This window comes from Rhodococcus oryzae, from assembly GCF_005049235.1.
Taxonomy (GTDB): Bacteria; Actinomycetota; Actinomycetes; order Mycobacteriales; family Mycobacteriaceae; genus Rhodococcus_G; species Rhodococcus_G oryzae.
The window spans coordinates 57,672-114,849 of sequence record NZ_SUMD01000001.1; the positions used below are offsets into that span (position 1 = coordinate 57,672).

Genomic DNA, 57,178 nt, shown 5'->3' on the forward strand with positions numbered 1-57,178 from the left:
GGCGACTCGGCGGCGAGCGCTTCCTCGTATCGGACCGCGCCCCGAACGAGCACCGGGGCGTCGACGGCGGCCGGTTCCAGCTCGTCCGGCACCTCGATGAGATGCCGGATCCGGGGCATCGCGGGCGCGACCTCCGCGACCCGCTCGCCGAACCCGCGATGATAGACCACCGCATCCAGGTCGGCATCGTCGTAGAGGTAGGCCAGTTCGTCGGCCGTGTAGCGATAGTTGACGGTCAGCGGCACCGCCCGGATCTTGAAGGCCGCCAGCACCGCCTCCATGGTCTCGATCGAGTTGTGCATCTGGATACCGACATGCGCTCCCACGCCCAGCCCGACGGACTCCAGGTGATGGGCTAGCCGGTTCGCGCGCTCGTCCAACTCCCGGTAGGTCACCTGCCCGTCGCCCGCGATCACGGCGACGCGATCGCCCATGGCGTCGACGGCGTGCTCGAACAGGTCCGCGAACGTATATGCCATGCGAGTCCTTCCAGCGTTGGGCGCTCAGATCACCGTGAGCGGCAGGGGGATTCCACGATCTGCGAACACGAACCCGGCTCCGGTACTGACCCGGGTGATGGCGACCTCGACACACTCGGGCGCGGGTTCGTCCTCGGTCACCACCTCGACGAGGAGCGCGTCGACGTCCTCCGAGAGCAGTCGGACGGTGAACCGGGGATCGACCCCGCGTACCAGTGCCTGCAGCGGCTCGAGGTGGTCGCCGTCGACCAGGGCGGGCCAGGCTCCGTCGGCGTCCGCCGCTCCGCCGCGACCGAGCAGCAGCTCCAGCCGACCACCACCGAGCCGGATGTCGCTGTCCACGTACTGCTTCGGGTTCAGCAGCGGATGCACCGACAGCACCTCGGCAAGGCCGGCCAGGTCACGCGGCAGCCCGAGCGCATCGCGGATCCGCTGCGCGGCCACGCCCGCGATCCCGGTCAGTTGCTTGCGCGTGATCTCGAGCGCCTTGTCCTCCTGCGCCCGCTTGCGGACCGCGAGGAGGAAGCCGAGCGCGAGCAGGTGGTGTTGCAGGCAGACCTCCTCGGCGATCCGCACCAGGGCCGAGTGCGAGAAGTCCGCGAAACGGACGTCGGAGAGCAAAGGGCCCGAGTAGTCGTGCGCGCCCTCCCCCGTACGGTCGATGGGGCTCAGCTCCACCGTGTTGGCCGCGGTGCGGCCGATCTGCTCGGTGTGCGTAGTCATCTGGGGCGGCACGTGCGACGGGTCGATGACCACCGTCCACGCGCAGTGCGGCTTCCGGTCGGCCGGTCGGCGCGGCGGGCGGTGGATGGGCCGCACCTGTGCGTGTGGATTGGTGGCAAGCGCGGTCGCATCGAAAGTCGGGTCCTCGATGTCATGGCACATCGTCGTCACGTACTCGTCACCGAGCGGCTCGACATCCATCAGTGCGCCGCAGTGATCAAGCCAGAACTCGCCGTGTGCGGGATCGTCGACCCGATACCGAAAGTCCATGAACTGGGGCGGTGCCCCGATATCGAGCTGCAGGCCCTTGAAGATCGTGACCACGTCGTCGCCCTCGTATCCCAGCGCCTTCTGCATCCTGCGCGTGTACCAGGGGCTCGACGCCTGCCACTCCTCGATCGCGACGGCCGCCATGCCCTCGCGCCCGAACTCCACGATGAGGTGAGCCATTCCCGAGCGATCGATCAGCTGCCCGCACAGCAGCAACTCGGGCACCAGTGTCGCGAGATCCGCCCGCGACAGCGCCGCGAACGAATCGCTGACCGCCACCCCGCTCACCACAGTGGAACCGGGGCGCCGCCGGCCGGGTACCAGCCGGGGAGCTTCTCCCCGGAGACCGACCGCTGGATGCGCGCGTTCATTCCGTCCGAGAGCGCGCCGTCGGTGATCATCTCCAGGAACAGCGCCGAGACGTTGCCGAAGTCGAAGAAATCACGCTGCCAGGACCACTGGAAGTCTCCGCCGTAGCGGAACCAGCTGCCACCGATGCCGTGGACGGAGTAGTTGCTGCCGTCGGCGCGGGTGGCGTCGGCAATCTGCTTCCAGAGGCCGATGACGTTGCCGCTGCGCTCGTCGACGACGAACTCCTGGTAGGGGTACTGCCAGCCCTCGAGCCCGAACATCTCCTGGCCGAGGGCGATGTCGCGGATCTCGTCGCGGCCGACGGCCATGAAGTCCTGCTGCGGGCCGTAGTTCCAGCCGTAGGTCGCGTCCTCGGTGTACATCTGCGCCAACGGCTTCCAGTCGCCTGCTGCCTCGCAACGCTTGTTCTCCTCGACCCAACGCGACACCATCTCGTCGAGTTCCGCACGATCGAACTGGGTCATCACTGGTCTCCTTCGGATTCGGTCATTCTCAGCGCGCGGGTCGGACAGAACTTCACCGCGTTCTCCACACTCGCGCGCAGGGACTCGGGAGGGTCGGGGTCGAGGATCTGCACGGTTCCGTGCTTGGGCACCGAGAAGACCTCGGGCGCCTCCATCTCGCAGGCGGCATGCCCCTGGCACAGGTCCGCGTCGACCTCGATCCTCATTCGACTCGCCGCCTGCGATACCGGACCCGGCACGGTTGCTCGAGCTGGACCACCATCTTGCTGTGGTCGTTGCGGTACGACTCCGACGGCTGTGCCATCTCGAACTCGAAGTCCCGCAACAGGATCGAAAAGATCGCCTTGAGCTGCATCTGGGCGAACGCGGCCCCGACGCAGCGGTGCCTACCGGCGCCGAACGGGATCCAGGTCCACCGGTTGACGATGTCCTCCTGGTTCGGATCGATGTAGCGACCCGGGTCGAAGTCGTCCGGGCGCGGGAAGTCCTCGGGGATCCGATTGGAGATCGCCGGAGTCGCCGCGACCAGGTTGCCCTTCTCGATCCGGAAACCACCGACCTCGAAGTCGTCACGCGCCAGCCGCAGCAGGATGATCAGCGGCGGGTGCAACCGCAGGGTCTCCTTGACCACCGCCTCCAGCACCGGGATCTGCCGCAGCGCATGAAAGCTGATGTCCGCGCCATCCGAGTACAGCTCATCGAGCTCGCCGACCACCTGTTTCATGGCGTCCGGGTGCCGGAGCAGTTCGATCAGGCTCCATGCCGCGGTGCCGGAGGTGGTGTGGTGGCCCGCGAACATCATCGAGATGAAGATGCCGGTGATCTCGTCGGCGCTGAACCGCTCCGCACCGGACTCGTCCTTGATCGAGACCAGCACGTCGAGCATGTCCCGGTCGTCCTTGCCCTGCGGCGGGTTCGCGATCCGTCCGGTCATGATCTCCTGCACCAGAGCCACGAGCGCCAGCCGCGCCTCGTCGCGGCGCCGGAAGCTCTCGATCGGTGCGTACGGATCGACGAATGCGAGTGCGTCCGTGCCCTGTTCGAGCTCGTGGTAGAGCTTGGCGAACCGATCGTCGAGCTGGTCGCGGAACTTCTTGCCGATCAGGCAGGCCGAGGAGGTGTAGATGGTCAGCTCGGCGAAGAAGTCGAGCAGATCGATCTCCCCCTCGTCGCCCCAGCCCGCGACCATCGCCTCCACCTCGGCACCGATCGTCGCGGCGTGGCCCTTCATCTGCTCACCGCGCAGTGCCTGGTTGTGCAGCATCTCCTTGCGCCGCTCCGGGCTGGCGTCGAACACCACACCCGCCCCGAAGATCGGCTTCATGAACGGGTACGCGGCCTGCTGGTCGAGGTCCTCGTCCGACGAGCGGAAGAAGAACTCGTTGGCCTCGGCCCCGGAGAGCAGCACCACCTCACGGTCGGCGAGCCGGAAGGACCCGACATCGCCGCACTCTTCGCGCACGCGGCGCATCAACGCGATCGGATCGGTGCGCAATTCCTCGAGGTGGCCGTGCTCGTGCTCGCCGCCGGATACGCGTTGGGGGTCTTGCAGACTCATCTCTTCGCCTCCTTCGAGTCGGGGTGGTTCTCGGTGTCGCGGGCGCTCAGCGGCGCCTCCGGCTGGACCTCGACCAGCACCAGGTGTGCGCCGCGCGGCGCCGACACCACCGCGACGACTGCGTTCGCGATGTCGGAGGCACGCAGGAAGTAGCCGTGCCGGGCGAACCCCCAGGTCTTCCAGGATTCGGCGAGCGGGCCGATGACCTCCGGGGTGGAATCCATGCCCATCCCGGTGAGCGTCGGCCCCGGCCTGACGATGGAGGCGCGGATCCCGGTGCCCTCGAGCTCCATTCGCATCTGCCGCCCCATCGCCTCGAGCCCCGCCTTGGCCGCGTCGTAGGCGCCCATCAGCGGTCGTGGACGGTCCGCGCAGTCGGATCCGATCAGAACGAAGTCGCCGCGGCGCCGCTCACGCATCCCGGGCAGGATCCGGTACGCCAGCCGTTGCGCACCGACCAGGTGCACCTCGACCTGCTTCAGGAATCGCTCCGGCTCCATCTGGTCGGCCGCACCGAACTCGAGGTCGCCCGCGCCGGAGAGCACGATCTCCGTCGGCCCCAAGGCGTCCTCGGCGGCGGTGACGAACTCGTCGACCGAGGCGGCGTCGGTCACGTCCAGGAAATGCGCGAACGCCTCGCCGCCGCCCTGCCGGATCTTCTCCGCAATCGCCTCGCACTCCGCGACGCGCCTGGCGCCCAGCGCCACCGGATGGCCGAGCTCGGCGAGCGCGTAGGCGGTGGCGGCGCCGATCCCCGAGGACGCGCCGGAGATCACCGCGGGCCTGCGCTCCGGGTTCGGTTCGAATCGTGGCATCAGCGCACCTGCACCTTCACCGGCAGGGCCGCGAAGCCCCTGACGTTCGTCGAATGGACGCGCTCGAGCCCGGACTCGTCGACCTCGAAGTCGGACACCTTCCTGGCGAACTCGGCGAGCGCGATGTTGGCCTCGAGCCTGGCCAGGTGGGCACCGAGGCAGAAGTGCACGCCGCCACCGAAACTCGCCAGCTTGTTGGTCGAGTTCCGGCCGATCTGGAACTCGTCGGCGTCCTCGAACACGCCGGAGTCCCGATTGGCGGAGCCGATCAGGAGCAGCATCTTCTCCCCCGCCGGCACGGTCTGGCCGTAGTACTCGAGGTCAACCGCCGTGGTGCGGGCGACGATCTGGCTCGAGGTGTCGTAGCGCAGCGTCTCCTCCACCCAGTCCGGTGCCCGGTCCGGGTCGGCGAGCACCGGCGCGACCTGGCCGGGATGCCGTGAACCCCAGTACAGTGCGTTCCCCAGCAGCTTCGTGGTGGTCTCGTTGCCCGCCACCACCATCAGGAACATGAACCCGAGGATCTCCTCGTCGCTGAGCCGGTCCCCGTCGATCTCGGCCTCGAGGAGCGCGGAGGTCAGGTCCTCCGTCGCCGACCGCCTGCGCTCGGCGATCATGTCCCGGTAGTAGCCCATCAGGCTGATCGAGGACTCCACCGCGGCCTGCGGGACGTCCTGGACCCCGTCCTCCCGGTGCACAACCAGGTCTGCCATCCGTCGCAGCTCCGCGCGATCCGGTTCCGGCACCCCCATCAGCTCGGAGATCACATCCATCGGCAGCCTGCCTGCCACCTCGGCGATCCAGTCGAACTCGCCCGCCGCCAGGGCAGGATCCAGGTACTGATCGGTCAGTTCCAGGATGCGCCCCTCGAGCTCGGCCACCCGGCGGGGCGTGAACCCGCGAGAGACCAACTGCCGCAACCGCATATGCCTCGGGTCGTCCATCGCGAGGAAGGACATCACCAGATGCGCGTGCGGTCCGTACGCGGCTGGATCGAGCGATACGCCGTTGGCACTCGAGAGCCGGCGATTGTCCTTGAAGGCGTCGGCGATATCGCCGTGCCGCGAGAGCGCCCAGAACCCGATGTCCGGATTGTGATAGATCGGCGACTCCTCACGCAGCCGCTTGTATGTGGGGTACGGATCGTCATGGAAGTCGTAGTCGTACGGATTGAAGACCACCGGGGTGATCAGGGCTTCGGTCATCGTGGCTCCAGGATCAGTCTGGCGGAGGCCTCTAGTCGCTGCGCGAGTTGCGGGTAGGACCCGTATCCCATCCCGGCGCGCAGGAGAGCTCCCGCGTAGAGAAGTTCGAGGGTTTCGAGCAGTTCTGGGTCGTATCCCGGGCCGAGGGCCTGCCCGAGCCGGTTGTGGATCTCGAATCCGATCCGGCCGCGCAGGTGCTCGACATCCGGATCGGCGCCGAGCAGCGCGCCGGTCACCGCGTCGGACACCTCCGGCTCGTCGGCCAGCAGCAGTGCGATCCCGCGCAGGACCGCCAGCACCCGTTCCGTGCGGTCCAGGCCGGTGCCGTCCGGAACCTCGGAGGCCTCGAGCCGTCGCCAGAAGACCTCGGCGACGAGATGTTCCTTCGACGAAAAGTAGGTGTACGCGGTCGCCGGGCCGACGCCCGCCCGCGCGGCAACCGCACGCACGGTCAGCCCACCGAACTCCTGCTCGCGCAGCACCTCGACGGCGGCACCGGTCAGTCGCTCGACGGTGTCGGCCTGCTTCTCGGTCAACCGCCTGCGGGTCGACTCGAAACTACGACTGGACACGTGTCTGGACATTACTACGGTCTCCCGTCCGGCGGTACCCCTTTTCGCGCCCTAGAGCCCGATCTTCATTCCGGCTCCGCCGTCGACCCGCAGTTGCTGACCGGTCACGTACCGCGATTCGTCCGAGGCCAGGTACACCACCGCGTGCGAGATGTCCTCCGGCTCGACCCACGGAATAGGCATGGCCTGCATGAACGGGAAGGTCAGCGCCGCATCCTCTGCGGTCGGGTTCTCGAGGTCGGGCCGGAACGTCTTGTACATCGGCGGACTCTGCAACATGTCGGTGTTCACGTTCGTCGGATGGATCGCGTTCACCCTGATCGAACTCGGCCCCAACGTCAGCGCCAGCGAGTTCGTGTATGCCTGGATCAGCTTCTTGGCCAGCCCGTACCCGTCACCGCCCGGACCCTGCAGCGCCTGCTGGCCGTTGAACCCGGTCTGCGGCACGAGGCCGGCGACCGAACCGATCGCGATGATCGAGCCACCCTCGCCCAGATACTCCATCGCCGCGTGCACGGTGTTCACCACGCCGATGAAATTCACATCGAAGGCGTCCACGAATCCCGCGTTGGGAACGTGCTTGCCCAACGGACAGATTCCCGCGTTGGCCACCACGACATCGAGGCCTCCCAACTCGCCAACGGCCTCGGCCAGCGCCGCCTCGACGGCCGCCCGGTCGCGGACGTCGACGCGGGCGGTGACGGCCCTGCGGCCGGTCTTCTCGACCAACCTCGCCGTCTCCTCCAGGTCGGCCTCGGTTGCGAGCGGGTATTCGTTGCTTGCGATGTCCGCACACAGGTCGAACGCGATGATGTCCGCACCCTCTTCGGCGAGGTGAACCGCGTGACTGCGGCCCTGCCCACGCGCTGCGCCGGTCACGAACACGACCTTGCCTGCGACTCGATTCATCGGATCACTCCCTGCAATCAATGGAACGTTCGACGTTCTTCTGCCTGAAAGCATTGCGAGGCACCTCTGTGCGAACTATAGTCCAGACACCTGTCCAGATGTGGAGGAATTGAGCATGACGCTTCGCCCGACCGACAGTTCGGCCCTGCTGATCGACGGAAAGCTCGTCCCCGGCTCCGGCGGCACCTTCGAGGTGCTCAACCCCGCCACCGAGGAGGTGCTCGGATCGGCGGCCGAGGCCACCGCCGCCGACATGGATGCCGCGATCGCCGCCGCCCGCCTCGCATTCGATCAGGGCACCTGGTCCCGCGATCATGCGTTCCGCGCCCGGTGTCTGCGCCAACTGTGCGACGCCTTGCAGTCGCACATCGAGGAGTTGCGCGAGGTGACCATCGCCGAGGTCGGTGCGCCCGCGATGTTGACCAGCGGGCCACAGCTCGAGGGACCCGTCGAAGACCTGCGCTATTGGGCAGACCTGGCCGAAAACTACTCGTGGGAACACGATCTCGGGTCCGCGACGCCGATGGGGATCCCCACCGCTCGCCGGGTGCTCAAGGAAGCCGTCGGCGTCGTCGGCGCGATCACGCCCTGGAACTTCCCGCACCAGATCAACTTCGCCAAGCTCGGGCCCGCCCTGGCCGCGGGCAACACCGTGGTACTCAAGCCCGCACCCGACACCCCGTGGTGTGCGGCGCTGGTCGGCAAGGTGATCGCCGAGGAGACCGAGATCCCGGCGGGCGTGGTCAACATCGTGACCTCCACCGACCACGCACTCGGCGCGCAGCTGTGCACCGACCCGCGCGTCGACCTGGTCTCGTTCACCGGGTCCACCGCGACCGGCCGCACGGTGATGGCCTCGGCGGCCGACAGCCTCAAGAAGGTCTTCCTCGAGCTCGGCGGCAAGTCCGCGTTCATCGTGCTCGACGACGCCGACCTCGCGAGCGCCTGTTCGGTCGCGGCCTTCTCGGTCTGCGTGCACGCCGGGCAGGGCTGCGCGCTGACGACCCGGCTGCTGGTCCCGCGGGCCCGCTACGACGAGGCGGTCGCGGCGACCGCCGCGACCATGTCCGGCATCCGCGCAGGCGACCCCAGCAAGCCCGGAACGGTCTGCGGGCCACTGATCTCCGCGCGCCAACGCGAGCGGGTGGAGGGCTACCTGAAGCTCGCCGTAGAGGAGGGCGGCACCATCGTCACCGGCGGTGGCCGACCGGCCGACCGGGACCGCGGGTTCTTCGTCGAGCCGACCCTGATCGCCGGGGTGGACAACTCCGCACGGGTCGCCCAGGAGGAGATCTTCGGCCCGGTCCTGGTGATCCTCCCGCACGACGGCGACGAGGACGCCGTCCGGATCGCCAACGACTCGCCGTACGGACTGTCCGGCTCGGTGTGGGGCACCGACCCGGAACGCGTGAACCGCGTGGTCGCGGGTGTGCGCACCGGAACGCTCAGCGTCAACGGCGGGGTCTGGTACTCCGCGGACGCCCCGTTCGGCGGCTACAAGCAGTCCGGGATCGGCCGCGAGATGGGCGTGGCCGGCTTCGAGGAGTACCTGGAGACCAAACTCGTCGCCTCCCCCGCGACGGCCTGATCCGCAGCCCGATACACCTACCGAGGAGACAACACATGGGACGTTTCGACGGACGCACCGCCATCGTCACCGGCGCGGCGCAGGGCATCGGCGAGGGCTACGCGCGAGCGCTCGCGGCGGAGGGCGCCAACGTGGTGGTCGCCGACCTCAACCGTGAGCTCGGCGAGACCGTGGCCAAGCAGATCACCGCGGACGGGGGCTCCGCCGCCTTCAAGGAAGTCGATGTGGCGGACGGGGCATCGACCAAGGCGCTGGCCGACTTCACGATCGAGAGATACGGCAGCATCGAGCACCTGGTCAACAACGCCGCGATCTACGGCGAGATGAAGATCGACTCGCTGCTCACGGTGGACTGGGACTACTACCGACGGTTCATGAGCGTGAACATGGACGGCGCGCTGCAGGTCTGCAGGGCCGTCGTCCCGCACATGCGGGCCAACGGCGGCTCGATCGTCAACCAGTCCTCCACCGCGGCCTGGTTGTACTCGAACTACTACGGACTGGCGAAAGCGGGCGTCAACAGCCTCACCCAGCAGCTCGCCACCGAACTCGGCTGGTCGAACATCCGCATCAACGCGATCGCGCCCGGCCCGATCGATACCGAGGCCACCCGCACCGTCACCCCCGGCAATATCGTCAAGGACATCGTCAGGCGGATTCCCCTGCAGCGCATGGGAACCACCGAAGACCTGGTCGGCATGTGCCTGTTCCTGCTCTCCGACGAGGCGGGCTGGGTGACCGGGCAGATATTCAACGTCGACGGCGGACAGGTGTTCCGGTCATGACGGGCAGCGACACCGACATCACGGTCGGCTACATCGGCCTCGGCAACATGGGCGCGCCGATGGCAACCCGGCTGCTCGACTGGCCCGGCGGCCTGGTCGTGTGCGACGCGCGACCCGAGGCGCTGACCTCGTTCACCGACGCGGGTGCCGCCGCGGCGGACACGCCCGCCGCGGTCGCCGCACAGGCCCAGGTGATCTCGGTGACCGTCCTCGACGACGCGCAGGTGCGGGACGTGGTCGACGGTCCCGACGGGATCCTGGCCGCCGCCGCGCCCGGCACGGTGATCGCGGTGCACTCGACGATCAGTGACCGGACCGCCACCGACCTCGCGCAGCGTTGCCGGGAACGGGGGGTCGACCTGGTCGATGCGCCCGTCAGCGGCGGCGCCCCTGGCGCCAAGCAGGGCCGGCTCGCGGTCATGGTCGGCGGATCCGAGGAGGCCTTCGCCGCGGTCAGCCGGCCGTTCGCATGCTGGGCCGAGCTGGTCGTCCACGCCGGCCCGGTCGGCGCGGGCACCCGGATGAAGCTGGCGCGCAACCTGCTCCACTTCGTCTCGTTCACCGCCGCGAGCGAGGCACAACGCCTCGCCGAGGCAGCGGGCCTGGACATCCGCGAGCTCGGCAAGGTCGTCCGTCACACCGACGCCATCACCGGAGGCGCGGGCGCGATCATGTTGCGCGAGAACACCGCCCCGGTCGCCGATGACGACTTCTGGCACCCGATCCTCTCGCACGTCCGCAACCTCGGCGAGAAGGACCTGTCCCTGGCGCTCGACCTCGGCGAGCGGCTCGACGTCGACCTGCCGCTCGCCCGGCGAGCACTCTCCGACCTCGGCCCCGGACTCGGGGTCGGGACCGGCGCACTATCCGACGCTGCAACAAAGGAGCACGCATGACCGACGGAAACGGTGTGAGCGACGCCCGCGCGCGCGGGGTGGCGATGATGAACCAGGTCTACGGCTGGGAGATGCCCGCCGACATCCCCGGCGACTTCTTCGCGGTCACCGCCGACCATCTGTTCGCCGACATCTGGACGCGGCCCGGTCTGAGCCTGCGCGACCGTCGGCTGTTGCTGCTCGGCGCCATCACCGCGCAGGGTCAGGGCGACGTCGCGAAGATCCAGATCAACGCGGCATTGCACAACGAGGAACTGACCGAGGAACAGGTCGAGGAGGCGGCGATCTTCCTCTGCCACTACGTCGGCTGGCCGCTGGGTACCGGACTCAACAACGCCCTGATCGCCGTCAAGGCGGACCGCCGCAAGGCTGCTCGCACCGCGGCGAAGGCCGCGGAGGCCTCCCAGGCCGACTCCGCGGAAACCACCGCCGGTTGAGGCTCGGCCGGAAATACTGCACTCTAGGCAACAACTCTCGAGACAAGGATCACATTCATGGCCGAGGCCACTCCCATCCGCCCGCAGCCCGCCGACACCATCGAGACGTGGCACTACGAAGCCGACGTGGTCGTCGCCGGTTACGGGATCGCCGGTGTCAGCGCCGCGATCGAGGCCGCTCGCGCGGGCGCGGACGTCCTGGTGCTCGAGCGGACCAGCGGCTGGGGCGGCGCGGCGGCGCTGGCCGGTGGATTCATCTACCTCGGCGGCGGCACCCCGCTTCAGAAGGCGCTCGGCTTCGAGGACTCGCCTGCCAACATGAAGGCCTTCATGATGGCGGCCCTCGGCCCCGGCGCCGACGAGGAGAAGATCACCGACTACTGCGATGGCAGCGTCGAGCACTACAACTGGCTGGTGGACAACGGAGTTCCGTTCAAGGAGTCCTTCTACGGCCAGCCGGGCTGGGAGACCCCGTTCGACGACGGCCTCATGTACTCCGGCGGCGAGAACGCGGCGCCGTTCAACACCATCGCCACCCCGGCGCCGCGCGGACACGTCCCGCAGATGGCGGACAAGCGCACCGGCGAGAAGGGCGGCGGCTACATGCTGATGAAGCCGCTGGTGGAGACGGCAGAGGAGCTCGGCGTCCGGGCCGAATACGACATGCGGGTGCAGCGCCTGATCGTCGATGCGGATGGTCGGGTCGTCGGGATCATCGCCAAGCAGTACGGCAAGGAGATCGCGGTCCGCGCCCGCACCGGCGTGGTGCTCGCCACCGGCAGCTTCGCCTACAACAAGGAGATGGTGCAGAACTATGCACCGCGCCTGATCGGCAAGCCGGGCGCCTCGATCGAGGAGCACGACGGCAGGGCGATCCGGATGGCACAGGCCCTCGGCGCGGACCTGGCGCACATGGACGCCACCGAGGTCGCGTTCTTCGGCGACCCGCAGCTGATGGTCAGGGGCATCCTCGTCAACGGCCGCGGCCAGCGGTACGTCAACGAGGACACCTACCCGGGCCGGATCGGCCAGGAGACGTTGCTGCGCAACGAGAACCAGGCCTACCTGATCATCGACGAAGCCGCCTACGAGGAGGGCTGCGCGGGCGACAGCTCGACGCCCTTCTTCCGGTTCCAGCCGAAGTGGGTGGCGGAGACTGCCGAGGAGCTCGAGTCGGAGATGGGCCTGCCTGCCGGTGCGCTGGTCTCGACCGTCGAGGTGTACAACCGGCACGCCGAGAACGGCGAGGACCCGGTGCTGGGCAAGAAGTCCGAATGGTGCAAGCCGATCGGCTCCCCCATCGCCGCGCTCGACCTGCGCAACTTCACCGCCGGGTTCACCCTCGGCGGCCTGCGCACCACGCTCAACTCGGAGGTGCTGCACGTGAGCGGCGAGCCGATCCCCGGCCTGTTCGCGGCCGGCCGCTGCACCTCCGGCGTCTGCGCGGGCGGCTACGCGAGCGGAACCTCGCTGGGCGACGGCAGCTTCTACGGTCGCCGCGCCGGAGTCGCCGCCGCGAAGGGGTAGGCAGGCGGCTGCGCCGCCCGTGCGTGGTTGACGAGTCCCTGCACTCGTCAACCACGCACAGGCGCTAGCCTTGACCCATGCCGGTCACCTGGTCGGACGACGTCGACGACATCATCGGCGGCGACCTCACCTGCGGTCTCGCCTGCCTCACCCCGGCGGGCGGGGCTGTCGTGACGTCGGTGGCGCCCATCGGGATGCGCGACCGCGAACGCGGCACGGTCGGCTTCACCACCTCGCTCGGCTTCGGCCGCAAACTCGAGCGCATCAAGGACGACCCCCGGGTCGCACTGGCGTTCCACGCCCGCGAACACGGCGTCGGTGATCGCCCCGACCCGCGGTTCGTCCTCGTCCAGGGCGAGGCCCGATTCGACCCACACCCCGACCCTGCAACGCTCGACGAGATCGGCTCGCGCCTGGAGCCGTACATGGGCGCACCGAAGACGGGGTGGTTCTGGGACCGCTGGCTGCGCGCTTACTACGGGGACCGGGTGCTGGTGACGGTGACCGTGACCCGGGTCGTGGCCTGGCCCTCGGCAGGCGCAGACGGCGAGCCCGAGGTGTTCGGCGCACCGCTGCCCGGGGCCGCCGCCGAGCCGCAGCGGCCACCGAAGAAGGGCACCGGCCCGCGGGTAGACGCGGCGAGAACCGGCGAGCGTGCCGCGAGGCTGCCGCACCTGTTGCTCGCCTATCGCGACGCGGACCGATATCCGGTGATCGCCCCGGTCGCGGTGACCGCGGCCGACGCCGACGGCGTCGGGCTGCGAGTGCCGGCCTGGGTGCCGCACGGCGGCCGCCGTGCCGGCCTGCTCGCGCACTCCTATCGAGCCCAGCTCGTCGGCCTCGAGTCCCGCCAGAACACGGGCTGGCTCGAGGTCACCGGCACCGAGGCGCGCTACGCTCCGCACACCGAGGCCGGGTTCCGTGCACCCGCGAACAAGACGATCGTGCTGCTGGCCAACGGTTTCCTGGCGCGGCGCGGGCTGGCGAAGGCCCGTAAGCAGGGGCGGGCTGCGGCGCTGGGTTGAACCCGCCCGCCGCGGGTCAGCGCGCGACCGGCTCCCGGTTCAGCTTGCCCGCGAGCCGCTCGAGGTAGGCCACCACCTCGGCCTCGGACTTGTCGGGCACCCCGAACACCACCTCGGTCACGCCGAGGTCCTCCCAGCGGGCGAGCTTGTCCGGGTCGGGCTTGCCTGCCAGCACCACGACCTGGGGCGAACCCTCGCGGCCTGCCTCCTGCCAGATGCGGCGCAGCAACAGCACGTTGTCGTCGATGTCCTGCTCAATCGGGGTGGTCATCCAGCCGTCCGCGGACCGGGCGATCCACTTGAAGTTCTTCTCGTTGCCCGCCGCGCCCACGATCACCGGAACACGGGGCTGCTGAATGGTTTTCGGCCACGCCCAGCTCGGGCCGAACGTGACGAACTCGCCGTCGTACTCGGCCTCCTGCTGCGACCACAGCGCCTGCATGGCCTCGAGGTACTCGCGCAGCATGGTCCGGCGCCGCCCCGGCGGCACGCCGTGGTCGGTCAGCTCGTCGAGGTTCCAGCCGTACCCGACGCCGAGCACCACCCGGCCCCCGGACAGGTGGTCGAGCGACGCGATGGTCTTCGCCAGCGTGATGGGATCGTGCTCGACCGGGAGCGCAACCGCGGTGCCGAGTGCGATGCGTTCGGTCACCGAGGCCGCGGTCGCCAGCGCCACCCAGGGGTCGAGGGTGCGCATGTAGCGGTCGTCGGGCAGCGTCTCGTCACCGGTCTGCGGGTGCGCGGCGTCCCGTCGGGCCGGGATGTGGGTGTGCTCGGGGACGTAGAAGGAATCGAACCCGGCCCCCTCCGCCGCGACCGCGGCGGCCGCGGGCGTGATCCCGCGATCACTCGTGAACAGCGTGATTCCAAATTTCACCAGTGTCTCCTTGCGCCGTCTGCGAGCCTCGAATCACGCCCGAGACTATTTGCTGGACAGCTGTTTGGCAAGGTGTCCATACCGATCGGTCTCTATTGCAAATGTAGAACTCGTTCACATGCTCAACCAGGGGTGGTACCAGCTATTATTGCCCGCCAGCGGTCGGCTTCATGACACAGGTTTGTATAGCAAAGGGCGTGACGACCGGCGGTATCACCACCGGGCGTCACGCCCTCGACCTCGGAGTCAGCGCCTAGGGGACGACGATGGTTCCGCGCCCCTGGACATGCGGGAAGTTCGTGTCGATCCGGACCTCGATCCGCCCGACCCCGGTGTCCGCGGTCATCGGCACCCACGGGCCGTCCGTCGGCGACAGCGGTGTGTTGTCGCCGAGCGGCACCGGCGGCCCCGGGAAAACTCCGCTCGCGCCGGTGTCCAGGTTCTTCCAGCGCAGGGTGGCTTCGACGCCGCAGTAGGGGGCCTGGAACAGGCCCGGGACGAAGGTGAACTCCGGCCGCACCCAGATCGTCGGGTTCTGCCCGAAGAAGAGGGCGTTTGGGTCGTAGTGCGCGTCCACGGTCCCGACGCACCCGATCGCCCCGCCGCCGAGCGTGTACGTCGGCGAGATCCCCACCGGGTCGGACGACGACCCGGTCGACGCCGCGGCGGTGCCGCCCGTCAGCGACGCCGCCACCGCGACCGACACCACAACCGCCCGAATGGTTCTCATCGTCCCTGCCCCCCAGCCGACGCTACGGCGTCATCTCGTAGGCGCCATCGTAGGCCCGCACCTGCTCCCACACCCGACCGAACCGATCCTCGTCCACCACCGGCTTGCGGATCGCACCGAGCGCCCACTCCTGCTGAGCCTGGGTCGACGACGGCTTCCCGTGCAGGGCAACGGCATACCCGGAGAAATCGCGGACCTGGAAGTCGAAGATCTGATCGACCAGGTCCCGGTCCAGCCCGGTCATCTCGGCCTGCTCGAGGATCAGCTGCCCGTACACGACGAGCGAGAACAGGTGCCCGACGTTGAGCAGGAAGTCCAGGTCCTTCTGCTGCGCGGCATCGGGAGCCGCGGTGGTGAGCAGCTTCTTGAGCTCCAGCGCCTGCTCGTAGAACCGCACCACATTCGGGATGTCCTGGAACCGCTCGTAGACCTTCGTCCAGTCGTGGAACTGCACCTTGGCCGCGCCGCGGGTGGGGCCCTGGTTCCAGAAGAACTCGTCGTCGGCCGCGTCCATGCGGGTACAGATCTCGGGGAAGCTCGCCGGGTTGAACATGTAGTTCGGCATGAACTTCAGGATCAGCCCGACGTTGACGTGGACCGTGCCCTCCAGCTTGGGCAGGCAGCCGATGACCTCAACGGCCTCACGGAAGTAGGTGTTCTTCTCGTACCCCTTGGCCGCAACCACGTCGTGCAGCAGCGCGATCACGCGCTCGCCCTCCGAGGTGACCTTCGCCTTGGTCATCGGGTTGAACAACAGGTACCGGCGGTCCTCGAGGCTCGCGCTGCGGAAGTAGTCGACGGCCCTGGCGCTGAACTGCTTCATCGCGACCATCCGGGCGTAGGCGTCGACGAACGCCGCCCGCACGTGGGTGAAGTCGGTGACCGGGTTGCCGTAGAGGATCCGGTTCTGCGCGTGGGTGATCGCCTCGTAGAAGGCGTGCTCGGTGATGCCGATCGAGCCGGTGCACAGGTTGAACTTGCCGACATTGACGGTGTTGAGCGCCGCCTCGAACGCCTGGACGCCGGTGTGCAGGATGTCCTCCTCGCGCACCGGGTAGTCCTCGAGCCGGAAGGTGCTCACGTACATCTGGCCGTGGATGACGTTGTCGATGAGCTTGTAGTTCGGATGCTGGCTGTCCGCGACGAAGAAGACGTACCCGTCGGACCCCTCGACGTCGGTCCGGCGACCGAACACCGACACCATGCCCGCGACATTGCCGTTGCCGATGTAGTACTTCTCGCCCGTCGCCCGGAAGGCGACGCCGTCGTCGTCCGACTGCGGTGTCAGCAACATGTCGGTGGAGTACACGTCGGCGCCGTGCTCGCGCTCCGAGAGACCGAACGCCATCACGCCGCCGTCCGCCAGCTCGCGGGCGGCCCGCTGCTTCGCGGCGGTGTTGTCGCTCATCCAGATCGGCCCGAGGCCGAGGATGGTGACCTGCCAGGCGTACCAGTAGGCCAGGCCGTAGAAGCCGAAGATCTCGCTCAGGGCGGCGTTGCGGGCCGCGTCCCAGCGACGGTTCGGGTCGCCGTCACCGAACTCCGCCGGGGTCTGGAAGGTGGCGAAGAGCTTCTCGCTCTTCACGAACTCCAGGAAGTCCGACACCCAGGTCGCGTCCAGGTCGTCCTGGAGCAGTTGCTTCTTGCCACGGTTCTCGAACCACTCGACGGTCGCACGCAGCAGCCGCCGGGTTTCCTCGTCGAACTCGGCGAAGTCGCTGGTGGTCGGGTTGAACAGTTGTCCGTTCGCGGACATGGGTTGCCCCTCTCTCGCAGATCAGCTCGCGTCTGAGATGAACCTACCAGCGAGTAGCTATTCCGCCCTCTTGTGTCGCAGGTCACTTCGCTGCTACGTTCTGGAACAGAGACACAGATTTGTTTCATCGTCCAAGAGCCGACAGGAACCCACGATGCCGCTCGACTTCGATTCCGCCATTCGCGAGGCCGTCCCCATGCCGGTCGACGACGAGATCGCCTCGACCTCCCCGCGGCTCGGCCCCGATTCCCTGATCTGGAAGTACTACGGCGACGTGCGCGGACTGCTGGGCTTTCAGCGGATCGCCGGAACCGAGAACTGCATCGAGCAACTCGGCAAGGCGGTCGAGGATCATTCGGTGATCTTCTCGGACACCCTCGGCCGGGCCCGGCGCAGCGGACCCCCGATCATGAAGACCGTCTACAGCGAGGACCCGCACCACTGGGGCCGCACGGTCCGCGACTTCCACAAGCCGATCAAGGGCACCGTCGCCGACGGGTCGCGCTACCACGCGCTCAACCCCGAACTCTTCTACTGGGCGCACGCCACCTTCGTCGACCAGGTCCTCTACGTCACCGACACCTTCATCCGGCGCCTGTCCCACGAGGAGAAGGTCCAGATCTTCGAGGAGGGCAAGACCTGGTACCGCCTCTACGGGGTGAGCGATCGCAGTCAACCGCAGACCTACGAGGAGTTCCTCGAGTACTGGGAGCAGATGCTCGACCGGTTCGTCCCGACCCGCACCATCGTGTACGCCACCGGGTACATCAGAAAGGGTGTGCCCGCTCCGCGACGGATCCCGGCGCCGGTGTGGCGGGTGCTGTCGGCACCCCTGAACGGCTTCATCCGCACCGTCGTCGTCGGCACGCTGCCCCCACAGATGCGGGAGGTCTGCGACCTCGACTGGGATGCCAAGAAGGAGAAGCGGTTCCAGCGGTTCGCGGCGTTCTCCCGCCGGATCAACCCGCTCGTCAACCGGCTGCCGCTGCGCGCGCTGTACCTGTCATGGGCCTTCGAGGCCTGGCGCCGGGTCGGCATCGACCCTCGCCCCCTGATGAACGTTCCCACCGACCCCACCGCCCGCTAGGAGTTCCCCGTGCGCACCAAAGTGCTGGCAGCACCACCCGCAGGCAGCGGCCTCCGACCGATCTACGGCACCGGCGACCCCGGCGTGATCGAACTCCTCCGCTTCTTCCGCAATCCGATCGAGCTGGTGGCCCAGCGCCGCGCGGCCTTCGGGGACATCACCTACATCAAGGCGTTCGGCCTCGAATTCGCCATCCCCCTCACCGCGGACGGCACCGAGTCGGTGGCCATGAACCGGCAGAAGGCGCTGGCCGCCGAACCCGCGTGGGGCTTCCTCATCGGACCGTTCTTTCGCCGCGGCATCCTGCTGATGGACTTCGAGGAGCACCGCCACCACCGACTGATCCTGCAGCAGGCCTTCAACAACAAGCGGCTGCGCGGGTACCTGGACGAGATGCAGCCGATGCTGCGCAAGGGGGTCGAGCGACTCCCCACCGGCGAGAACGTGCTCGTCCTCGACGAGCTCAAGGCGCTCACCCTGGACCTGGCCCTGGAGGTCTTTCTCGGGATGGACCTGCCGCGCGCCGAGGCCGATCGGATCAACAAGGCCTTCATCGACTGCGTGAACGCCGGGATGTCGATCATCCGCAAGGACATTCCGGGAACCAAGTGGGCGAGGGGCCTGGCCGGGCGACGCGTGCTCGAGGAGTTCTTCCATCGACACCTCCCCGCCAAACGCGCGTCCGTCGAGACCCCCGACCTGTTCTCGGTGCTCTGCCATGCGCGGTCCGACGAGGGCCACACCTTCACCGACGAGGACGTGGTCAACCACATGATCTTCGTGTTGATGGCCGCGCACGACACCTCGACGATCACCCTCACCACGATGGCCTACTACCTGGCCAAGCATCCCGAATGGCAGGACCGGGCCCGGGCACAGTCCCGTTCGCTGCCCCGCGAGATCAACTACGACAACCTCGACGAGTTCACGGTGCTCGACGCCGTGATGAAGGAGTCGCTGCGACTGAACTCCCCGGTGCCCGGGTTGGCTCGACGGGCGTTGGAGGACACCGAGATCAACGGGCACTTCGTCCCGAAGGGCACCTACGTCAGCGCGGTGGGCATGGTCAACCACCACAACCCCGAGCTGTGGACGCATCCCGAGCACTTCGACCCGGACCGCTTCTCCCCCGAGCGCGCCGAGGACAAGTCACACCGCTACGCCTGGATGCCGTTCGGCGGCGGCGTGCACAAGTGCATCGGCCTCTACTTCGCCCAGATGGAGATCAAGACGATCATGCACAACCTGCTCCTCGAGTACGAGTGGTCGGTACCCGCCGACTACACCTGGAAACTCGACAATTCCACGCTGCCGGTCCCGAAGGACCACCTGCCCGTCACGCTGCGGGCGCTGTGACCGCGGATATGCTGGCACGCGATGAACACCCGCCCCGCCCCCGTCGCGCCGACCGCACCTTCCGCGGAGCAGGCGATGCTCGACGCCGCCCGGGACGAGTTCGAGCGCTACGGAATCCGTCGGACCAACATGGACGACGTGGCCAAACGTGCCGGGATCAGCCGCAGCACCCTCTACCGGAAGTTCCCGAACAAGGACGCACTGGTCGAGGTGCTGGTGTTGCGCGAGGCGGGCCTGTTCTTCGATCAGCTCGACGCCCTGGCCCGGGATCTGGACCCGGCACGGGCCGTGGTCGAGTGCTTTGCGCGGGGCATCGCGCTGACGCGGGAGATTCCGCTGCTCGGGCGGATTCTCGAGAGCGAACCGGAGATGCTGGTCGAGGTGACCGCGCGCACCGAGGGAGCACCGATCGCGGTCGCGGCCGCCCGGGTGGCCGCCGCGCTGCGACACAGCGGGGCGACCATGCCAGAGGACGACCTGCTCGCGGTCTCGGAGATCCTCATCCGCATCTCGATGTCGCTGCTGCTGCACCCGCACGGCCACCTCGACACCACCGATCCCGATGCGGTGCGTCACTACGCCGAGAGGTACCTCGCCCGACTGGTGTGGTGACACCGTGACGGCGTCGGTCGAGGCGCTGCTGCGCCAGCTGCCGCCGTCCGCCGAGTTCGCCTCGGCCACGGCCCCTTTCACCGGGGAACCCCTCCCCGACGTCCCCCAGACCGGAACCGAGTCGGTGGCCGCCGCGGCGCTCGCCTGCCGCGCCGCGCAGCCCGCGTGGGCAGCCAGGCCGGTGCGCGATCGGCAACGGGTGCTGGCGCGGTTCGCGCGGCTGCTGGTCGACGACCACGACCGGCTGTGCGACCTCATGCAGTGGGAGACAGGCAAGGCCCGCGTGCACGCCGCCGTCGAGGTGCAGGGCGTCGTCTCCGTGGCCCGGCACTACGCGGCCCGCGGGGGCGCGTACCTGAGCGAACGGCGCGCTCTCGGCGCGGTACCCGGCCTCGTCTCGGCCCGCGTCGGGTACCGCCCGAAGGGGCTCGTCGGGGTGATCGCCCCGTGGAACTACCCGCTGTTCCTGGCCGTCGGCGACGTGGTCCCGGCGTTGCTCGCCGGGAACGCGGTCCTCAGCAAGGCCGACTCGCAGGCCCCGCTCACCCTGCTGCACGCGCGGCACCTGGCGGTGCGGGCGGGAGTGCCCGAGGCCGTGTGGCAGGTGGTCGCCGGACCGGGGAGCCGGATCGGGCCCGCCCTGATCGACGAGGTGGACCACCTGAGCTTCACCGGTTCGACCGCGACGGGGCGCGAGATCGCGCGTCGCTGCGCCGACCGCCTGATCGGGGCCTCGCTCGAGCTCGGTGGCAAGAACCCGATGATCGTCTGCGCGGACGCCGACATCCGGGCCGCCGCCCGCGGCGCCGTGCAGGCCGCCTTCTCCAATGCCGGGCAGATGTGCATCGGCATCGAGCGAATCTACGTCCACGAGAAGGTGTTCGACAGGTTCCGCGACGAGCTCGTCCGCCGGACCGCGCGACTGCGGCTCGGCGCCGGATACGGCTACGACGTGGACGTGGGTTCGCTCACCTCGCGAGGGCAGCTGGAGCTCACCCGGCGCCATGTGGCGGACGCCCTCGCCAAGGGCGCGAGCATCGCGACCGGCGGCAGGCCCCGGCCCGACCTCGGTCCCTTCTTCCACGAGCCGACCGTGCTGACCGGCGTCACCGCCGAGATGGCCGTGTACGCGGAGGAGACCTTCGGTCCGGTGGTCTCCCTGTACCGGGTGAGCTCGGAGGCGGAGGCCATCCGCCTCGCCAACGAGGGCGAGTACGGCCTCAGCGCCAGCGTCTGGACCCGGGACCTGCGGCGTGGCCGCCGGATCGCGGCCCAGGTGGTCGCGGGCGCGGTGAACGTCAACGACGGCTACCTGTCCGCGATCGCCTCGCTCGGCGCGCCCATGGGCGGGATGCGCACCAGCGGCACCGGACGGCGGCACGGCCGGGAGGGCATCGTCCGCTACACCGAACCGCAGACGGTCACCACCCAACGGGTCGCCACGGCCTACCCCGACCGATTCCGCGGACCCCTGCTCCGCGCGATGAACGCGGGCACCCGTGCGCTGCTCGCGATCCGACACCGATCATGAGGAGAACGATGCGAATCCTCGACGAAGCGCTCGCCGCAGGCACGCTCTGGCGGGCAGGGGCGGTGCCGCGCGACCCACGAGCCCTGACCTCGGGCGCCCGCGCGGTCGCCCGGCTCGGGCCGTTCGGCGGCCTTCCCGCCTTCGGGGCGGCGGCCTTCCCCGACCGGGTCGCCCTCGTGGACGACCGGGGCCAGCTGACGTTCGCCGAGTTCGCTGGGCGCACCCACCGGCTTGCACACGCGCTGCGGTCCCGACTGCCGGCATCCCAGCCGGGGGTCGGCATCCTCTGCCGCAACCACGCCGATGCCGTCGTCACCCTCTGCGCGGCGTCGGCCGCGGGTGCCCGGGTGGTGCTGCTCAACCCGGATTTCGGCCCGCGCCAGGTGGCCCAGGTCGCAGCCCGCGAGCGACTCGACGCGCTCGTCTACGACGAGGAATTCACCACCGCGGCATCGGGTTTCGACGGCCCCCGGTGGTGCGCCTGGACCGACGACGCCCAGGCGGAGAGCTCGCTGGCCGCCCTGATGACCGGCGAGTCCGCCGCGCTGCCGGCCCCGCCGGCCCGATCCCCCGCGTTGGTCGTGCTCACCAGTGGCACCAGCGGGCTACCCAAGGGCGCCCCGCGCTCGCAGGCACCGTCGCTGCTGGTCCCCGCCGGGCTGCTCTCGAAGATCCCGCTGCGCGGCGGCGAGCGCGTGCTGCTCTCGGCGCCGGTCTTCCACGGCTGGGGCCTGATCGTCGCGACACTCACCCTCACCATGGGCTCGACGCTGGTGCTGCATCGAAGGTTCGACGCCGGGCGGGTGCTGACGGACCTGCAGCGGCAGCGCTGCTCCACCCTGGTGGCGGTCCCGACCATGCTGCGCCGGCTGGTGGCGCTCGGTGACGCGATTCCCGCGGCCGACCTGTCCGCGCTGCGGATCGTCGCGAGCGGCGGCGCTCGGCTCGACAGCGCCCTGGTCGCCCAGGTCACCACAGCGCTCGGCCCGGTGCTGCACAACCTCTACGGTTCCACCGAGGCCTCGTACATCAGCATCGCGACACCGGAGGACCTGGCCGTGGCCCCGGACTGCGCGGGAATCCCTCCGCGTGGCACCGTCGTCCGCATCACCGACGCGGACGGCACGAGCGCAGCGGTCGGCGCAGAGGGCCGGATCCTCGTGCGCACGCCGGGCCAGATCGACGCGTACACCGACGGCACCAGAAAGAGCGATACCGACGGGTTCCTCGACACCGGCGACCGCGGCCACCTGGACGCCGCCGGACGCCTGTACGTGGCAGGCCGCTCCGACGCCATGATCGTCTCCGGTGGCGAGAACGTCTTCCCGGAGGAGCTCGAGATGGCCTTGCTCGCGCATCCGGAAGTGGCGGACGCCGCCGTCGCCCCGGTACCGGATGCCGAGTTCGGCCATCGGCTGCGCGCGTATCTCGTCCGGGCCGACTCCCCCGCCGGTCGGGACACGCTCGACGAGCAGGCGGTCCGCCGGTATCTCGCCGCGGAACTGCCCCGGTCGCGGATGCCGCGCGAGATCGTGTTCGTCGAGCGCCTCTCACGCGGCTCGACGGGCAAGCTCACCCGCCACACACTCGACGAACTGCAGGAGGAACACAGATGAGGGGCATCGATCTGACGGGCCGGGTGGTGGTCGTCACCGGCGGGGCCCGCGGCATCGGCCGCGCCACCGCGACCGCGCTGCGCGCCGCCGGGGCCCGGGTCGCGATCGGCGACATCGACGAGGCCGAGGTGATCCGCACGGCCGACCAGCTCGGCGTGCTCGGCGCCGTGCTGGACGTCACCGATCCCAAGTCGGTGACATCGTTTCTCGCCCAGGTGGAATCGGGACTGGGTCGGCCGTGGGGATGGGTGAACAACGCCGGCATCATGCCGCTCGGCGCGCTGCTCGATCAGGACGACGCCATCGTGGACGCGGCGGTGGACGTCAACCTGCGCGGCGTCCTGCACGGCACCCGCGCCGCCGGACGGGCGATGGCCTCTTCCGGTGGCGGACGGATCGTCAACATCGCCTCGATCGCCGGCTGCATCCCCGTCCCCGGCATGGCCGTCTACAACGCCACCAAGGCCGCGGTGCTCTGCTTCGGTGACGCCGCCGACGCCGAACTGTCCGCCGCCGGGGTGCGGGTGTCGACGGTGCTGCCGTCGTTCACGAACACCGCGCTGCTGGACGGCACCCACCCCGACCGACTGCTCACCCCGATCCCGCCGGAGACGGTCGCGGGCGCGGTCGTCGCGACGCTGCGGTCCGGTCGGCGCCGGACGGTCGTCCCGCGCCGTCTGTCCGGTGCCCTGCTGTGGCCGCTGTTCCCGCGTCCGCTCGCCCGCCTGCTGCGGCGGGCGACCGGGCTCGACCGGGTGTTCCTGGACACCGACTCCGGTCGCGCCGCCTACGACGCACGAATCCGCGGCGGGTCCACGTAGATCGGGACGTCGCCACAGCGTGTGAGAGCATCCAGTACCGCATCACCACTCGAGCCGAGGGACCGCTTCCGGATGTTCACCGCCGTCGCACTGCTGGCCGTTGGCGCGGTCGGATACTTCGGCTATCGGCGACTGCGCCGCGATCCCGCGCTGCGCGCCGACCTGTGGGCCCGGGTCCGGACCTATGCACTGGCGGCCGGGCTGTTGGCGCTGGCGGCGGTGGCCGTGCGCAACGGACCGACGGGTGAGACCGCAGTGGTCCTCGCCTGCGCCGCCGTGCTCGTCGTTCCCCTCGCCACCCGAGCCACCGCGCAGGACCGGGCCGCGGCCCGCGAGTCCCTGCGGCGCTCTCAACTGGGTCTCGAACCGCGCAGGCCGCTGGTCAACGTCCCCGCGCTGCAGGCCCGTTGGGTGGCCGCGGGGGCCCTCGCCTACTTCTGCGTCGGGGGGTTCCGCGGCTTCGTCGCGCTCAATGCCGTCTTCTCACAGCACGTACCGGACGCCGGCTGGGTGCTGTCGGCGGTCGTCGCGGCCGCGGCGGCGGCCGCGGTCGCCCACGTGAGCGTGCAGCGGCGCCGGGTGGCGGCGGAGGACGACCGCCTGAACGCACTGGACCGGGCCGTCGGCTGACGGCCCGGTCCGGTACTGCTGTGTCGTGTGGTCACCCGCGGACGGCGGCAAGGATCTCCGCCAGCGCACCGTCGGCTGGCACCTCGCGGGACTCCCCGGTGAAGCGGTCCCGCAGTTCCACGTTGCCCTCGGCGAACCCGCGGCCGACGACGACCACCAGCGGCACGCCGAGCAGCTCGGAGTCCTTGAACTTCACGCCGGGCGAGGCCTTGCGGTCGTCGAGGATCACCGACAGTCCGGCGCGGTCCAGCTCCGCGGCGAGCGCCTCGGCGCCCTCGCGGGCCGCGTCGTCCTTGTTCGCGATCACCAGGTGCACGTTCGCGGGCGACACCTCGGCCGGCCAGCGCAGGCCCTTGTCGTCGTGCTGCTGCTCGGCCATCACCGCGACCAGCCGCGAGACGCCGATGCCGTAGGAGCCCATCGTCGGGCGGACCGGCTTGCCGTTCTCGCCGAGCACGTCGACGCCGAACGCGTCGGTGTACTTGCGGCCGAGCTGGAACACGTGGCCCACCTCGATGCCGCGCGCGGCGACCAGCGGCCCGGCACCGTCGGGCGAGGGATCGCCGTCGCGCACCTCGGCGGCCTCGATGGTGCCATCCGGGGTGAAGTCGCGGCCGGCGACGAGGCCGACGACGTGCTTGCCGTCCTCGTCGGCGCCGGTGATCCAGCTGGTGCCCTCGACGACCCGGGGGTCGACGAGGTAACGGATACCGTTTGCCTGCAGCGCCTTCGGACCGATGTAACCCTTGACCAGGAACGGGTTGTTCTTGAAGTCGGTCTCGGTGATCAGCACGTACTCGGCGGGCGTGAGCGCGGCCTCGAGGCGCTTCTCGTCGACCTCACGGTCACCGGGGATGCCGACGCCGAGCAGCTCCCATTCGCCGCCGGGCACGCGGGTCTTGACCATGATGTTCTTCAGCGTGTCGGCGGCGGTGACCGTCTTGCCAAGGTCGGCGCCGTTGGCCCAGTCGACCAGCGACTCGATGGTCGGGGTTTCCGGGGTGTCGTACACCTTCGCCTCGGGCTGCCCGTCGAACGGGATCGCCGCGGGTGCCAGGGTCTTGACGGCCTCGACGTTGGCGGCATAGCCGGACTCGATGCACCGGACGTAGGTGTCCTCACCGATCGGGCTCTCGGCCAGGAACTCCTCCGAGGCGCTGCCGCCCATCGCGCCCGAGGTCGCGGAGACGATGACGTACTTGACGCCGAGCCGCTGCAGGATGCGCTCGTAGGCGTCGCGGTGCGCCTGGTAGGACGCCTCCAGGCCCTCGTCGGTGAGGTCGAAGGAGTAGGAGTCCTTCATCACGAACTCGCGGCCGCGCAGGATGCCCGCGCGCGGGCGCTCCTCGTCGCGGTACTTGGTCTGCACCTGGTACAGGGTGACCGGGAAGTCCTTGTACGAGTTGTACTCGCCCTTCACGGTGAGCGCGAACAGCTCCTCGTGGGTGGGGCCGAGCATGTAGTCGTTGCCCTTGCGGTCCTTGAGACGGAACAGGCCGGCGCCGTACTCGGTCCAGCGGTTCGACGTCTCGTAGGGTTCGCGCGGGAGCAGAGCGGGCAGCAGGATCTCCTGCGCGCCAATGGCATCCATCTCCTCGCGGACAACCCGCTCGACCTCGCGGAGCACCCGCAGGCCCAGCGGCAGCCAGGAGTACACGCCCGGCGCGATGCGCCGCACGTAGCCGGCGCGGACGAGCAGCTTGTGGCTGGCGACCTCGGCGTCGGACGGGTCGTCGCGGAGCGTGCGAAGGAACAGCTGAGACAGGCGGGTGATCACGGGGTATCAGGATAGTCGGCCCGCCGGTCGGCGCGGCCCGCCCGGTACCGTTACCGCTCGTGCTGGTGCTGCTTCCCCCCTCCGAGACCAAGTCCGACGGCGGCAAGGGCGCCCCCCTCGACCTGGGCGAGCTGTCGCTGCCCAAGCTCACCGCGACCCGCGAGGTGCTGGTGAACGCGCTCGTCGAGCTGGCCGCCGACACCGACGCGTCGAGCCTCGCGCTGGGGCTGAGCGCCGGGCAGTCCGACGAGGTCGCCCGCAACGCGGCGCTCTGGACCTCGCCGACGCGACCGGCCCTGGAGCGCTACACGGGGGTGCTGTTCGACGCCCTCGACGCCAAGTCGTTCACCCGCGCGCAGAAGGCGAAGGCGCTGACTCGCCTCGCGGTCGGCTCCGCGCTGTTCGGCGTGGTCCGCGCGGGCGATCCGATCCCGGCCTACCGGCTGTCCGGCGGCTCGAAACTGCCCGGGATGGGCACCCTGCAGTCGGTATGGAAGCCGGAGCTGACCTCGGCGCTCGAGGCGGAGGCCGACGGACTGGTGGTGGATCTGCGCTCGGGCACCTACCAGCAGCTGGGCCCGCTGCCCGCCGCGGTGATCGCCACCGTGCTCACCGAGAAGCCGGACGGCAGCCGCTCGGTGGTCAGCCACTTCAACAAGCACCACAAGGGCCTGCTCGCCCGCGCACTGGTCGTCTCCCGTGCCGAGCCGACCGACGTGAAGGGCGTGGCAAAGGTCGCGGCCAAGGCCGGGCTGCGGGTCGAGATCGCCTCCCAGCGGGAACTGATCATCCTGACGTAGGTTAGCCTCACCTCCCGTTCGTCTCGTGGTGTCGCCGTGGCGGCCCGGACCAGGGAGTTGGGGAATGCGCGTGTTCAGTCGAGTGGTGGTCGCGGCAGCGGTCGTCGCGATGTCGGTGGCGCTACCCGCCGCGGCCCAGGCCCAGCCGACCCCGGGAGGCTCGTCCGACGGCGGCATCTCGATCGGACCGATCGACATCGACTTCGGCGTGGGCACCGGCGCCCTGACGGCGTCGCGGACGGCCGGCCTCGGCACCGGCGACACCGTCACCGTGACCGGTACCGGGTTCAAGCCGGACACCCCGCTGTACCTGGCACAGACCATCGCCAAACCGGCCGTCGGCTTCCCGACCACCTACGGCCAGGAGTCGAAGGTGACGACCGACGCGGCGGGCGCCTTCACCGCCGACGTCCAGGTCGCCCGCACGTTCAAGGGTGTCGACTGCCTCGAAACCGCCTGCTATCTGGCCACGTTCGCGGCATTCCCCTCCATCTTCACCGACCGCAGCCAGGATCTGTGGGTGCCGGTCTCGTTCGCCGCGCAGGCGGAGGTCGCCGTCGAGGGCTCCGGCGCCGCACCCGGTGCGGGCGGCCCGGCCACCGCTGTCACGAAGACCGCAGGCATCGCCGCAGGGGGCGAAACGATCCACGTCAGCGGCACCGGCTTCTCCGCCGCGGGCGCCGGCCTCTACGTGGGCCTCGCCGAAACCGGGCGCTACAACCCGCTCGATGCCGACTCGTTCGCCAGCACCGTGTACCTGCGCAGCGCCGAGATCCAGGGCGGCGCATGGAGTGTCGACCTACCGGTGCAGGCACGGGTCGGGTCGACCGACTGCCTGGCCCGCCCGTGCGCGATCTACACCCTCGCCGCACACGGCTCCCCCGACCGCAGTCAGGACACCGTCACCCCGGTGACCTTCGACCCCGCGACCGCGACCGCCGCACCCGCGTCGGCGATTCCCGCGCCTCCCGCTGTCGGGATCCCCGCGGTGACGGCGTCCACGACCTCGGGCCTGAACGCGGCCGGAGACACGGTGACGGTGTCCGGCACCGGATTCGCCGGTACCGGTTCGGGAATCTACGTCGGCGTCGCACAGACGGACCGGTTCTCCACCACCGACGCCTCGGCATTCCAGGACGCCAAGTACATCCGCGCTTCGGACATGTCGGAGGGCGCCTGGTCGACGACCCTGAACGTCGCCGGCGCGTTCGGGGACAGCGACTGCACCCGCAATGCCTGCGCGATCTACACGCTCGCCGCGCACGGCTCGTCCGACCGCAGCCAGGACACCGTGACGCCGATCAGCTTCGGCGGCGCCGCACCCGCCGTCACCACCACCCAGGCGCCCGCCCCTGCGGGTAACGCCGCGGTGACCGTCGCGAAGACCGAGGGGCTCCACCCGAACGGCGAGAAGGTCACCGTCACCGGCACCGGGTTCTCCGGTGGCGGCGCCGGCATCTACGTCGGCCTGGTCGAGGACGCCAAGTACTCCGCCACCGACGCGACGGCGTGGATCACCACGGCCTACCTGACGCCGAACAAGATCGTCGGCGGTAGCTGGTCGACGGAACTGGAACTGCGTGCAGTCCAAGGCGATTCGGACTGCACCCGCAGCGCCTGCTCCGTCTACACGGTCGCCGCGCACGGATCCTCCGACCGCAGCCAGGACACCCGCACCCCGGTGGCATTCGGGAGTGCCCCGGCCCCGGCTGCGCCGACCACCGTTCCTGCGCCCGACACAGCGGTGGCGAACCTGTCGGCCACCTCGGCCGAGCCGAACGACGACGCCGGGTCCAACACCGGCTGGGTCGTCGGCGGCGTGGCCGCAGCGATCGCTGCTCTAGGAGCCGGCGTCGTCGCGCTGCGCCGCCGGGGCTAGCCGTCGGCTTTCGCGGAAGCTCGCCCGATCACAGCCGGGGATCGACCGCCTCCGACTCCAGAGCGAGCACCGCGAACACCGCCTGATGGATCCGCCACAGCGGATCGGCCTTGACCAGTCGGTCGATCGACTCCATACCCAGCGCGTACTCACGCAGCGCCATCGACTGCTTGTGCCCCAGGTTTCTGCTGCGCAGCCGCTCCAGGTTTTCCTTCTCGGTGTAGTGCGGACCGTAGATCAGTCGCAGGTATTCGCGCCCACGCACCTTGATCCCGGGCTGAACGCGACGAGCGCCGCCCTGCGCCCCGTTGGCGAGCGGTTTGACCACCATGCCCTCGCCGCCTGCGCCGGTCAGCTCGTCCCACCAGGCGACGCCCGCGGCCTCCGACTCCGGTGAGCCGGTGTCGACGACGACGCGCCTGGTCGTGGTGAACAGCGTCGGTGCCGCCGCCACGAGCCGGTCCGCGATTGCCAGGTGCCAGCCATGATCGCGATCGCTGTGGCCTGCACCCTCCGTGGCCAAGACCTGGAACGGCGCCACCCGCACGCCGTCCAGGCCGTCGGTCGGCCACACGTATCGCCGGTAGGCATCGGTGTAGCGCGCGACGTCGTCCGCCCTGCTGTTCACCCGCTCCAAGAGATCCCCGACGTCGAGTCCACGCTCCGCCGAGGCCTCGAGCACCGATCTGCGGCCCGCCAGGTCAGCGCGCGCCGCCGCACCCACCGCGGCGTACTGCGACCGCAGCAGCCCCTCGGACTTCGCTGACCACGGCAGCAGCTCCGCGTCCAGGAGCATCCAGTCGGTGCCGAGCTCCTCCCACAGCCCGGCGAGCCCGACGGCCTCCGCGATCGCGGCCACCAGACGCTCGGTCTGTTCCTCGTCGAACATGCGCCGACCCGTGCGGGTGTGCACCATTCCGGACAGCCCGTCCGCGACGCCGAATCGCGCGGCGGCCGTCGAGGCGTCGCGGCACACCATCACGATCGCTCGCGAACCCATGTGCTTCTCCTCGCAGATGACCTCGCTCACCCCCGCCTTTCGGTACTCGGCGAAGGCTTCGGCTGGATGCTCGAGGAGACCGGGCCGCGACGAGGTCGCACACGGTGCCATCGTCGGCGGGAGGTAGTGCAGCCACTGCGGCGCCACCGCCCATCGGCTCATCACCTCGAGCGCACCCGCCGCGTTCTCGGGCCGAATCGTGATCCGTCCGCGCAGGGCGGTATCCACTCCCCCGACCCTGAGAATGTCCTCGACGTCGAGGGCCTGCGGATCGGGATCCGGCATGTGCAGCGGCTTGGCAGGCGGATACCACTCCCGATCGGCCGGAACGGAGACCACCTCACGCTCGGGGTAGCGCATCGCCGTGAGCGCGCCGCCGAAGACGCACCCGGTGTCGAGGCAGGCCGTGTTGTTGAGCCACCGCACATCCGGCACCGGCGTGTGTCCATAGAGCACCATCGCGTCGCCGCGATAGTCCTCCGCCCACGGGTAGCGGACCGGCAACCCGAATTCGTCGGTCTCACCGGTGGTCTCGCCGTAGAGCGCGAAACTGCGCACCCGACCGGACGCGCGATTGTGGTACTCCTCCTTCAGGCCCGCGTGGGCGACGACCAGCCGCCCGTCGTCGAGAACGAGATGCGCGACCAACCCGTCGCAGAAGCCCGCGACGGCGCGGCGGAACTCCTCGGACTCGGACGCGAGCTGCTCGAGAGTGCGGTCGAGACCGTGAGTGGCGCTGACCTTCTGGCCGCGCAGCGCCTTCACGAGCTTGTTCTCGTGGTTGCCCGGCAGCGCCAGCGCGTGACCGGCCGCGGCCATTCCCATCACCAGCCTCAGCACGCCCGGCGAGTCGGGGCCGCGGTCCACGTAGTCGCCCACGAACACCGCAGTGCGCCCGGCAGGCGGAAGTGCGTCAACCGGCCTACCCTGCTCGTCCCGCCGCACCGTGTATCCCAGGGCATCCAAGAGGGTTTCGAGCTCGCCGAGACATCCGTGAATGTCCCCGATCACGTCGAACGGTCCGTGCAGATCGCGACGGTCGCTCCGCAACGGCTGCCGGACGATCCGTGCCGAGGCCACGTCCTCGACCCCATCGAGGACGTGGACCGTGCGGAAGCCCTCACGAGCCAGCCCGCGCATCGACCGAGAGAGTTGCTGGTGTTGACGTCGCAGGACGCTGCGATCGAACCCTCGGTCCCCCCGGGCGGCGTTGCGCTCGGCGCACACCTGCTCGGGCAGGTCCAGCACGATCGCCACGGGCAGCACATCCTGAGAGCGGGCGAGGTCGATCAGTTTCTTGCGGGCCGCAGGCTGGACACTCGTCGCGTCGATGACGGTCAGTTTCCCGCCGCGCATTCGCTTGGTGGCGATGAACTCGAGGACCTCGAACGCATCGGCGGTGGCCTCCTTCGAATTCGGGTCGTCACTGACCAATCCACGACAGTGATCGCTCGAGATCACCTCGTACGCGCCGAAATGCTCGGCAGCGAAGGTCGACTTCCCGGACCCGCTGATCCCGACGAGCACGACCACCGACGGCTCGGGTATCTCGAGAACACTCATGCCGAAACCTCCCGTCGGATGAACACGGCCATCTGGGTGGGCGCGCCATGGGTCTCGTCGACGTCACCGATCCCCGTGAAGCTCACGTCGTAGCCGTGTGCTGACGTGATCTCTCCTGCCCAGTCCTCGAATTGTCTACGGCTGAACTCGAATCGGTGGTCGGGATGCCGGAAGGTGCCCGGCTCGAGATTCGGATACAGCACGTTGTACTCGGAGTTGGGCGTGGTCACCAGGACCACCCGCGGGTGCATGTCGGCGAACACCGACCGCACCAGCGCAGGCAGCCGCGACTCGTCGACGTGTTCGATGACCTCCATCAACACCACCGCGTCGTACCCCCTCAAACGTGGATCTCGATAGGTGGCCGACGACTGGAGCACCGAGATCCGCTCCCGCTGACGGTCCGACAGCTCGGCCAACCCCAGCCTGCGTTCCGCTCTACGCAGCGCGCTGTCGCTGACATCGACGCCGACGATCTTGGTGAAGGCAGGCCGGGTGAGCAACTCCCGCAACATCTTTCCCTCCCCGCAGCCGACATCGACGACTCGCGCGACACCGAGGTCCTCGAGCGTCGCGATCACGGCGTCCTGACGCCGGTTCGCGAGGCCGGCGTTGACCACCGGCACATCACCTGTTTCCAGGGTTGTGTCCTCGACCAGCCGATCGACGACGGACGCCACCAGCTCGCGTCGGTGTGCGAGGTAGCGCGAGGCGATCAGTTCGGCTTCCGGGTGGCCGCTCAGCCACTCCCCTGCCATCCGAACCAGCTTGTCGGCCTCCTCCTCGCCGACCCAGTAGTGCTTGACATCATCGAGCACCGGCAGCAGGACGTAGAGGTGTCGCAGCGCCGCGGACAACGTCAGCGTGCCGACGAGCGTCAGGCTCACATATGCCGAGTCGCCCCACTGCGGAATCGTCTCGTCCAGCGGGAGCGGCTCCGCGATGACGTCCCAGCCGAGCGGCCCGAAGAGCCGGCGCGGCAGGTCTGCGCCGCCACGGGCCGGCATCGCCGGAATGGTGACCCGCAGCGGCAAGGCCGTCAGCGGAAGTTCCTGGCGCGATGCGAGCGTCCCGGCGAGGGCTGATTTGAACACTCGCGAGATCGCCACCGCCAGCATCGACGACCCGGCATACGGTCGATCGTTGACGTACTGTCCCAACGCGAAACCATCACTGCCCCGCCGGAACTTGCTGCGCGCCAACTCGACTGGATCGACGTCGAGGATCATCGCCACGGTGCAGCTCGACTGCGAGGACTCCGGATAGAGCACGGTCGCGGTCCCCACCGACAACTCGAACGTCTGCACCCGATCGGGATGCTTGTGCAGGAGATAGCCGAGGTCCGACGCATCCGGGAAGCCGCCAGTCGCGGTCGCGGTCAGTGTGAACAGCACCATTCGGACACTACCGGCGGTGTCGAGCGACTTTCCGTCGCGACAGGCACGTCCGGCACCTCATCAGATCCTGACGCACCACATCGGACACCCGATAATGTAGCTTAGCCTCGCCTATATAAATATAGGCTAACCTAAAACGGATTTTTGCTCGTCTCATGGCGCCGTGACCTGCGGCTATGACCAGGAAGAAGGAAGATGCGCGCGTTAGGCAGGGTCGCATTCGCGACCATGGCGGTCGCCATGGCATTGACGGCGCCGGCGGGCGTCGCGGTCGCCAACCCCGATACCTCCGGCGACACGGCCGACCACACCATCTCCGGCCCCGCGGTCACGACCGTCAGCAAGACGACCGGCCTGAGCGCCGACGGTGAGACCATTACCGTCTCGGGCTCCGGATTCTCCGGCAAGGAGCCCGGCATCTATGTCGGCCTCGCCCAGGACAGCATGTTCTCCACAACCAACGCCGATGCCTGGATGTCCACCGTGTACGTCCGGGCCAGCCAGATCACCGGCGGCGCCTGGTCGACCTCGGTCGCGGTGACGGGCGTCAAGGGCGCCTCGGATTGCACCGCGAATTCCTGCTCGATCTACACCGTTGCCGCACATGGCTCGTCGGACCGCACCCAGGACACCCAGACTTCGGTGACCTTCGCCGCGGCACCCACGACCACGACGCCACCACCGACCACGACCACCACCACGGCGCCACCCACCACCACCACCACCACGACACCGCAGCCGACCACGACGACGACACCGCCATCCACCACGACCACCAAACCCCCGACGACGACCACAACGCCGCCGACCACCACCACCAAACCGCCGACCACCACCACGGCGCCGCCCACGACGACGACCACGCCACCACCCACCACGACCACCAAACCCCCGACGACGACCACAACGCCGCCGACCACCACCACCAAGCCCCCGACACCACCCGCGGGCAGCGGACCGAGCGTGAGCGCCAATCGGACCAGCGGACTCAACGCCGCCGGCGACACCGTCACCGTCACGGGGCGCGGCTTCTCGACCTCCGGGCCCGGCCTCTACATCGGCGTCGCCCAGATGAACCGGTTCTCGGTGACCGACGCCTCGGTCTTCCAGGACGCGAAGTTCATCAAGCCGTCGGACATGCCGGGCGGCTCCTGGTCGGCGACACTCAATGTCTCGTCCACCTTCGCCGGTAGCGACTGCATCGCCAATGCCTGCGCCATCTACACCCTGGCCGCCCACGGCTCGTCCGACCGCAGCCAGGACACGACCACGCGCATCACCTTCGGCGGCGGCACCGCGGGCCCCGGCACCCCCGCAGGACCCGGAACTCCCGAGGCCCCGGCAGGACCCGGCACACCTGCGGGACCCGACGCACCCGCGGGACCCCATCCCGGAACCGGCGGTGGCACGGTGGCGTCCAACCCCAACCTGTCGGTGAAACTGTCCAAGGGCACGGACCTCGCCCCGGCCGGCGAGACCGTGACCATCTCGGGTTCCGGATTCTCCGGAGCGGCACCGGGCCTCTACGTCGGCCTCGTCCAGGACAACCGTTTCTCCGCCACCGACGCCTCGGCCTGGATGACGACCACATTCCTCAAGCCGGAGGCAATCTCCGGCGGCAACTGGTCCACGACCATGGAACTCCGCGCCGTCGTTGGCGATTTCGACTGCATGCGCAACACCTGCTCGATCTACACAGTCGCCGCCCACGGCTCGAGTGACCGCAGCCAGGACTCACGGACCCCGGTGGGCTTCGCCGGCGGCGTCGCGCCGGACACGACCGGGACACCGGCGGCCAATCCCGCATCCAACAATGCGGGCGGGGCAAAGGGCGCTGCAGGCGGGGCCAAGAGCAAGGTCGGAGAGGGCAATACCGTCTCGGTCACCCTGTCGAAGTCGCGCGGCCTCAAGGTCGAGGGCGACACGATCACCATCGCGGGCACCGGATTCTCCGGCAGCGGCCCCGGCATCTATGCCGGCCTCATCCAGGACGACAAGTTCTCCACCACCGACGCGGGAGCCTGGATGACCACGGCGTTCATCACGCCGAACAAGATCACCAATGGCGCCTGGTCCGTCACCATGGACGTGATGGCCGTCAAGGGCGACTCGGACTGCACCAAGAATGCCTGTTCCGTCTACACCATTGCCGCACACGGCTCGAGTGATCGCAGTCAGGACAGCCAGACACCGGTCAGCTTCGGCGACGACCCGACAGGGGCCGACGAACCGACACTGGCGGCGGCCAACGGCGACGCGAATGGCACCTCCGCGTCGGGCGGAAGTTCACGCTCCGCGCTCAGCAGCCTCTCCAGCACGTTCGAGAGCACAGCCTGGATCGCCCCGCTGCTGATCGGCGGTGGCGTCGGAGCCGGAATTGCAGTGGCGACGACCTTCGCACTACGGCGCCGAACCAGTTCCGATCCGAATCTCGTCAACGACTGAGCGATATCCGGGTCACCTCATCGAAGTCTGCTGTGACCTGGGGACTTCCGCTGCGAACTGCCGGGTCACGGCTGCCGGAAATGTCCGACTTTTGCTCTGGACAACCACCCATAACTTAGGTTAGCTTTCCCTAAGCTATTGCCCTCCCTTCAGTTGACGCCACTCTGGCGACACACACCAAGAAAGCAGGAACATGCGCACGTTCAACAAGGCAGCCATCATCGCCGTTGCCGCCACGATCACCTGGGCGATGCCGGTCGGCGTCGCGGGAGCGATCACCACGCCGTTCGGCGACATCAACACCGGGTCGCTGGGCAGCCTCGGTTCCAGTGCCCCGGAGACAGAGGAGCCGGGGACCGAGGTGCCTGCTCCGCGCGTCGCGCTGTCGAAGTCGACGGACCTCACCGCCGCCGGCGACACCATCACCGTCTCCGGCACCGGGTTCTCCGGCGCGGGCTCCGGCCTCTACGTCGGTCTCATCCAGGACAGCAAGTACTCCGCCACCGATGCCGGCGCCTGGATGACCACCAAGTGGCTCAAGCCCACCGACATCACCGCAGGCGCCTGGACCGCCACCATCGACGTCGCCGCCATCAAGGGCGACTCGAACTGCCTCCAGAACACCTGCTCGATCTACACGGTCGCCGCACACGGCTCGGCCGACCGCACGCAGGACACCAAGACCCCCGTCACCTTCAAGGCACCCGTCGTGGTGCCGACCGGACCGGCGGTGACGGCCTCGAAGACCAGCGACATCGCCGCTGCCGGTGAGGCGATCACCGTCTCGGGCACCGGATTCTCCGGCGCCGGTGCCGGCCTCTACGTCGGTCTCATCCAGGACAGCAAGTACTCCGCCACCGACTCCACCGCCTGGATGACCACCAAGTGGCTCAAGCCCACCGACATCACCGCAGGCGCCTGGACCGCCACCATCGACGTCGCCGCCATCAAGGGCGACTCGAACTGCCTCCAGAACACCTGCTCGATCTACACGGTCGCCGCACACGGCTCGGCCGACCGCACCCAGGACACCAAGACCCCCGTCACCTTCAAGTGACCTGAACCGCCTTGCCGTCGAGGTCTGGCCTTCGTTCTCACGAGCGGAGGCCAGACCTTGTGGCGTACCCGGGGAGACGTGCGACAACCGTCCCGCACCGACCTCGTTCGATCAGCTGGTCCAGCGTCCGGGCGGAGGCTCCATGGAGGTGTAGGCGGGCAGCGGCAGGGGCTGATCGTTCAGGAATGTCTCCAGCAAGCCGGTGTAGATCTCCGGTTGGTCCGTCGAGACCCCGTGGCCTGCGCCCTGGATGTCGACCAGCGTGGAGCGAGGGAAGGTGTCACGGTATTCGCGTGTGACCGGCCAACGGAGGAAGTCGCATTGCGCCGCCATGACCAGGATGGGAACCCGTGCGTTCGTGAGGGCAGGCCGGGGATCCGGGATGGAGTCGAAATCCGCCGTCGTCATCTGGTTGACGTAGAAGCCCTGCGGGTTGTTGTGCGGTGGCGTGGTGACCTCGCGTGAGCACGAGGCCCCGTCGCGGCCGGTGAGGGCGACCTCGTGCATCCATGAGTCGGCTTCGGCGTCGGGGACGAACGCATGCGCGGCTTGGGGATTCACGCCCATCAGCAGTGATTGGGCGAGAATGCGTGGGTTGCCCATCAGTTCGTCGTAGCGGGCCTGCTGGGCGGGATCCATCTCGTGCCAGGGCTCGCCGACACCGTCGGGAAATGCCGTCGGCCAGATCGCCCCCGGCGCGACGAAGACAGCTTTCGCGACCCGGTCGGGGTGCGCCGCGATGTACTGCGCCGTCAACGATCCACCCCAGGACCGTCCGACCAGGACGAGTTGCTCGGCACCGAGTTCCTGCCGAATCGCCTCGAGATCGGCCACCTGGCGCTGCACGGTGTAATCGGTGACATCGTCGAGTCGGGTCGAACGGCCCGCCCCCACTTGGTCATACGCGTATACATCGAACCCCTGCGCGGCGAGTTCGGCGCCGCCGACCGGTACTCCCTCGCCGGGTGTTCCCGGTCCGCCGTGGACGAAGATCACCGGCGGCTTCGAGGTCGGGAGTTCGGCGGCCGGAGCGTGGACATAGGCGATTCGCGACCCGGTCGACAGGTCCCAGTACTGGACGGCCGAGGGCGCCTCTGCTTCCGGCTGGGCCGGGAACGGACTGAGAATCGTCGATGCTGCCAACACGGTGACGGCCACGCCGATCGCCGCGCTCAGTCCGGCCGCCCCCGCCCCGGCGCGACGCACCCCCGTCAGCCGAAAACCCCACCAGCTCAGCAGAAAACAGACGGAAACGGCGACGGCCAGTCCCGCGCCGAGGTACAGCGCCGGGGTGTCAACCGCGAGCGCCACCAGGCCCACCGCCAGCGCTCCGACGACCAGCGCCACCACGATTCCGACGACGATGGTCATCACCCCCATGGCGACACGCCACCGACCGCGCGCCCTCCCGGGCGTCGCCGATTCTTGCGGTTCAACCGTCATCGCAGGTCGGCCTCCGACTTCCACCGCGACCCGAACTCCCCCGCCTGCGGTGGCGGGCCGGGCAGGTCACCGCTCGCGGCCAGACCGTCGACGAGCAGGGCGAGGTGGCGGCGTCGCAATTGCCGGGTCCGCTCCGGGTCCGGAATCCGGATGGCTGCGCACCCCTCGAGCAGCAGCCCGAGATCCAGGGTGACGATGTCGGCACGCAGGTGCCCCGTCGCGCGCGCCCGCTCGACAAGGGCATCGGTCAGCTCGTGGGAGCGCATGGCGTCGTGCCCCATCTCCTCGGTCGGGGTGAACGACCCCGCCAGGTGCACCGTCAACGAGTGCACATCGGCGTCGACCACCCTCTCGAGAAATCCGGTCAGTCCGCGCCACGCGTCGGCGTCCTCGAGGCCCGTTTCCGCCTCGGCGATGTAGCGGCGCAGGCCGTCGTGACACAACGTACGCAGGAGGTCCTCCTTGCCCGGGTATCGGCGGTAGAGCGCGCTGATCCCGACGCCTGCCCGCTGGGCCACCGCGGTGATCGGCGCCTTCGGATCGGACAGGAACACCTCCCGAGCGGCCTCCAGGATGACTCCGTCGTTGCGCGCCGCCTGCTGCTTGCGCCCCGGCAGACCGGTCCGGCTCTCACGAGCTGCGCTTTCAGTCGATTTCGGCATGAACCGACGGTAACACTGGAACGGAATGATCCGATCTGTTACCTTCAAACGGAACAAAACATTCCGTTCTAATGAGGAGTAGCCGTGAACGACATCCGCCCCTTCGCCATCGACGTCCCGCAGGCTCAGCTCGACGACCTGCACGACCGGCTGCGACGCACGCTGTGGCCGAACGAGCTGCCGGGCGTCGCCGACTCGTACGGTGTCCCGAACGACCGGGTGCGCGCGCTCGCCGCCCGATGGCTCGATGGATTCGACTGGCGCGCCGTCGAGGCGAGGATCAACTCCTACCCGCAGTTCGTCACCGAGATCGACGGCGAGGACATCCACTTCCTGCACATCAGGTCCCCCCGGCCGGACGCCACGGCGCTGGTGCTCACGCACGGATGGCCGGGATCGATCGTCGAGTACCTCGATGTCATCGCCCCGCTCACCGAACCGGAGTCACCCGACGCGCCCGCGTTCCACCTCGTGATCCCGTCGATCCCGGGCTTCGGCTTCTCCGGCCCGACACGCAGCACCGGCTGGAATCGGTACCGCACCGCCAGGGCCTGGATCGAGCTGATGCATCGCTTGGGCTACCAGTCCTACGGGGCGGTCGGCAATGACGGCGGGTCGATGATCGCGCCCGAGATCGGCCGCCTCGACCCGTCGAATGTCGTCGGCGTGCACGTCACCCAGCTGTTCTCGTTCCCGTCCGGCGATCCGTCCGAGTTCGAGGGGCTCTCCGAGGCCGACCTGGCGGCCCTCGAGCACCTGCAGTGGTTCCACACGAACAAGATGGCGTTCAACACGCTGCACAGCCAGCAGCCGCAGACCCTCGCGTTCGCCCTCGCCGACTCACCGGTGGGGCTACTGGCGTGGAACGCACAGCTTTTCGGGGAGGGCCTCGATGCCGACTTCGTCCTCGCGAACGTCGCGATCTACTGGCTGACCGGCACCGCCGGCTCCTCGACGCGGTTCTACTACGAGGACGCACACGCCACCGACCACCCGACCGCGCCGACCACGGTGCCGACCGGTCTGGCGATGTTCGCAGGCGACTTCCAGTCGATCCGCCGGTTCGCCGAACGCGACCACAGCAACATCGTCAGCTGGAATTCCTACGACACCGCCGGGCCGAGTGGCGGCGCGAACGACGCCGCCGGGCACTACGCCGCGCACGAGGCGCCCGAGGTCCTGGTCGGCGACATCCGCCAGTTCTTCGCCCGGTTGGCCTGACCGGAGGCCAGGTGGCACTCGGAGGCGTTCACCGAGCGCGGGGAACGCCTCCGAGACGCGCCTAGGACTCCTGCGCCGCCTTCTCCGCGGCCTGCGCCTGGGCGACCTGCTGCGGGGTGAACCGGATGAACAGGGCCACGACGGCGGCGAGGGCGGCGAAGATCGCGCAGCCGAGCAGAGCCGTCGTATAACCCTCGCTGAGCGCGAACAGCTGGTCCGCGTTCATGGTCGACGCCACCCCGGAGGTGCCACCGAGCGAAAGCGTCTTGGACGTGGCCATCGCACCGACGATCGCCAGCCCGATCGGGCCGAAGAGCACCTGAGCCACCTGGGCGATCGCGGACAGCGGCCCGATCTCGTGCTGCCCGACGCCTGCGATCGCACACAGCGGCAGCGGCACCACCGCGAGGCCGACACCGAATCCGACGCCGACCACCAGCATGAACAGGTTGCCCATGTACGTCGCCGAGGTGTCCAGCGTGGAGCCGTACAGCAGGCCGAGCGTGGTCAGGACGGTACCGGCGACGATCAGCCACCGGGGCTGGACGCGGACCGCGAGCTTGGACGCCACGAACGCGGCGGCGCCGAGGCCGAAGGCGAACGGCACGAACGCCATGCCCGCGGCGAGCGGGCTGTACCCGAGGATGTCCTGCACGTACAGCGCCACGAACGGCGCCAGGCTGAACATCACCGCGCCCACCAGCGCGATCGCGATGAAGGTGGCCACCCGGTTCCCGTTGCGGAACAGCGAGAACGGCAGCAGCGGGTTCTCCGCCCTCCGCTCGACCAGCAGGAACGCCGCCAGCATGCCCAGCCCCACGGCCAGCGCCGCGATCACCGGCGGGCTCGTCCAGCCCATCTCCGCGCCCTCGGTGAACCCGAAGACCACGCCGGTGCAGCCCAGGGTCGCGAGCACCGCGCCCGGTACGTCCAGCTTGAGCCGCTCGGCGCCGGTCTCCACCAGCGAGGGAACGGCGAGGCCGATGATCAGCAGGCCGATCGGCACGTTGATCAGGAAGATCCAGCGCCAGGACACCTCGGTCAGGGCGCCGCCGACGATCAGTCCGGTCACGGAACCGATGCCGGTCATGGCCGCGAAGATCGCGATCGCCTGGTTGCGGACAGGGCCGGGCGCGAATGTCGTCGCCACCAGGGCAAGCGCGGTCGGTGACGCGATTGCCGCACCCACGCCCTGCAGCGCCCGCGCCGCGATCAGCGAGATCTCGCCGGTGGCCAGTCCGCAGATGAGCGAGGCCACCGTGAACAGCACCACGCCGCCGATGAAGACCCGCTTGCGCCCGAAGGCGTCGCCGAGCCGTCCGCCCAGCAGCATCAGGCCGCCGTAGGTCAGCGCATAGGACGTGATCACCCAGTTCCGGCCCGCGTCGCTCAGGTCGAGGTCCTGCTGGATCCGGGCCAGGGCCAGCGACGCGACGGTCCCGTCGAGCACCATCATCAGCTGCATACCGCCGAGGACGACGATGGCGAGCCCGAAGGCTCGCGTGGTCACGGGGTACTTCACGACAGTGGAGTCAGGCACGGTCGCCCAGGTTACTGCGCGTCGACGGTCAGGCCCGCGACCGGCCCGATCACGATGATCGCGGGCGGGCGGATGTTCTCCTCGCGGACCCGGGCCGCGACGGTCGCCAGATCGGCTCGTAGCACCCGCTGAGCGCGCGTGGTGCCCTCCTGGATCACGGTCACCGGGGTCTCGGCCGGCCTACCGCCCTCGGCGAGCACGGCGGCGAACTTCTCGATCCGCTCCACCGCCATCAGCAGCACCAGGGTGCCGCGCAGCTTCGCCAGGGCCGACCAGTCCACCAGCGAGTCGGGGTGGTCCGGGGCGATGTGCCCGCTGACGACGACGAACTCGTGGGTGACGCCGCGGTGGGTCACGGGGATCCCGGCCGCGGACGGCACGGCGATCGCGCTGGTGATGCCCGGCACCACGGTGACCGGCACCCCGGCAGCCGCGCAGGCCTGCAGCTCCTCGAAGCCGCGGCCGAACACGTACGGGTCGCCGCCCTTGAGCCGGACCACGAACTTGCCCGCCTTGTAGCCGTCGATCAGCGCGGCGTTGATCGCCTCCTGCGCCATCGCGCGGCCGTACGGGATCTTCGCCGCGTCGATGACCTCGACCTGGGGGCCGAGCTCGGCGAGCAGCTCGGGCGGCGCGAGCCGGTCCGCGACCACGACGTCGGCGCGGGCCAACAGCCTGCGGCCGCGGACGGTGATCAGGTCCGGGTCGCCGGGCCCGCCGCCGACCAGCGCGACGCCGGGCGCGTGCGGCTCGGCGACGTCCACCACGCCACCGGACTGCAGGGCCTCGACCAGCGCGGTGCGCACCGCGGCCGAGCGGCGGTGGTCGCCGCCCGCCAGCACGCCGAGCTCGAGCCCGTCGAAAGACGCGCTCGCGGGGGTGACGGCGGTGCCGTTGCGGGCGCTGTCCGCGCGGACGCAGAAGATGCGGCTGCGCTCCGCCTCGGCGACGACGGCGGCGTTGGTGTCCGGCTCGTCGGTGCAGGCGATGGCGTACCAGGCGCCGTCCAGGTCGCCATCGGCGTACGCGCGCAGGTCGATGGTGATCTGGCCGCCGGTGGCCATCGCCTCGACGGCGGGGGTGACGGCGCGGCTGACCACGTGCACCCTCGCCCCGCAGGCCACGAGCAGGCCCAGGCGCCGCTGTGCGACGGTGCCGCCGCCCACGACGACCACCCGTCGATCGGTCAGGTTGAGCCCTACGAGGTAGTTGGGCTCGTCTCCGGCCGCTGCTGGCACTTCGCGCTCCTTGACTGGGATATCGGGGGTCTTCGGGCTACCAAACATTACGGGCGACGGCCACGGTGACGCCATTGCGGGCGCGTTTGCGCACCAGCAGGTCGCCGCCGCCCGCGCCGAGGACCGCCGCGGCCTCGGCGACGCTCGGCGTGCCGACCTCGGCCGCGACCCGTCCGGACGGTGTCGGCACGTCCACGGCCGAGAGTTCGTCTGCCGTGAACCCGAGCACCGGTACACCCAGCTCGGCCGCCGCAATGGCGATCGAGGACTCGGTGGCCTTGCGCTCGAGGGTGGCCAGCGCGTGCAGCTCGGTCGGGTCGTCGACGACAGCGCTGATCGCGGCCAGCACGGTGTCGGGGTCCACCCCGTCGCGGGCACCGATGCCAACTACCAGTTCACCCATTGGAGTCCTCGAAAGTTCTTGCCGCGGAGACGAACCGACGCACGGAGGCCGGGTTCCCCGCGGGATGTGTGTGCAGATAAGAGGCGTGCACGCCGCCGCCGGCGAAGCCCTCCCTCGTCGAGGTCCCTGCCGCCCGCCAGCCCCAGGCCGGGGCCCAGCCGTCCACCGACGCCGACTCGAGCCGGGTCCGGTGGAACTCGTGACCGACCACCCTCGTCCCCGGTTCGAACAGCACCGACTCCCCCAGTGCGACGGCCTCCCGGTAACCCAGGGTCAGCGACTTTCCGAACTCCGCATCCACCCCGATCACCCCCGCCATCGGGTGCCCGTCGAGGCGGCGCGCCAGGTACAGCAAGCCCGCGCACTCGGCGTGGATCGGCATCCCGCGGCGCGCCAGTTCGCGGACGGTGGTGAGCAACGGGACATTCGCCGCCAACTCGGGCGCGTGCTCCTCCGGGAACCCACCCGGCAGCACCAACGCGGCCGCGCCGTCGGGAAGTTGATCGACGGCGGGGTCGAAGGTGCACACCCGCGCGCCCGCCGCCTCCAGCAGCTCGCGATGCTCGGCATAGCCGAACGTGAACGCCGAGCCACCGGCCAGCGCCACCACGGGGGCGGGTCCCGGCGCGTCCGCACCGGCCTCCTCCAGGGCATCCCAGGCCGGTGCGTCGACGCTCGAGCGGGCCAGCGCCCGCACGGCGGACAGGTCCACGTGCCGCGCGATCAGCTCGGTCATCGCATCCACCGCGTCGGTCGCGGCCCGGCCGTGCTCGACGGCGGTGATCAATCCCAGGTGCCGCGAGGGCACCGCCAGCTCCGCGAGCCGGGGCACCACCCCGAGCACCGGCACCCCGACCCGGTCGCAGGCCTGGCGCAGCACCTGCTCGTGCCGCTCGCTGCCGACCCGGTTCAGGATCACCCCGCCGATCCGGACGCCGCTGTCGAAGGTCGCGAAGCCGTGCAGCACCGCGGCCAGCGACTGGCTGTGGCCGCGGGCGTCCACGACCAGGACGACCGGTGCGCCGAGCAGCCCGGCGACCTGGGCCGTCGACCCCTCCGCGGCGCCCTCGGGCGCCGGGTCCGCGATCTTGCCGTCGAACAGGCCCATCACGCCCTCGACGACGGCGATGTCGCAACCGGCGCTGCCGTGCCGGTACAGCGGGCCGATCCGGTCCGCGCCGACCAGCACCGGGTCCAGGTTGCGTCCGACGCGGCCCGCGGCGAGGCCGTGATAGCCCGGGTCGATGTAGTCGGGCCCCACCTTGAACGGTGCCACCCGATCCCCGGCCGCACGCAGGGCGCCGATCAGACCCGTTGCGACGGTGGTCTTTCCGCTGCCGGATGCGGGCGCGGCGATGACCACCGCCGGAACGGCAGTGACATTCCTCGCCGCTCCGCTCGGCTCCATCACCACTCGATGCCCCGCTGGCCCTTGCGTCCGGCGTCCATGGGGTGCTTGATCTTGGTCATCTCGGTGACGAGGTCGGCCGCCTCGATCAGGGCCTGCGGCGCGTCCCTTCCGGTGATCACCACGTGTTGGTTGCCAGGCCGCGCAGCCAGCACCTCGACCACCTCGTCGACGTCCACCCAGCCCCACTTGAGCGGGTAGGTGAACTCGTCGAGGACGTAGAACTTGTGCTCCTCGTTGGCGATCCGGCGGGCCACCTCGCGCCAGCCGTCCAGCGCGACGCGGGCGTGGTCCTCGTCCTCGCCCTTCTTGCGGGTCCAGGACCAGCCCTCGCCCATCTTGTGCCACTGCACCGGTCCACCCACGCCGGTGGACTCGTGCAGCTCACCGAGCGCGCGGAACGCCGACTCCTCGCCGACCTTCCACTTCGCGCTCTTGACGAACTGGAACACCCCGATGTCGAAGCCCTGGTTCCAGGCTCGCAGGGCCATCCCGAAGGCGGCGGTCGACTTCCCCTTGCCGGGACCCGTGTGCACGGCCAGCACCGGCGCGTTGCGGCGCTGCCGGGTGGTCAGGCCGTCGTCGGGGACGTTCTCGGGAAGCGGTACACCCTTGGGCATCGTCTGTTACTCCTCTTTCCGTTCTAGGCCGCGAGCTTCGAGGTACCGGCCCGGACCACGCCTGCCACCTGCTCCGCCGAGAGCTCGCCGAGCCGGATGTAGGCGCCCCGCAGCGCGGTCGCCAGGTCGCGGGCCAGGCCCAGCCGCACCATGCCGGACTCGCAGTCCACCACCACCGAGGCCACCGACTCGCCCGCGAGCAGGGTCGCGGCCACCCGGGCCCGATGGACCGGGTCGGTTCCACCGGTCGCCCGGCCGTCGGTCAGCGCGACCACCATCGCCCGACGCTGGGGGTCGCGCACCTTCTCCCGCAACACCACCTCGCGTGCCTTCAGGAATCCTTGCGCCAGTGGGGATTTGCCGCCGGTACGCAGCGAGCGCAGCCGCCGGACCGCGACGTCGACGGACGAGGTGGGCGGCAACACCAGCTCGGCGGCGGCGCCCCGCACCGTGATCACCGCGACCTTGTCGCGGCGCTGGTAGGCGTCGCGCAGCAGCGAGACGACGGCGCCGGTGACCGCGGAGAGCCGGTCCCGCGCTGCCATCGAGCCGGACGCGTCGACCACGAAGACCACCAGGTTACCCTCGCGGCCCTCGCGGTGCGCCCCGCGGATGTCGCCGGGCGCCAACAGCATCCGGCCGTCCCGCCGTCCGCGGGCGACCTGGTGCTCGGCGGCCGCGAACAGGGTGCCGACCAGGTGCAGCCCGCGGCCCGGTTCGGTGGTGGGCCGCACGGTCCGGCCCTGTGCGGAGCGCGAACGTGAGCGCCTGCCGGGCGCGCCCTCGCCGACACCGGGGATGGTCAGCAGCCGGGTCTTGAACTGCGCGGAGGGCGCCGCGGCCTGGCGTTCGGGGGCGCGGGCCGGGCCGGGCCGTTCGCTCTCGCTCGGCTCGGCGGACTGCTGGGCGTCGTCGGGGGTCGGGGCCCCGTCGGACTCGGGCTCGGGCTCGGGCGCGCCGCCGCCGGGACCGTCGGGATCGGGCTCCGGCTCGGGTTCGGGCTGGTTCGCCTGCTCGGCGGCGTCCCGCATCGCGTCCTCGAGCTGCTGGGGGTCCAGGCCCGGCTCGTCGAACGGGTCGCGGCGGCGCCGGTGCGGCAGCGTCAGCTCCGCGGCGATCCGCACGTCCTCCTCGGCGACGGCCTCCGCGCCGCGCCAGGCGGCGTGTGCGGTGGCCGTGCGGGCCAGCACCAGGTCGGCACGCATGCCGTCGACGTCGAAGGAGGCGCACAGCGCGGCGATGCGGCGCAGTTCGGTGTCGCTGAGTTCGATGGCGGGCAGGGCCGCCCTTGCCGCGGCGATGCGGCGGGCCAGCGCCGAGTCCTCGTCGGCGTACCTGTCCGCGAATCCGGCGGGGTCGGCCTCGAAATCGAGGCGCCGGCGCACCACCTGCATGCGGACGTCCACCTCGCGCGAGGCCGCCACGTCGACGGCAAGGCCGAAGCGGTCGAGCAGCTGCGGGCGGAGTTCGCCCTCCTCCGGGTTCATGGTCCCGACCAGGACGAACCGCGCTGGATGGGAATGGGAGACGCCGTCGCGCTCGATGTGCACGCGACCCATCGCGGCGGCGTCGAGCAGCACGTCCACGAGGTGATCGTGCAGCAGGTTGACCTCGTCGACGTAGAGCACGCCGTCGTGGGCCGCGGCGAGAAGTCCGGGCTGGAAGGCCCGCTCCCCGTCCCGCAGCACCTTCTCGAGGTCCAGCGAGCCGACCACCCGGTCCTCGGTGGCGCCGACCGGCAGCTCCACCAGCCGGGCGGGCCTGCCCCCGTTGCCGTCGTCGACGGGCGGCAGCAGCGCGGCGAGCGCGCGCACCACCGTCGACTTCGCGGTGCCCTTCTCGCCCCGCACCAGCACGCCCCCGATGCCGGGGTGCACGGCGCAGAGGGTCAGGGCGAGCCGGAGCGTGTCCTGACCGACGATCGCACTGAACGGAAATCCCGGTTCGGACCCGGTACCAGCTTGTGCCACAGCGCTTTTCCCTTCACTCCCCGGTGTCCACGCCGAGGGTTCGGACCTCTACCCGCTGCCGCGGCGATCTGACTCCGGTTCCGGACGTGGCCGGATCCATCACAGTGGCGGGACCGTGCCTGGTTCACACAGGACTTCCCCGCGGCAGGGATTGTCGGATCCTGACTCTAGACCTCGCGCCAGGGCTCGCCGCCACCGCGCCGCATCGGCACGTGCGGGATCCCGTCCTCGATGAACTCCTCGCCGTCGGGGGTGAACCCGTGCTTGGCGTACATGTCCACCAGGTGGCTCTGCGCGCTGAGCCGGCACGGCGCGGACCCGACCTCCGCGAGCGCCGTGCGCAGCAGCCTGGTGGTGTGCCCGTGCCCGCGCGCGTCCGGACGGGTGCACAGCCGCCCGATGCGGTAGGAGCTGCCGTCGTCGTGCTCCTCCATCAGGCGGAGGGTGCACACGACCTGACCGTCCTGCTCGATCCAGAGATGCCTGGTGCCGGGGAGCAGGTCCCGCCCGTCCAATTCCGGGTACGGGCAGGCCTGCTCCACGACGAACACGTCGACCCGCAGTCTCAGCAGGTCATAGAGCGTGCGGAGGTCCAGATCGAGCGCCCAGGCGCGGTGCAGCGCCGCTGTTGCCGTCATACGGTGTGACTATCACACCGCGGCGGAGGCGGTCTCCTGAACGTCGGTGTCGAGCTCGAGCACGCGGCTGGACCAGTCCCAGACCTCGGTGAACAGCGACTTGTCGTCGGAGAGCTTCACGCCGAGCGAGGGCACCATCTGCTTGAGCTGCGGCTCCCAGGAAGCGAACCGGTCCCCGAAGCAGCGCTTGAGCACGTCGAGCATCGCCGGGACCGCGGTCGAGGCGCCGGGCGAGGCGCCCAGCAGACCCGCGATCGAGCCGTCGGCGGCGCTGATGACCGCGGTGCCGAACTCGAGCACGCCGCCCTTGCGCTTGTCGCGGCGGATCACCTGGACGCGCTGGCCGGCCGTGATCAGCTCCCAGTCCGCTCCGATTGCCTCGGGGACGAACTCGCGCATGGTCTCGATGCGACCCTCCGCGTTCTTCGCCAGCTCGCTGACCAGGTACTTGACCAGCCCGAGCTCGGAAACTCCGACGCCGAGCATGGACAGCAGGTTGTTCGGCTTGACCGAACCGGGCAGGTCGGTGACCCGGCCTTCCTTGAGGAACTTCGGCGACCAACCGGCGTACGGGCCGAACAGCAGGCCCGGCTTGCCGCCGATGACGCGGGTGTCGAGGTGCGGCACCGACATCGGCGGGGCACCGACCGCGGCCTTGCCGTACACCTTCGCGCGGTGCTGATCGATCAGCTCCGGGTTGGTGCAGCGCAGGAAGGCGCCGCTGACGGGGAAGCCGCCGAAGCCCTTGGCCTCCTTGATGCCGGACTGCTGCAGCAGGTGCAGGGCGCCGCCGCCGGCTCCGACGAAGACGAACTTGGCGTTGACGGTCTTGCGGCCGCCGGTGCGACGGTTGTGCACCTTGAGCTTCCAGCTGCCGTCGGACTGCTTCTTGATGCCGGTGACCTCGTGACCGAAGTGCACGGTGCCGCCGGAGGAGGCGACGTGATTGAGCAGCTGCTTGGTCAGCGCGCCGAAGTCGACATCTGTGCCGCCCTCGGTCCAGTTCAGGGCGACGGGGTCGGAGAAGTCGCGACCCTTGGCCATCAGCGGCAGGCGGCGGGCGAACTCGTCCGCGCTGTCCGTGTACTCCATGCCGTTGAACAGCGTGTGTCCGGCAAGGGCGTCGTAGCGCGCCTTCAGGTACTTCACGTTGTCCGCCCCGTGCACGAAGCTCACGTGCGGGATGGGGTTGATGAATTCCTTGGGGGCGGTGAGGATGCCCTGTTCGAGCGCGTGCGCCCAGAACTGCCGGGAGACCTGGAACTGCTCGTTGACCGTGATCGCCTTGGCGATGTCGACGGAGCCGTCCTTGTTCTCGGGGGTGTAGTTGAGCTCACACAGAGCCGAGTGTCCGGTGCCCGCGTTGTTCCACGGGTCGCTGCTCTCCGCGGCGGCGGCGTCGAGCCGCTCGAACACGCTGATCGACCAATCCGGCTGCAGCTGCCGCAGGATGGCTCCGAGGGTCGCACTCATGATGCCCGCACCCACGAGCACTACATCGGTCTTGGTCTCTACCGCGTTGTTGTCTGACACTGGAAAATCGACTTCCTTGTCCATTGGCAGTGCGCAGTCGCGCCGACTGCAGCGGATAGGTTACCCGCGCGTATACGCGTCGTTCACCTCACCCAATTGTGCGCCACTGCGGGGGGCATTCCTGCGCATTACATTGTGATCTGTGACTACTTGGGCTCCCGACGTCCTCGGCGACGGATATCAGCAGTTGACCATCCCACTCGGAATCGATCCCGACGGTGAAGGTGAGATCGACGCCACACTCGTCAGGTACCAGCCCGAGGGCGGGATCGACCGCACGCCCGCGCGGGCCGTGCTCTACGTGCACGGGTTCACCGACTACTTCTTCCAGCACCACATGGCCGAGCACTTCCACGACCAGGGCTACTCGTTCTTCGCCCTGGACCTGCGCAAATGCGGCCGCTCGCTGAAGCAGGGCCAGACCGCGCACTTCGTCACCGACCTCGCGCTCTACGACGAGGAACTGGGCCGCGCGCTGGCGCTGGTCCGCGAGCAGATCGGCGGCGGCACCGTCCTGCTGGTGGCACACTCCACCGGCGGGCTGATCCTGCCGCTGTGGCTCGACCGGCTGAACAGGAAGCCCGGCGGCAGCGCTGGGGCCGGCATCGCCGGGCTGATCCTCAACAGCCCGTGGTTCGACCTGCAGGGCCCGTCGTACCTGCGCAGCGTCGGCACCGTGGCCGTCAAGGCCGTCGGGCGGGTCAAGGACCGGCTCGCCCTCAAGCAGCCGCCGATCGACGTCTACGGGCGCAGCCTGCACGTCGGGACGGGCGGCGAGTGGGACTACAACCTCGAGTGGAAGCCGATGACCGGGTTCCCGGTGACCTTCGGCTGGCTGCGCGCGATCCGACACGGCCACGCGAAGCTGCACCGCGGGCTCGACGTCGGGGTGCCCTCGCTGATCCTGCGGTCCGAGAAGACTCACTACTCCTCCCGGTACACCGCCAAGTCCGACGAGGCCGACCTGGTGCTGGACGTGAGGCAGATCGCCCGGTGGGCCGGCTGCCTCGGCGACCGCACCACGATCGTGCCGATCGAGGGCGCCCGGCACGACGTCTTCCTCTCCACCGAGGTGCCGCGCAAGCAGGCCTTCGACGAGGTGGACCTGTGGCTGAACTGGCTGCACGGACACGGCGCATGAACCACTTCGACGTCGCGATCATCGGATCCGGTTCCGGCAACACCATTCTCGACGACCGGTACGCCGACATGCAGGTCGCGCTGCTCGAGGACGGCATCTTCGGCGGTACCTGCCTGAACGTCGGGTGCATCCCGACCAAGATGTTCGTCTACGCCGCCGAGGTCGCCCGCACCATCGAACACTCGAGCAGGTACGGCATCGACTCGCGCATCGACAAGGTGCGCTGGCCCGACATCGTCAGCCGCGTGTTCGACCGGATCGACCCCATCTCGGCGGGCGGCGAGCGCTATCGACGCGACGAGAGTCCGGGCACCACACTGTTTTCCGGCCACGCCAGGTTCATCGGACCGCGACGCCTGGAGACCGGGACCGGCGAGGTGATCACCGCGGACCAGGTGGTCATCGCGGCCGGATCGCGGCCGATCATCCCGGAGGCGGTGACCCGCAGCGGCGTCCGCTACTACACCAACGACGACATCATGCGGCTGCCGGAACTGCCCGAGCACCTGGTGATCATCGGCAGCGGGTTCATCGCCTCCGAGTTCGCCCACGTCTTCTCCGCATTCGGCAGCAAGGTCACGATCATCGGCCGCGGCAACCGCCTGCTGCGACACCTCGACGGCGACATCTCGGCACATTTCACCGCCCTCGCCCACGAGAAATGGGATGTGCGACTGGGCAATCCGGTGAGGACCGTGCGTGGCGACGACGGCAACGTGGAGGTGGAACTCGCGGATGGCAGCGTGGTCTCGGGCGACACCCTGCTGGTCGCGGTGGGTCGGGCCCCGAACGGCGACCGGCTCGGCGCCGAGACCGCGGGGGTTGACGTCGACGACGAGGGACGGGTGCTGGTGGACCGGTTCCAGCGCACCACCGCGGAGGGCGTGTTCGCGCTCGGCGACGTGTCCTCGCCCTATCAGCTCAAGCACGTGGCGAACCACGAGGCCCGGGTCGTGCAGGAGAACCTGCTGCGCAACGCGTGGGCGGACGGCGCCGATCTGGTCCGCACCGATCACCGGTTCGTGCCGGCGGCGGTGTTCACCGATCCGCAGATCGCCGAGGTCGGGCTCACCGAGGAACAGGCACGCGATCAGGGCCTCGACATTACGGTGAAGGTGCAGAAGTACTCAGACGTCGCCTACGGCTGGGCGATGGAGGACACCGAGGGCCTGTGCAAGGTGATCGCCGAGCGCGGCACCGGCAGGCTGCTCGGCGCCCACGTCATCGGCGCGCAGGCGCCCACGGTGATCCAGCCGCTCATCCAGGCGATGAGCTTCGGCCTGAGCGCCAAGGACATGGCCAGGGGCCAGTACTGGATCCACCCGGGTCTCCCCGAGGTCGTCGAGAACGCCCTGCTCGGCCTGGAATAGGCGGCTGCGCCGCCTGTGCGCGGTTGACGAGTCCAGGGACTCGCTAACCGTGCACGGGCGCGGAGCGCCTACCAGCTGCTGGTACGGAGGACGATCTCGGTGGCCATCTCGGCGGCCGCGCCCTGCGGCACCGAGCCGACGCCGTCGAGCTGGACGACCCGGAAGTCGGAGTACACGTGCCTGCCGCTGGTGTCGGCCATCGGCCGGCCCAGCGAGTTCCCGATCAGCAGCGTCGTCGGCATTTCCACGGGCGCGCAACCGGACTCGCGCACGCGGCCGTCGAGATCGGGCACCGCGGGATGCGGGCAATCCGCCACGACGAGACTGGCGAATCGACCGAAGGTCTTGGCGGCGAGCAGCCAGGCCAGCGCGGCACCCTCGCGGTTGCCTGCGAGGTTGACCCACGGCAGCTTGAGCGCATCGAGCAGTGCGATCGCGCTGGTCTCGTCGAGTCCGTCGATCGACTCGGGCACGACCGTGCGCAGGTCGGAGTTGTGCAGTCGCTCGCACACCGCGTCGAACACGGATGCGGACTCCCCCGCACCCGGGAGCAGCAGCACCGTGTGCCTGCTCTCGGGGCCGTCGACGCGAACGGTGTAGGTGCCGTCCCCGACGGGAACTTGCGTCAATTCCATGGCTACGGACGGTACGCCATGTGGCCGCGCCCACCATCGCTTGCACACCGCGCCCGATGGTCCTATGGTTCGTTACATGAGTAATGAACCAGTAAGCCTCACGGGGCGGCGGTTCCGGTGAACGACGACGGTAGGCCACTGTTCCAGCAGATCGCCGAGCTCGTGGAGAACTCCATCATCGACGGATCCCTGCCGGAGGACGGCCAGGTTCCCTCCACGAACGAGCTCGCCGCGTTCCACCGGATCAACCCGGCGACGGCGGCGAAGGGGCTCGGGCAGCTCGTGGCCGAGGGGATTCTCTACAAGAAGCGAGGGATCGGGATGTTCGTCACGGAGGGCGCACGGGACGCGCTGCGATTCCGGCGCCGCGAGCAGTTCGTGCGCCAGTACATCGAGCCGCTGATCGCGGAGGCCGACAAGCTCGGCATGTCGATCCCCGAACTCAAGTCCATGCTCGACAACCGGGAGGAAAGCAGATGACCGCGACCGCCATCGATGCCGAACCGATCGTGTCGGTTCGCGGCCTGAGCAAACGTTTCGGCGACGTCACCGCGCTCGACGACATCTCCTTCACCATCGAGCCCGACAAGATCTACGGCCTGCTCGGCCGGAACGGCGCGGGCAAGACCACCCTGATGCAGATCCTGACCGGACAGGACACCCAGACGTCCGGCGACATCACGGTTCTCGGCGGCACACCCTTCGAGAACGCGCGGGTCCTGCGGAACATCTGCTTCATCAAGGAGAGTCAGACCTACGTGGACGACCTCCGGGTCAAGCACGTGCTCACCGCCGCCGGGCATCTGATGCCCGGCTGGGACCGTGAGTTCGCCGACCGACTGCTCGACGACTTCCAGCTCCCGCTGTGCCGCAAGGTCAAGAAGCTGTCCAGGGGCATGAAGTCCACGCTCGGCGTGATCATCGGGCTCGCCGCGCGGGCACCGCTCACGCTGTTCGACGAGCCCTATCTGGGCCTCGACGCCGTCGCCCGGCACCTGTTCTACGACCGGCTGCTCGCCGACTACGCCGAGCACCCCCGCACGATCGTGCTGTCCACGCACCTCATCGACGAGGTAAGCAACCTGCTCGAGCACGTCATCGTCGTCGACCGTGGGCGGATCGTCGTCGACGACGGTGCGGACGCGCTGCGCAGCAGGGCCGTGGTCGCCACCGGGCCTGCCGAGGCCGTCGACGCGTTCGCGGCGGGCGCCAGGGTGCTCCATCGCGAGTCGCTCGGATCGCACGCCCGGGCCACGGTCGAGCGCACGGCGACCGAGCCGGAGCACGCCCGGCTACGCGCGGCAGGCATCGAGCTCGAACCGGTATCGCTGCAGGACCTCGTCATCGCGACCACCACCGGAGCACGGGAGATCACGGCATGACCACGCAAACCGCCACCACGACGACAACACCGCCGCGGACCGAGCCGGACTCCGACTCCCGGATCGGCGCCGTCCTCCGCGTGCACACCGTGGCGTGGCCGCTGCTGATCGCCTGGCCGGTCGCCATCCTCGCTTCCTCCTTCCTGATCAGCTACACGATCTACTTCCTGATCGACAACGATCAGGAAGAGGGTTTCACCGGCAGCGTCTTCTCCGTCTACGGGTTCGTGCTGGCGTTCTACCTGCAGGCGATGGCCCAGACCTTCCCCTTCACGCTCGGCATGAGCGTGACCCGTCGCGAGTTCTTCTCCGCCACAGCGTTGTTGGCGCTCGCGCAGTCGGCGGTATTCGCCGCGGTCCTCTACCTGCTGTCCGTCGTGGAGGCCGCCACCGACGGCTGGGGCGTGTGGATGCGGATGTTCGGCCTGGCCGACGATCTCACCGACAACCCGCTGCTGCAGTTCCTGACCATCTTCTCGACGCTGCTGCTGACGACGGCGGTCGCGATGGCCGCGGGCGCGATCTACCAGCGGTGGCGGGCCACGGGGCTGCTGGCCGCGGGAGTCGGGGCCCTCGGCCTCGGTGGTCTCGCCGCGATCCTGATCACCTGGGCGCAGTGGTGGCCCGCGGTGGGCGACTGGTTCGCCGACGCGCCGCGGGCACTGCCCCTGGTGGCGCTGCCCCTGGCCGCGACCGCGATCGCGACGGCGGTCGCCTGGCTGGCGCTGCGTCGGGCGACCCCGTGACGGAGTCCGCAACCGGGCTCACCCGGTACCCGGACCGGGCCAAAGCAGCCACCGAGGCGGACGAGTTCCTGCTGCTGGCCTGCCTGCGCTACTGCCCCGACGACGGCGCGGACCAGTGGGCCCGGGCCTCGGCACTGCTCGATGCCCACCCCGGCATCCGGGCGGCCACCGTGCACACGGCGGCGGCGTGCGCCGACGTCTCCGCGCTGCGGGCACTACTCGGGGCGGACCCGGGACTCGCGCGCACCGAGGGCGGACCGTTCGACTGGCCGCCGCTGCTGTATCTCGCCTACGCCCGGCACGACAACGAGGTCACGGAAGCCGCGGCGGTCGGGGGCGCCCGGCTGCTGCTCGATGCCGGGGCCGATCCGAATGCCGGCTATCTCTGGCACGGCGACACTCCCCCTTTCACCGCGCTGACCGGCGCACTCGGGGGTGGCGAACGCGGCGACGACGACCAACCGCGGCACCCGCAGGCGATCCCGCTCGCCCGCGCGCTGTTGGCGGCGGGCGCGAACCCGAACGACGGCCAGGCACTGTACAACCGCATGTTCGGCCGCGACGACGACCACCTGGCGCTGCTGCTGGAGTGCGGGCTCGGCCGGGGCGACCGCGAGCCGTGGAGCTCGCGCCTCGGCGTCGAACTGGAGGGCCCGGCCGGCCTGCTCGCCGATCAACTCGGCTGGGCGATCCTGCACGACCATCCCGCCCGCGTCGCGTTGCTACTGGACGGCGGCGCCGCCCCGGATCGGCGGCTGCGGGGCGGACGGACGCCGCTCGAGCTCGCGACGGTCTATGGGAAGACGGACGCGGCCCGCTTGCTGCGGGCCGCGGGCGCCCCCGGCCCAGACCTCGACGCCGTCGACCGGCTGATGGCGGCGGGCATGATCGCCGACCGACCCACCGCGGCAGCACTTCTCGACGAACATCCCGACCTGGTCGCGGCAGCCGTCGCGCGACACCCGTCGGCGATCCTGCGGGCCACCGGGGCGGGGAACGCTTGCGCTGTCCTGCTGCTGGCGGAACTCGGATTCGACGTCGACGCGCTCGGGCGCGCGGACCTGCCGATCGAGGAGCCATGGGAGACCGCGCTGCACGAGGCGGCAGGCGCCGGGAACGGCGACCTGGTGACGCTGCTGCTGAGGCTCGGCGCCGACCCGTCCGTCCGTGACCACCGGTTCGGATCGACGCCTGCGGACTGGGCGGCACACTTCGGACACTCGATCAGCGAACTGGGTCCACCGCCGCGCGGCCGTGTGTGATCACCGGAAGATCCCGCGGCGCACCGCCGTTGATGAGCTGCTCGATCGCGCCCACGTCGAGGTGCCGCTCCACCAGGTCGGCCAGCAGGTCCAGCTGCGCGGCCCGCTCCGCCGCCACCGAGGTGTCGGGCGCGACCGTGAACGGCCGCCCGGTGACGGCCGCGACCCGGGTCAGGAATCCGCGACGGAACTCGTCCGACTCGAGCAGACCGTGCCAGTGGGTGCCGAACACCTGCCCCCGGACGCTGCCCTCCGGCTCGCCGTCCGCGCCGCGCAGCAGCGGCGGGTCTGCGCTGCGGACGACCCGGCCGTGGTGGATCTCGTAGCCGGACACCGCAACCGAGTCGGCGGTCCCGGTGACCTGGCGCAGCACCTTCTCTGGCGCGAACTCGATCTCCATGTCCAGCAGGCCCAGCCCGTCCACCGTCCCCGCACCCGATTCGACCTCGTCGACGATGGTGCGCCCGAGCATCTGGTACCCGCCGCAGATGCCGAGGATCGGCAGCCCGGCTGCGGCGCGCGCGTCCAGCGCGTCCGCGATCCCGCTCGAGCGCAGCCAGGCCAGGTCCGAGACGGTGGACTTGCTGCCGGGGATCACCACCAGGTCGGCGTCCTGCAGCCGTGACGGCTCGCCGACCCAGTGCACCGAGACGCCCGGTTCGCAGGCCAGCGCCTCCACGTCGGTCGCGTTGGACACCCGGGGCAGTCGCACCGCGGCCACGCGCAGCCACCCTTGACCCGCGGGTGCGGCGGGCCTGCCGACCGGGGCGTCCACGACCGTGGACAGCGAGTCCTCGGCGTCGATCCAGAGCCCCTCGGCGAACGGCACCACGCCGAGGGTGGGGCGTCCGGTCAGCTCCCGCAGCTGGACCAGACCCGGCTCCAGCAGACCCACATCGCCCCGGAACTTGTTGACCACGAACCCGGCGATCAGCGCCTGGTCCTCGGGTGAGAGCACGGCGAGGGTGCCGAACAGGTGCGCCAGCACACCGCCGCGGTCGATGTCCCCGACCACGATCACCGGGAGCGCCGCCGCCCGTGCCAGCCCCATGTTCGCCAGGTCCGTCGCGCGCAGGTTGATCTCGGCGGGCGATCCGGCGCCCTCGCAGATCACCACGTCGAATTCCGCTCGCAGCGAGGACAACTCGTCGGCGACGACGCCGCGGAGCCACGCCCGGTGCTCGATGTAGTCGCGGGCCCCCACATTGGTCACCGCCCGGCCGCGGACCACCAGCTGCGAGGTCCGGTCGCTGCCCGGCTTGAGCAGCACCGGGTTGAAGCGCACACTCGGCTCGAGCCCGCAGGCCCGCGCCTGTAGCGCCTGCGCCCGCCCGATCTCGCCACCGTCGAGGGTGACCACCGAGTTGTTGGACATGTTCTGCGCCTTGAACGGCGCAACCGACACCC

The 57,178-nt window shown here is 69.7% G+C and carries 51 protein-coding genes (2 of these 51 only partly in view); 24 read left to right on the forward strand and 27 right to left on the reverse strand.

The features are described from left to right. The 9 genes in view from FCG67_RS00185 to FCG67_RS00225 are tightly spaced (at most 39 nt apart) and all read right to left on the reverse strand, a layout consistent with a single transcriptional unit that may run on beyond the window. Window positions 1-479, reverse strand: the start of a protein-coding gene (locus FCG67_RS00185) for an acyl-CoA synthetase (RefSeq protein ID WP_136906121.1). It extends 1,180 nt beyond the left edge of the window; only the first 479 of its 1,659 coding nucleotides appear in the window; it begins with the start codon at window positions 477-479; its stop codon lies beyond the left edge, outside the window. Window positions 480-503: 24 nt separating this feature from the next. After that, window positions 504-1,763 (reverse strand): hypothetical protein, encoded by a 1,260-nt coding sequence (locus tag FCG67_RS00190; protein WP_136906123.1) that lies wholly within the window; start codon window positions 1,761-1,763, stop codon window positions 504-506. Further along, window positions 1,757-2,308, reverse strand: coding sequence for a Cif family virulence factor (locus FCG67_RS00195; protein WP_136906125.1), 552 nt, complete (start codon window positions 2,306-2,308; stop codon window positions 1,757-1,759). Before FCG67_RS00195 ends, FCG67_RS00190 begins: the two co-directional genes overlap by 7 nt. Beyond that, window positions 2,308-2,514, reverse strand: coding sequence for a ferredoxin (locus tag FCG67_RS00200; protein ID WP_136906127.1), 207 nt, complete (start codon window positions 2,512-2,514; stop codon window positions 2,308-2,310). Before FCG67_RS00200 ends, FCG67_RS00195 begins: the two co-directional genes overlap by 1 nt. Then, complete coding sequence (locus FCG67_RS00205; protein WP_136906128.1) at window positions 2,511-3,866, reverse strand: cytochrome P450; 1,356 nt, start codon at window positions 3,864-3,866, stop codon at window positions 2,511-2,513. Before FCG67_RS00205 ends, FCG67_RS00200 begins: the two co-directional genes overlap by 4 nt. Continuing rightward, the gene (locus FCG67_RS00210) at window positions 3,863-4,681 is read right to left on the reverse strand and encodes an SDR family oxidoreductase (protein ID WP_136906130.1); all 819 of its coding nucleotides are present in this window, start codon (window positions 4,679-4,681) and stop codon (window positions 3,863-3,865) included. The genes FCG67_RS00205 and FCG67_RS00210 overlap by 4 nt, the downstream gene beginning before the upstream one ends. Continuing rightward, entirely contained in the window at window positions 4,681-5,886 is a 1,206-nt protein-coding gene (locus FCG67_RS00215; RefSeq protein ID WP_136906131.1) for a cytochrome P450, read from the reverse strand. Before FCG67_RS00215 ends, FCG67_RS00210 begins: the two co-directional genes overlap by 1 nt. Further along, window positions 5,883-6,470 (reverse strand): TetR/AcrR family transcriptional regulator, encoded by a 588-nt coding sequence (locus tag FCG67_RS00220; RefSeq protein WP_136906133.1) that lies wholly within the window; start codon window positions 6,468-6,470, stop codon window positions 5,883-5,885. Before FCG67_RS00220 ends, FCG67_RS00215 begins: the two co-directional genes overlap by 4 nt. Before the next feature lie 39 nt (window positions 6,471-6,509). Beyond that, window positions 6,510-7,367, reverse strand: coding sequence for a mycofactocin-coupled SDR family oxidoreductase (locus FCG67_RS00225; protein WP_136906135.1), 858 nt, complete (start codon window positions 7,365-7,367; stop codon window positions 6,510-6,512). A gap of 115 nt (window positions 7,368-7,482) precedes the next feature. Here FCG67_RS00225 and FCG67_RS00230 point away from each other — a divergent pair, with 115 nt between their 5' ends. The 6 genes from FCG67_RS00230 to FCG67_RS00255 all read left to right on the forward strand — a co-directional run bounded on the left by FCG67_RS00230 (window position 7,483) and on the right by FCG67_RS00255 (window position 13,625). Continuing rightward, window positions 7,483-8,955 carry an aldehyde dehydrogenase gene (locus FCG67_RS00230; protein ID WP_136906137.1) on the forward strand — a complete coding sequence of 491 codons (1,473 nt, stop codon included), beginning with the start codon at window positions 7,483-7,485 and terminating at the stop codon, window positions 8,953-8,955. Window positions 8,956-8,990: 35 nt separating this feature from the next. Further along, a complete protein-coding gene (locus tag FCG67_RS00235; protein WP_136906139.1) occupies window positions 8,991-9,740 on the forward strand; it encodes an SDR family oxidoreductase in 750 nt (249 codons plus the stop codon). Next, entirely contained in the window at window positions 9,737-10,636 is a 900-nt protein-coding gene (locus tag FCG67_RS00240) for an NAD(P)-dependent oxidoreductase (protein ID WP_136906141.1), read from the forward strand. Before FCG67_RS00235 ends, FCG67_RS00240 begins: the two co-directional genes overlap by 4 nt. Continuing rightward, a complete protein-coding gene (locus FCG67_RS00245) occupies window positions 10,633-11,073 on the forward strand; it encodes a carboxymuconolactone decarboxylase family protein (RefSeq protein ID WP_136906143.1) in 441 nt (146 codons plus the stop codon). Before FCG67_RS00240 ends, FCG67_RS00245 begins: the two co-directional genes overlap by 4 nt. A 57-nt stretch (window positions 11,074-11,130) precedes the next feature. Beyond that, on the forward strand, window positions 11,131-12,600 hold the full coding sequence (locus FCG67_RS00250) for an FAD-dependent oxidoreductase (RefSeq protein ID WP_136906145.1): 1,470 nt from the start codon (window positions 11,131-11,133) through the stop codon (window positions 12,598-12,600). 77 nt (window positions 12,601-12,677) lie between these two features. Then, the gene (locus tag FCG67_RS00255) at window positions 12,678-13,625 is read left to right on the forward strand and encodes a pyridoxamine 5'-phosphate oxidase family protein (protein ID WP_136906147.1); all 948 of its coding nucleotides are present in this window, start codon (window positions 12,678-12,680) and stop codon (window positions 13,623-13,625) included. Between the two features lie 16 nt (window positions 13,626-13,641). On the opposite strand, the gene FCG67_RS00260 is transcribed toward FCG67_RS00255, so the two are convergent. The 3 genes from FCG67_RS00260 to FCG67_RS00270 form a co-directional block, all read right to left on the reverse strand. Then, on the reverse strand, window positions 13,642-14,502 hold the full coding sequence (locus FCG67_RS00260) for an LLM class F420-dependent oxidoreductase (RefSeq protein WP_136906148.1): 861 nt from the start codon (window positions 14,500-14,502) through the stop codon (window positions 13,642-13,644). Between the two features lie 253 nt (window positions 14,503-14,755). Continuing rightward, window positions 14,756-15,232 carry a hypothetical protein gene (locus FCG67_RS00265; RefSeq protein ID WP_136906150.1) on the reverse strand — a complete coding sequence of 159 codons (477 nt, stop codon included), beginning with the start codon at window positions 15,230-15,232 and terminating at the stop codon, window positions 14,756-14,758. A gap of 22 nt (window positions 15,233-15,254) precedes the next feature. Beyond that, window positions 15,255-16,988, reverse strand: a complete 1,734-nt coding sequence (locus FCG67_RS00270; RefSeq protein WP_136906152.1) for an acyl-CoA dehydrogenase family protein — start codon at window positions 16,986-16,988, stop codon at window positions 15,255-15,257. A 154-nt stretch (window positions 16,989-17,142) separates the two neighbouring features. Between FCG67_RS00270 and FCG67_RS00275 the strand changes: the two genes are divergently transcribed. From FCG67_RS00275 to FCG67_RS00305, 7 genes are all read left to right on the forward strand, one after another. Further along, on the forward strand, window positions 17,143-18,075 hold the full coding sequence (locus tag FCG67_RS00275; RefSeq protein ID WP_136906154.1) for an oxygenase MpaB family protein: 933 nt from the start codon (window positions 17,143-17,145) through the stop codon (window positions 18,073-18,075). Window positions 18,076-18,084: 9 nt separating this feature from the next. Next, window positions 18,085-19,431 (forward strand): cytochrome P450, encoded by a 1,347-nt coding sequence (locus tag FCG67_RS00280; protein ID WP_136906156.1) that lies wholly within the window; start codon window positions 18,085-18,087, stop codon window positions 19,429-19,431. Between the two features lie 21 nt (window positions 19,432-19,452). Beyond that, entirely contained in the window at window positions 19,453-20,043 is a 591-nt protein-coding gene (locus tag FCG67_RS00285) for a TetR/AcrR family transcriptional regulator (protein ID WP_136906158.1), read from the forward strand. A gap of 4 nt (window positions 20,044-20,047) precedes the next feature. Continuing rightward, window positions 20,048-21,574: a succinic semialdehyde dehydrogenase gene (locus FCG67_RS00290; RefSeq protein ID WP_246044694.1), complete on the forward strand. Its 1,527-nt coding sequence runs from the start codon at window positions 20,048-20,050 to the stop codon at window positions 21,572-21,574. 8 nt (window positions 21,575-21,582) lie between these two features. Then, window positions 21,583-23,190 (forward strand): AMP-binding protein, encoded by a 1,608-nt coding sequence (locus FCG67_RS00295; RefSeq protein ID WP_246044695.1) that lies wholly within the window; start codon window positions 21,583-21,585, stop codon window positions 23,188-23,190. Further along, the gene (locus FCG67_RS00300; RefSeq protein ID WP_136906163.1) at window positions 23,187-24,011 is read left to right on the forward strand and encodes an SDR family NAD(P)-dependent oxidoreductase; all 825 of its coding nucleotides are present in this window, start codon (window positions 23,187-23,189) and stop codon (window positions 24,009-24,011) included. The genes FCG67_RS00295 and FCG67_RS00300 overlap by 4 nt, the downstream gene beginning before the upstream one ends. 72 nt (window positions 24,012-24,083) lie before the next feature. Continuing rightward, window positions 24,084-24,641 (forward strand): hypothetical protein, encoded by a 558-nt coding sequence (locus FCG67_RS00305; RefSeq protein ID WP_136906165.1) that lies wholly within the window; start codon window positions 24,084-24,086, stop codon window positions 24,639-24,641. A gap of 31 nt (window positions 24,642-24,672) precedes the next feature. On the opposite strand, the gene FCG67_RS00310 is transcribed toward FCG67_RS00305, so the two are convergent. After that, window positions 24,673-26,418, reverse strand: a complete 1,746-nt coding sequence (locus FCG67_RS00310; RefSeq protein WP_136906166.1) for a proline--tRNA ligase — start codon at window positions 26,416-26,418, stop codon at window positions 24,673-24,675. Between the two features lie 59 nt (window positions 26,419-26,477). On the opposite strand from FCG67_RS00310, the gene yaaA reads away from it, so the two are divergent. Both yaaA and FCG67_RS00320 read left to right on the forward strand, forming a co-directional pair. Next, window positions 26,478-27,218 (forward strand): peroxide stress protein YaaA, encoded by a 741-nt coding sequence (gene yaaA, locus FCG67_RS00315; protein WP_136906168.1) that lies wholly within the window; start codon window positions 26,478-26,480, stop codon window positions 27,216-27,218. A 64-nt stretch (window positions 27,219-27,282) separates the two neighbouring features. Continuing rightward, complete coding sequence (locus FCG67_RS00320) at window positions 27,283-29,097, forward strand: neocarzinostatin apoprotein domain-containing protein (RefSeq protein ID WP_136906170.1); 1,815 nt, start codon at window positions 27,283-27,285, stop codon at window positions 29,095-29,097. A 28-nt stretch (window positions 29,098-29,125) separates the two neighbouring features. On the opposite strand, the gene FCG67_RS00325 is transcribed toward FCG67_RS00320, so the two are convergent. Next, window positions 29,126-31,660, reverse strand: coding sequence for a polynucleotide kinase-phosphatase (locus FCG67_RS00325; protein ID WP_136906171.1), 2,535 nt, complete (start codon window positions 31,658-31,660; stop codon window positions 29,126-29,128). Beyond that, entirely contained in the window at window positions 31,657-33,057 is a 1,401-nt protein-coding gene (locus FCG67_RS00330; protein WP_136906173.1) for a 3' terminal RNA ribose 2'-O-methyltransferase Hen1, read from the reverse strand. Before FCG67_RS00330 ends, FCG67_RS00325 begins: the two co-directional genes overlap by 4 nt. Window positions 33,058-33,297: 240 nt before the next feature. Between FCG67_RS00330 and FCG67_RS00345 the strand changes: the two genes are divergently transcribed. Together FCG67_RS00345 and FCG67_RS00350 are read left to right on the forward strand one after the other, a co-directional pair. Beyond that, complete coding sequence (locus tag FCG67_RS00345) at window positions 33,298-35,502, forward strand: hypothetical protein (RefSeq protein WP_246044696.1); 2,205 nt, start codon at window positions 33,298-33,300, stop codon at window positions 35,500-35,502. Between the two features lie 193 nt (window positions 35,503-35,695). Further along, entirely contained in the window at window positions 35,696-36,559 is an 864-nt protein-coding gene (locus tag FCG67_RS00350) for a hypothetical protein (RefSeq protein WP_136906179.1), read from the forward strand. 111 nt (window positions 36,560-36,670) lie between these two features. Here FCG67_RS00350 and FCG67_RS00355 read toward each other — a convergent pair whose 3' ends face one another. Both FCG67_RS00355 and FCG67_RS00360 read right to left on the reverse strand, forming a co-directional pair. Further along, window positions 36,671-37,939, reverse strand: a complete 1,269-nt coding sequence (locus tag FCG67_RS00355) for an alpha/beta fold hydrolase (RefSeq protein ID WP_169310413.1) — start codon at window positions 37,937-37,939, stop codon at window positions 36,671-36,673. 59 nt (window positions 37,940-37,998) lie between these two features. After that, a complete protein-coding gene (locus FCG67_RS00360) occupies window positions 37,999-38,664 on the reverse strand; it encodes a TetR/AcrR family transcriptional regulator (RefSeq protein ID WP_136906183.1) in 666 nt (221 codons plus the stop codon). 84 nt (window positions 38,665-38,748) lie between these two features. Between FCG67_RS00360 and FCG67_RS00365 the strand changes: the two genes are divergently transcribed. Continuing rightward, the gene (locus FCG67_RS00365) at window positions 38,749-39,885 is read left to right on the forward strand and encodes an epoxide hydrolase family protein (RefSeq protein ID WP_136906185.1); all 1,137 of its coding nucleotides are present in this window, start codon (window positions 38,749-38,751) and stop codon (window positions 39,883-39,885) included. A gap of 61 nt (window positions 39,886-39,946) precedes the next feature. Here the strand turns inward: FCG67_RS00365 and FCG67_RS00370 are convergent, their stop codons facing one another. The 8 genes from FCG67_RS00370 to mqo all read right to left on the reverse strand — a co-directional run bounded on the left by FCG67_RS00370 (window position 39,947) and on the right by mqo (window position 49,259). After that, window positions 39,947-41,350 (reverse strand): MFS transporter, encoded by a 1,404-nt coding sequence (locus FCG67_RS00370; protein WP_136907080.1) that lies wholly within the window; start codon window positions 41,348-41,350, stop codon window positions 39,947-39,949. Between the two features lie 86 nt (window positions 41,351-41,436). Then, window positions 41,437-42,663 carry a uroporphyrinogen-III C-methyltransferase gene (gene cobA, locus FCG67_RS00375; RefSeq protein WP_136906187.1) on the reverse strand — a complete coding sequence of 409 codons (1,227 nt, stop codon included), beginning with the start codon at window positions 42,661-42,663 and terminating at the stop codon, window positions 41,437-41,439. Window positions 42,664-42,700: 37 nt separating this feature from the next. Continuing rightward, the gene (locus FCG67_RS00380) at window positions 42,701-43,066 is read right to left on the reverse strand and encodes a cobalamin biosynthesis protein (protein WP_097212735.1); all 366 of its coding nucleotides are present in this window, start codon (window positions 43,064-43,066) and stop codon (window positions 42,701-42,703) included. Continuing rightward, entirely contained in the window at window positions 43,059-44,474 is a 1,416-nt protein-coding gene (locus FCG67_RS00385; protein ID WP_136906189.1) for a cobyrinic acid a,c-diamide synthase CobB, read from the reverse strand. Before FCG67_RS00385 ends, FCG67_RS00380 begins: the two co-directional genes overlap by 8 nt. Further along, window positions 44,474-45,094: a cob(I)yrinic acid a,c-diamide adenosyltransferase gene (gene cobO / locus FCG67_RS00390; RefSeq protein WP_136906191.1), complete on the reverse strand. Its 621-nt coding sequence runs from the start codon at window positions 45,092-45,094 to the stop codon at window positions 44,474-44,476. The genes FCG67_RS00385 and cobO overlap by 1 nt, the downstream gene beginning before the upstream one ends. Before the next feature lie 23 nt (window positions 45,095-45,117). After that, window positions 45,118-47,064, reverse strand: coding sequence for a magnesium chelatase subunit D family protein (locus tag FCG67_RS00395; protein ID WP_136906193.1), 1,947 nt, complete (start codon window positions 47,062-47,064; stop codon window positions 45,118-45,120). Between the two features lie 167 nt (window positions 47,065-47,231). Then, on the reverse strand, window positions 47,232-47,702 hold the full coding sequence (locus FCG67_RS00400; protein ID WP_136906195.1) for a GNAT family N-acetyltransferase: 471 nt from the start codon (window positions 47,700-47,702) through the stop codon (window positions 47,232-47,234). 12 nt (window positions 47,703-47,714) lie between these two features. After that, window positions 47,715-49,259: a malate dehydrogenase (quinone) gene (gene mqo, locus FCG67_RS00405; protein ID WP_077041271.1), complete on the reverse strand. Its 1,545-nt coding sequence runs from the start codon at window positions 49,257-49,259 to the stop codon at window positions 47,715-47,717. A 118-nt stretch (window positions 49,260-49,377) separates the two neighbouring features. On the opposite strand from mqo, the gene FCG67_RS00410 reads away from it, so the two are divergent. Together FCG67_RS00410 and mtr are read left to right on the forward strand one after the other, a co-directional pair. Further along, window positions 49,378-50,376 (forward strand): alpha/beta hydrolase, encoded by a 999-nt coding sequence (locus tag FCG67_RS00410; protein WP_136906197.1) that lies wholly within the window; start codon window positions 49,378-49,380, stop codon window positions 50,374-50,376. Continuing rightward, window positions 50,373-51,746 carry a mycothione reductase gene (mtr, locus tag FCG67_RS00415; RefSeq protein WP_136906199.1) on the forward strand — a complete coding sequence of 458 codons (1,374 nt, stop codon included), beginning with the start codon at window positions 50,373-50,375 and terminating at the stop codon, window positions 51,744-51,746. Before FCG67_RS00410 ends, mtr begins: the two co-directional genes overlap by 4 nt. A gap of 68 nt (window positions 51,747-51,814) precedes the next feature. On the opposite strand, the gene FCG67_RS00420 is transcribed toward mtr, so the two are convergent. After that, window positions 51,815-52,381 carry an alpha/beta hydrolase gene (locus tag FCG67_RS00420; protein ID WP_136906201.1) on the reverse strand — a complete coding sequence of 189 codons (567 nt, stop codon included), beginning with the start codon at window positions 52,379-52,381 and terminating at the stop codon, window positions 51,815-51,817. Window positions 52,382-52,498: 117 nt separating this feature from the next. Between FCG67_RS00420 and FCG67_RS00425 the strand changes: the two genes are divergently transcribed. From FCG67_RS00425 to FCG67_RS00440, 4 genes are read left to right on the forward strand one after another with little or no spacing between them, the layout of a single operon-like run. Further along, complete coding sequence (locus FCG67_RS00425; protein ID WP_136906203.1) at window positions 52,499-52,861, forward strand: GntR family transcriptional regulator; 363 nt, start codon at window positions 52,499-52,501, stop codon at window positions 52,859-52,861. Next, window positions 52,858-53,763, forward strand: a complete 906-nt coding sequence (locus FCG67_RS00430) for an ABC transporter ATP-binding protein (protein WP_136906205.1) — start codon at window positions 52,858-52,860, stop codon at window positions 53,761-53,763. The genes FCG67_RS00425 and FCG67_RS00430 overlap by 4 nt, the downstream gene beginning before the upstream one ends. Further along, window positions 53,760-54,509, forward strand: a complete 750-nt coding sequence (locus FCG67_RS00435) for an ABC transporter permease (RefSeq protein WP_136906207.1) — start codon at window positions 53,760-53,762, stop codon at window positions 54,507-54,509. The genes FCG67_RS00430 and FCG67_RS00435 overlap by 4 nt, the downstream gene beginning before the upstream one ends. Beyond that, the gene (locus tag FCG67_RS00440; protein WP_136906209.1) at window positions 54,506-55,771 is read left to right on the forward strand and encodes an ankyrin repeat domain-containing protein; all 1,266 of its coding nucleotides are present in this window, start codon (window positions 54,506-54,508) and stop codon (window positions 55,769-55,771) included. The genes FCG67_RS00435 and FCG67_RS00440 overlap by 4 nt, the downstream gene beginning before the upstream one ends. Here the strand turns inward: FCG67_RS00440 and FCG67_RS00445 are convergent. Beyond that, window positions 55,734-57,178: the 3' portion of a cobyric acid synthase gene (locus FCG67_RS00445; RefSeq protein ID WP_136906210.1), read on the reverse strand. It continues 112 nt past the right edge of the window; the window shows 1,445 of its 1,557 coding nt (coding positions 113-1,557); its start codon lies beyond the right edge, outside the window; its stop codon occupies window positions 55,734-55,736. The genes FCG67_RS00440 and FCG67_RS00445 overlap by 38 nt on opposite strands.

Excerpts from the sequence above, each read along its gene's own strand:
- FCG67_RS00195 (WP_136906125.1), bottom strand. The coding sequence starts at position 2,308 with ATGACCCAGTTCGATCGTGCGGAACTCGACGAGATGGTGTCGCGTTGG.
- FCG67_RS00200 (WP_136906127.1), bottom strand. The coding sequence starts at position 2,514 with ATGAGGATCGAGGTCGACGCGGACCTGTGCCAGGGGCATGCCGCCTGC.
- FCG67_RS00205 (WP_136906128.1), bottom strand. The coding sequence starts at position 3,866 with ATGAGTCTGCAAGACCCCCAACGCGTATCCGGCGGCGAGCACGAGCAC.
- FCG67_RS00210 (WP_136906130.1), bottom strand. The coding sequence starts at position 4,681 with ATGCCACGATTCGAACCGAACCCGGAGCGCAGGCCCGCGGTGATCTCC.
- FCG67_RS00215 (WP_136906131.1), bottom strand. The coding sequence starts at position 5,886 with ATGACCGAAGCCCTGATCACCCCGGTGGTCTTCAATCCGTACGACTAC.
- FCG67_RS00220 (WP_136906133.1), bottom strand. The coding sequence starts at position 6,470 with ATGTCCAGACACGTGTCCAGTCGTAGTTTCGAGTCGACCCGCAGGCGG.
- FCG67_RS00225 (WP_136906135.1), bottom strand. The coding sequence starts at position 7,367 with ATGAATCGAGTCGCAGGCAAGGTCGTGTTCGTGACCGGCGCAGCGCGT.
- FCG67_RS00230 (WP_136906137.1), top strand. The coding sequence starts at position 7,483 with ATGACGCTTCGCCCGACCGACAGTTCGGCCCTGCTGATCGACGGAAAG.
- FCG67_RS00235 (WP_136906139.1), top strand. The coding sequence starts at position 8,991 with ATGGGACGTTTCGACGGACGCACCGCCATCGTCACCGGCGCGGCGCAG.
- FCG67_RS00240 (WP_136906141.1), top strand. The coding sequence starts at position 9,737 with ATGACGGGCAGCGACACCGACATCACGGTCGGCTACATCGGCCTCGGC.
- FCG67_RS00245 (WP_136906143.1), top strand. The coding sequence starts at position 10,633 with ATGACCGACGGAAACGGTGTGAGCGACGCCCGCGCGCGCGGGGTGGCG.
- FCG67_RS00250 (WP_136906145.1), top strand. The coding sequence starts at position 11,131 with ATGGCCGAGGCCACTCCCATCCGCCCGCAGCCCGCCGACACCATCGAG.
- FCG67_RS00255 (WP_136906147.1), top strand. The coding sequence starts at position 12,678 with ATGCCGGTCACCTGGTCGGACGACGTCGACGACATCATCGGCGGCGAC.
- FCG67_RS00265 (WP_136906150.1), bottom strand. The coding sequence starts at position 15,232 with ATGAGAACCATTCGGGCGGTTGTGGTGTCGGTCGCGGTGGCGGCGTCG.
- FCG67_RS00270 (WP_136906152.1), bottom strand. The coding sequence starts at position 16,988 with ATGTCCGCGAACGGACAACTGTTCAACCCGACCACCAGCGACTTCGCC.
- FCG67_RS00275 (WP_136906154.1), top strand. The coding sequence starts at position 17,143 with ATGCCGCTCGACTTCGATTCCGCCATTCGCGAGGCCGTCCCCATGCCG.
- FCG67_RS00285 (WP_136906158.1), top strand. The coding sequence starts at position 19,453 with ATGAACACCCGCCCCGCCCCCGTCGCGCCGACCGCACCTTCCGCGGAG.
- FCG67_RS00295 (WP_246044695.1), top strand. The coding sequence starts at position 21,583 with ATGCGAATCCTCGACGAAGCGCTCGCCGCAGGCACGCTCTGGCGGGCA.
- FCG67_RS00300 (WP_136906163.1), top strand. The coding sequence starts at position 23,187 with ATGAGGGGCATCGATCTGACGGGCCGGGTGGTGGTCGTCACCGGCGGG.
- FCG67_RS00305 (WP_136906165.1), top strand. The coding sequence starts at position 24,084 with ATGTTCACCGCCGTCGCACTGCTGGCCGTTGGCGCGGTCGGATACTTC.
- FCG67_RS00320 (WP_136906170.1), top strand. The coding sequence starts at position 27,283 with ATGCGCGTGTTCAGTCGAGTGGTGGTCGCGGCAGCGGTCGTCGCGATG.
- FCG67_RS00325 (WP_136906171.1), bottom strand. The coding sequence starts at position 31,660 with ATGAGTGTTCTCGAGATACCCGAGCCGTCGGTGGTCGTGCTCGTCGGG.
- FCG67_RS00330 (WP_136906173.1), bottom strand. The coding sequence starts at position 33,057 with ATGGTGCTGTTCACACTGACCGCGACCGCGACTGGCGGCTTCCCGGAT.
- FCG67_RS00345 (WP_246044696.1), top strand. The coding sequence starts at position 33,298 with ATGGCATTGACGGCGCCGGCGGGCGTCGCGGTCGCCAACCCCGATACC.
- FCG67_RS00350 (WP_136906179.1), top strand. The coding sequence starts at position 35,696 with ATGCGCACGTTCAACAAGGCAGCCATCATCGCCGTTGCCGCCACGATC.
- FCG67_RS00355 (WP_169310413.1), bottom strand. The coding sequence starts at position 37,939 with ATGGGGGTGATGACCATCGTCGTCGGAATCGTGGTGGCGCTGGTCGTC.
- FCG67_RS00360 (WP_136906183.1), bottom strand. The coding sequence starts at position 38,664 with ATGCCGAAATCGACTGAAAGCGCAGCTCGTGAGAGCCGGACCGGTCTG.
- FCG67_RS00370 (WP_136907080.1), bottom strand. The coding sequence starts at position 41,350 with ATGCAGCTGATGATGGTGCTCGACGGGACCGTCGCGTCGCTGGCCCTG.
- FCG67_RS00380 (WP_097212735.1), bottom strand. The coding sequence starts at position 43,066 with ATGGGTGAACTGGTAGTTGGCATCGGTGCCCGCGACGGGGTGGACCCC.
- FCG67_RS00385 (WP_136906189.1), bottom strand. The coding sequence starts at position 44,474 with ATGGAGCCGAGCGGAGCGGCGAGGAATGTCACTGCCGTTCCGGCGGTG.
- cobO (WP_136906191.1), bottom strand. The coding sequence starts at position 45,094 with ATGCCCAAGGGTGTACCGCTTCCCGAGAACGTCCCCGACGACGGCCTG.
- FCG67_RS00400 (WP_136906195.1), bottom strand. The coding sequence starts at position 47,702 with ATGACGGCAACAGCGGCGCTGCACCGCGCCTGGGCGCTCGATCTGGAC.
- mqo (WP_077041271.1), bottom strand. The coding sequence starts at position 49,259 with ATGGACAAGGAAGTCGATTTTCCAGTGTCAGACAACAACGCGGTAGAG.
- mtr (WP_136906199.1), top strand. The coding sequence starts at position 50,373 with ATGAACCACTTCGACGTCGCGATCATCGGATCCGGTTCCGGCAACACC.
- FCG67_RS00420 (WP_136906201.1), bottom strand. The coding sequence starts at position 52,381 with ATGGAATTGACGCAAGTTCCCGTCGGGGACGGCACCTACACCGTTCGC.
- FCG67_RS00430 (WP_136906205.1), top strand. The coding sequence starts at position 52,858 with ATGACCGCGACCGCCATCGATGCCGAACCGATCGTGTCGGTTCGCGGC.
- FCG67_RS00435 (WP_136906207.1), top strand. The coding sequence starts at position 53,760 with ATGACCACGCAAACCGCCACCACGACGACAACACCGCCGCGGACCGAG.